Annotated in this window: 48 protein-coding genes (1 of these 48 running past the window's edge); 27 read left to right on the top strand and 21 right to left on the bottom strand. The window is 44.9% G+C overall.

Features of this window, described 5'->3' with window-relative positions:
- The 14 genes from ACFS25_RS13660 to ACFS25_RS13595 form a co-directional block, all read right to left on the bottom strand.
- A protein-coding gene (locus ACFS25_RS13660; protein WP_381501600.1) for an HlyD family secretion protein crosses the window boundary here: on the bottom strand, window positions 1-341 show its beginning. The gene continues 838 nt to the left of window position 1, outside the view; the window shows 341 of its 1179 coding nt (coding positions 1-341); its start codon is at window positions 339-341; its stop codon lies beyond the left edge, outside the window.
- Between the two features lie 677 nt (window positions 342-1018).
- Window positions 1019-1474, bottom strand: coding sequence for a CPBP family glutamic-type intramembrane protease (locus tag ACFS25_RS13655; protein WP_381501906.1), 456 nt, complete (start codon window positions 1472-1474; stop codon window positions 1019-1021).
- Between the two features lie 322 nt (window positions 1475-1796).
- Window positions 1797-2375 carry a DUF3267 domain-containing protein gene (locus ACFS25_RS13650; protein WP_381501599.1) on the bottom strand — a complete coding sequence of 193 codons (579 nt, stop codon included), beginning with the start codon at window positions 2373-2375 and terminating at the stop codon, window positions 1797-1799.
- Window positions 2376-2592: 217 nt separating this feature from the next.
- Window positions 2593-2760 carry a hypothetical protein gene (locus ACFS25_RS13645; RefSeq protein WP_381501597.1) on the bottom strand — a complete coding sequence of 56 codons (168 nt, stop codon included), beginning with the start codon at window positions 2758-2760 and terminating at the stop codon, window positions 2593-2595.
- A gap of 33 nt (window positions 2761-2793) precedes the next feature.
- A complete protein-coding gene (locus ACFS25_RS13640; protein ID WP_381501595.1) occupies window positions 2794-2976 on the bottom strand; it encodes a class IIb bacteriocin, lactobin A/cerein 7B family in 183 nt (60 codons plus the stop codon).
- 77 nt (window positions 2977-3053) lie between these two features.
- On the bottom strand, window positions 3054-3188 hold the full coding sequence (locus ACFS25_RS13635) for a hypothetical protein (protein ID WP_381501593.1): 135 nt from the start codon (window positions 3186-3188) through the stop codon (window positions 3054-3056).
- Window positions 3189-3233: 45 nt separating this feature from the next.
- A complete protein-coding gene (locus ACFS25_RS13630; RefSeq protein ID WP_381501590.1) occupies window positions 3234-3368 on the bottom strand; it encodes a hypothetical protein in 135 nt (44 codons plus the stop codon).
- Window positions 3369-3474: 106 nt separating this feature from the next.
- Window positions 3475-3624: a hypothetical protein gene (locus ACFS25_RS13625; protein ID WP_381501587.1), complete on the bottom strand. Its 150-nt coding sequence runs from the start codon at window positions 3622-3624 to the stop codon at window positions 3475-3477.
- A gap of 54 nt (window positions 3625-3678) precedes the next feature.
- Window positions 3679-3834, bottom strand: coding sequence for a hypothetical protein (locus tag ACFS25_RS13620; RefSeq protein ID WP_381501584.1), 156 nt, complete (start codon window positions 3832-3834; stop codon window positions 3679-3681).
- A 298-nt stretch (window positions 3835-4132) separates the two neighbouring features.
- Window positions 4133-4273, bottom strand: coding sequence for a hypothetical protein (locus tag ACFS25_RS13615; RefSeq protein WP_381501581.1), 141 nt, complete (start codon window positions 4271-4273; stop codon window positions 4133-4135).
- Between the two features lie 4 nt (window positions 4274-4277).
- Window positions 4278-4427, bottom strand: coding sequence for a hypothetical protein (locus ACFS25_RS13610; RefSeq protein ID WP_381501577.1), 150 nt, complete (start codon window positions 4425-4427; stop codon window positions 4278-4280).
- Between the two features lie 64 nt (window positions 4428-4491).
- Window positions 4492-4743, bottom strand: coding sequence for a hypothetical protein (locus tag ACFS25_RS13605; protein WP_381501574.1), 252 nt, complete (start codon window positions 4741-4743; stop codon window positions 4492-4494).
- 354 nt (window positions 4744-5097) lie between these two features.
- Window positions 5098-5301 carry a hypothetical protein gene (locus tag ACFS25_RS13600; RefSeq protein WP_381501571.1) on the bottom strand — a complete coding sequence of 68 codons (204 nt, stop codon included), beginning with the start codon at window positions 5299-5301 and terminating at the stop codon, window positions 5098-5100.
- 228 nt (window positions 5302-5529) lie between these two features.
- Window positions 5530-5709 (bottom strand): hypothetical protein, encoded by a 180-nt coding sequence (locus ACFS25_RS13595; protein ID WP_381501568.1) that lies wholly within the window; start codon window positions 5707-5709, stop codon window positions 5530-5532.
- A 454-nt stretch (window positions 5710-6163) separates the two neighbouring features.
- Here ACFS25_RS13595 and ACFS25_RS13590 point away from each other — a divergent pair, with 454 nt between their 5' ends.
- From ACFS25_RS13590 to ACFS25_RS13535, 12 genes are all read left to right on the top strand, one after another.
- Entirely contained in the window at window positions 6164-6412 is a 249-nt protein-coding gene (locus ACFS25_RS13590) for a helix-turn-helix domain-containing protein (protein WP_381501565.1), read from the top strand.
- 249 nt (window positions 6413-6661) lie between these two features.
- Window positions 6662-7606 carry an ABC transporter ATP-binding protein gene (locus ACFS25_RS13585; RefSeq protein ID WP_381501562.1) on the top strand — a complete coding sequence of 315 codons (945 nt, stop codon included), beginning with the start codon at window positions 6662-6664 and terminating at the stop codon, window positions 7604-7606.
- 70 nt (window positions 7607-7676) lie between these two features.
- Complete coding sequence (locus tag ACFS25_RS13580) at window positions 7677-11309, top strand: ABC transporter permease/M1 family aminopeptidase (RefSeq protein WP_381501559.1); 3633 nt, start codon at window positions 7677-7679, stop codon at window positions 11307-11309.
- Window positions 11310-11523: 214 nt separating this feature from the next.
- On the top strand, window positions 11524-11709 hold the full coding sequence (locus ACFS25_RS13575) for a hypothetical protein (RefSeq protein WP_381501557.1): 186 nt from the start codon (window positions 11524-11526) through the stop codon (window positions 11707-11709).
- Between the two features lie 73 nt (window positions 11710-11782).
- Window positions 11783-12007 (top strand): hypothetical protein, encoded by a 225-nt coding sequence (locus tag ACFS25_RS13570; protein ID WP_381501554.1) that lies wholly within the window; start codon window positions 11783-11785, stop codon window positions 12005-12007.
- Between the two features lie 10 nt (window positions 12008-12017).
- Window positions 12018-12413 (top strand): hypothetical protein, encoded by a 396-nt coding sequence (locus tag ACFS25_RS13565; RefSeq protein WP_381501551.1) that lies wholly within the window; start codon window positions 12018-12020, stop codon window positions 12411-12413.
- Between the two features lie 194 nt (window positions 12414-12607).
- The gene (locus ACFS25_RS13560) at window positions 12608-13387 is read left to right on the top strand and encodes a LytR/AlgR family response regulator transcription factor (protein WP_381501547.1); all 780 of its coding nucleotides are present in this window, start codon (window positions 12608-12610) and stop codon (window positions 13385-13387) included.
- Window positions 13357-14574, top strand: coding sequence for a sensor histidine kinase (locus tag ACFS25_RS13555; RefSeq protein WP_381501544.1), 1218 nt, complete (start codon window positions 13357-13359; stop codon window positions 14572-14574). Before ACFS25_RS13560 ends, ACFS25_RS13555 begins: the two co-directional genes overlap by 31 nt.
- Window positions 14571-15716, top strand: a complete 1146-nt coding sequence (locus tag ACFS25_RS13550) for a sensor histidine kinase (protein ID WP_381501540.1) — start codon at window positions 14571-14573, stop codon at window positions 15714-15716. The genes ACFS25_RS13555 and ACFS25_RS13550 overlap by 4 nt, the downstream gene beginning before the upstream one ends.
- A 203-nt stretch (window positions 15717-15919) precedes the next feature.
- Window positions 15920-16051 (top strand): hypothetical protein, encoded by a 132-nt coding sequence (locus ACFS25_RS13545; RefSeq protein ID WP_381501537.1) that lies wholly within the window; start codon window positions 15920-15922, stop codon window positions 16049-16051.
- Between the two features lie 100 nt (window positions 16052-16151).
- Window positions 16152-16496: a hypothetical protein gene (locus tag ACFS25_RS13540; protein WP_381501534.1), complete on the top strand. Its 345-nt coding sequence runs from the start codon at window positions 16152-16154 to the stop codon at window positions 16494-16496.
- A gap of 150 nt (window positions 16497-16646) precedes the next feature.
- Complete coding sequence (locus ACFS25_RS13535; protein WP_381501531.1) at window positions 16647-19793, top strand: lantibiotic dehydratase; 3147 nt, start codon at window positions 16647-16649, stop codon at window positions 19791-19793.
- Between the two features lie 322 nt (window positions 19794-20115).
- Here the strand turns inward: ACFS25_RS13535 and ACFS25_RS13530 are convergent, their stop codons facing one another.
- On the bottom strand, window positions 20116-21402 hold the full coding sequence (locus tag ACFS25_RS13530; protein WP_381501528.1) for an Hsp70 family protein: 1287 nt from the start codon (window positions 21400-21402) through the stop codon (window positions 20116-20118).
- A gap of 294 nt (window positions 21403-21696) precedes the next feature.
- Window positions 21697-22416, bottom strand: coding sequence for an arylesterase (locus ACFS25_RS13525; RefSeq protein ID WP_381501526.1), 720 nt, complete (start codon window positions 22414-22416; stop codon window positions 21697-21699).
- A 77-nt stretch (window positions 22417-22493) separates the two neighbouring features.
- On the opposite strand from ACFS25_RS13525, the gene ACFS25_RS13520 reads away from it, so the two are divergent.
- The 4 genes from ACFS25_RS13520 (at window position 22494) to ACFS25_RS13505 (ending at window position 29515) form a co-directional block, all read left to right on the top strand.
- On the top strand, window positions 22494-23207 hold the full coding sequence (locus tag ACFS25_RS13520) for an ABC transporter ATP-binding protein (protein ID WP_381501523.1): 714 nt from the start codon (window positions 22494-22496) through the stop codon (window positions 23205-23207).
- A 68-nt stretch (window positions 23208-23275) separates the two neighbouring features.
- Window positions 23276-25777, top strand: coding sequence for an ABC transporter permease (locus ACFS25_RS13515; RefSeq protein ID WP_381501902.1), 2502 nt, complete (start codon window positions 23276-23278; stop codon window positions 25775-25777).
- 935 nt (window positions 25778-26712) lie between these two features.
- The gene (locus tag ACFS25_RS13510; protein ID WP_381501520.1) at window positions 26713-28515 is read left to right on the top strand and encodes a thiamine pyrophosphate-dependent enzyme; all 1803 of its coding nucleotides are present in this window, start codon (window positions 26713-26715) and stop codon (window positions 28513-28515) included.
- Between the two features lie 325 nt (window positions 28516-28840).
- Window positions 28841-29515 carry a hypothetical protein gene (locus tag ACFS25_RS13505; protein WP_381501517.1) on the top strand — a complete coding sequence of 225 codons (675 nt, stop codon included), beginning with the start codon at window positions 28841-28843 and terminating at the stop codon, window positions 29513-29515.
- Window positions 29516-29617: 102 nt separating this feature from the next.
- Here the strand turns inward: ACFS25_RS13505 and ACFS25_RS13500 are convergent, their stop codons facing one another.
- Both ACFS25_RS13500 and ACFS25_RS13495 read right to left on the bottom strand, forming a co-directional pair.
- Window positions 29618-29920: a hypothetical protein gene (locus ACFS25_RS13500; protein WP_381501514.1), complete on the bottom strand. Its 303-nt coding sequence runs from the start codon at window positions 29918-29920 to the stop codon at window positions 29618-29620.
- Window positions 29921-30485: 565 nt separating this feature from the next.
- On the bottom strand, window positions 30486-30647 hold the full coding sequence (locus ACFS25_RS13495; RefSeq protein WP_381501511.1) for a lmo0937 family membrane protein: 162 nt from the start codon (window positions 30645-30647) through the stop codon (window positions 30486-30488).
- A gap of 712 nt (window positions 30648-31359) precedes the next feature.
- Here ACFS25_RS13495 and ACFS25_RS13490 point away from each other — a divergent pair.
- From ACFS25_RS13490 to ACFS25_RS13440, 11 genes are all read left to right on the top strand, one after another.
- Window positions 31360-31788 (top strand): response regulator, encoded by a 429-nt coding sequence (locus ACFS25_RS13490; RefSeq protein WP_381501508.1) that lies wholly within the window; start codon window positions 31360-31362, stop codon window positions 31786-31788.
- Window positions 31789-31935: 147 nt separating this feature from the next.
- Window positions 31936-32322, top strand: a complete 387-nt coding sequence (locus tag ACFS25_RS13485; protein WP_381501505.1) for a hypothetical protein — start codon at window positions 31936-31938, stop codon at window positions 32320-32322.
- A 481-nt stretch (window positions 32323-32803) separates the two neighbouring features.
- Complete coding sequence (locus ACFS25_RS13480; protein WP_381501502.1) at window positions 32804-37231, top strand: CusA/CzcA family heavy metal efflux RND transporter; 4428 nt, start codon at window positions 32804-32806, stop codon at window positions 37229-37231.
- A gap of 2 nt (window positions 37232-37233) precedes the next feature.
- Complete coding sequence (locus ACFS25_RS13475) at window positions 37234-38481, top strand: efflux RND transporter periplasmic adaptor subunit (protein WP_381501499.1); 1248 nt, start codon at window positions 37234-37236, stop codon at window positions 38479-38481.
- A 1-nt stretch (window position 38482) separates the two neighbouring features.
- Window positions 38483-39187 (top strand): VIT1/CCC1 transporter family protein, encoded by a 705-nt coding sequence (locus ACFS25_RS13470; protein ID WP_381501496.1) that lies wholly within the window; start codon window positions 38483-38485, stop codon window positions 39185-39187.
- A gap of 23 nt (window positions 39188-39210) precedes the next feature.
- Window positions 39211-39624 (top strand): hypothetical protein, encoded by a 414-nt coding sequence (locus ACFS25_RS13465; protein WP_381501494.1) that lies wholly within the window; start codon window positions 39211-39213, stop codon window positions 39622-39624.
- 160 nt (window positions 39625-39784) lie between these two features.
- On the top strand, window positions 39785-40324 hold the full coding sequence (locus tag ACFS25_RS13460; protein ID WP_381501491.1) for a Rieske 2Fe-2S domain-containing protein: 540 nt from the start codon (window positions 39785-39787) through the stop codon (window positions 40322-40324).
- Between the two features lie 36 nt (window positions 40325-40360).
- Entirely contained in the window at window positions 40361-40810 is a 450-nt protein-coding gene (locus ACFS25_RS13455; RefSeq protein WP_381501488.1) for a thioredoxin family protein, read from the top strand.
- Window positions 40807-41760 (top strand): FAD:protein FMN transferase, encoded by a 954-nt coding sequence (locus ACFS25_RS13450; protein WP_381501485.1) that lies wholly within the window; start codon window positions 40807-40809, stop codon window positions 41758-41760. The genes ACFS25_RS13455 and ACFS25_RS13450 overlap by 4 nt, the downstream gene beginning before the upstream one ends.
- Window positions 41761-41780: 20 nt before the next feature.
- A complete protein-coding gene (locus ACFS25_RS13445) occupies window positions 41781-42011 on the top strand; it encodes a DUF4266 domain-containing protein (protein WP_381501480.1) in 231 nt (76 codons plus the stop codon).
- A gap of 12 nt (window positions 42012-42023) precedes the next feature.
- Window positions 42024-43229 carry a DUF3570 domain-containing protein gene (locus ACFS25_RS13440; RefSeq protein WP_381501477.1) on the top strand — a complete coding sequence of 402 codons (1206 nt, stop codon included), beginning with the start codon at window positions 42024-42026 and terminating at the stop codon, window positions 43227-43229.
- Between the two features lie 155 nt (window positions 43230-43384).
- Here the strand turns inward: ACFS25_RS13440 and ACFS25_RS13435 are convergent, their stop codons facing one another.
- The 3 genes from ACFS25_RS13435 to ACFS25_RS13425 all read right to left on the bottom strand — a co-directional run.
- A complete protein-coding gene (locus tag ACFS25_RS13435) occupies window positions 43385-48583 on the bottom strand; it encodes an amino acid adenylation domain-containing protein (protein WP_381501474.1) in 5199 nt (1732 codons plus the stop codon).
- A 14-nt stretch (window positions 48584-48597) separates the two neighbouring features.
- Window positions 48598-55494 (bottom strand): amino acid adenylation domain-containing protein, encoded by a 6897-nt coding sequence (locus ACFS25_RS13430; RefSeq protein ID WP_381501470.1) that lies wholly within the window; start codon window positions 55492-55494, stop codon window positions 48598-48600.
- A gap of 1281 nt (window positions 55495-56775) precedes the next feature.
- On the bottom strand, window positions 56776-57671 hold an 896-nt coding region (locus tag ACFS25_RS13425), incomplete at its 5' end, for a PA14 domain-containing protein (RefSeq protein WP_381501467.1).

Genomic DNA, 57671 nt, shown 5'->3' with positions numbered 1-57671 from the left:
TCGCTTTGCTGCGAGCGGTTCAGCCGGAGTTTACTGTCCAGCACCTCAGTCTGAAGCCGGATCATAGGCTGGTTTCGGTTCACCGGCTGATTGTCGTGGACGAGAACTTCAGCGATGGTGCCTGCCACAAGCGGGCGTAGTTCATTGCGTTCGGCCACCGTGCGGACCATGCCATTACTCTGCACCGATACTTCGGTATGCACGAACGGGAGAGAGCAGAGGGCAGCTACAATGGCAAGGGCAACTGAGCAGTAGATAAGTTGCCCCCGTACCGTAACCTGGGGCAGGTAAGCCTCCGTCGTATGCTCGATAACGGTGGGCGGGTGTAGTTGATGTTGCATCGCGTTAACGTTTGGGATAAAATCTTATCTCAAAGGTCGGACGGTGCTAAACGAGGTTCAATAACAGGCAGTTGTACTTTATAACGGTGGGGAATAAATGATTCGTTCTGATCCTTTCTAATCAGAAAAGGTCAATCAGTACTGATCGACCCTAGGTTTAAAAAAGCGACCACTTCTTACTTCTACTGCTAACTAATTTACGTTTATTCGTCGTAAAAAGATCATAAGTAATTACAAATAATGGCAAGGTAGCAAACACATAATCTTCATAGCACAAACTGTAAAAAAGGACCAGAAATAATGTCATAACGAAAAGTATTAGCAAACGGGCACGATTCTCTTTGAAAATACTTTTTCTGAAGCTAATAATTTCTAAAGTAATAATAAGCGCATTGTTGACTATAAATAATAGTTTAGAGTTGATAAATTCACTCAAACTTGCTATCAAAGGCTGCATATACCTAAGTGAAACAGTGTGATAACAATGGAAAATCCACTTATTACAAGTCCAAAAAGACGTTTCTGATTCACATTTTCGTTAGTTGATAATTTATCTATTTAGCTTAACTGAAATCGATAGTAGACTGGTATAACAAATACAATTATTATGCCAGTCAAGACCTGACATATTGCAATTTGATACCGTCATATCAGCTTGTGGTATATTAAACAAATAGTCAAAATAATCTGTACCAGGTCATCGAGCCATTAACCAGCACGTGCAGACATACGGCCCATATAAATCCATTTCTAATTCTAACAATACCCAGAACAAAACCAAGGGCTATCTGAGGTAAAACGTAAATCGGATAAAGGAAAAATATATCTTTAAAAATTGGGCTGAAGTTAAATAAATGCATGAATCCGAATAATAATGAACTGGCAATTAGTAGTTTTTTCTGATCTATATTTTTGATATAATCGTTGTCAAAACCAACAAAATGATATAATAAAAAGAAAAGAAGAATGCATAAAACTAGTCGTATTGTAGACGTTAAGAGAGAAATATCATGTCCAATAATATCAGTAATAAAGAAGACAAATGTTGCAATTGATAACGATACGTTGTATCGAGTTGGTTTTAAGAGTAATCGAAATGATACTTCTTCAAGTATAGGAGATTTTATAGTCATGAGTATAATTCCCTTATACAAACCTATTGTGCGTAAATAATCTTCTGTTTTAAAGTGAGAGTCATAAATGGATTGATAATTTAATACGTTTACAATAAATAGATCTGTTAGTAAAATTAGTATTATACAAACTATTCCCAGACCATAGTATGCGAAAAAGGCATATAATAGCTCAAGCCATTTTCGGCCAATACTTTTTTCGGTAATTGGTTGTAAACATTGACTAAGCGTATACATCTTTTTAATAAGTAGAGGTCGGACGGTGCTAAACGGGGTTCAATAACAGGCTGTTGTACTTTATAACAGGTAGGAATACCGTATGCTATTGGGTTGTACTAATAGGCAAAACAACTAACAGCCCCACTTTGGTTGGATGATCCTGCACCAGATCGTTGGGTCGTAGATGCCGCATGAGCCAGAGAATCATCATGTCGCCCGCTGCCGCCAGGGTAAATAATATGCCAAGCGCACAAAGCCATCCACTACCCGTTGCCAGCGCGAAGCCGTAGGGGAGCAGCCCCGTAATTATGAGCGGCATAACGACAACCAGACGATACGCACGGGCAGTAATTGGTATGGTGGGATGGCAATATGGAGTGATGGTGGACCACTGCACACCAAACTTGATGGTTCGCCATGATAACCGTCCAATCCACTTGGCCGTCAGGCCGTGTATCAATTCGTGCAATAGGATTCCGGCAAACATGGCGACCATGAACCAGAGAAGCCCGACCGAAGCGTTGCTTTGATCAGTAAGTGTATTTAGCGAAACAGGCCAGATGCTGGCGAAGGGCCAGACCATTAGGGGAATGCCAACGAGAAACGCAACTCCACCATAGAGTTGCGCTTTAAAAGTAGACAGCGTCATGTCTTTAGTTTTGACTTGATCGTGAATTTTCACAAAAACTCGTTAGAAGAAAAACTCGCCTAGTTGCCTACCCAAACTTTTACCGATTCGATAAAAAAAGTCAATCAATCCAATCTTACTGATAACTGCCAAAATAATGACAAATAGTACCGTTTGAATAAACGGTGAGGAAATGATTTGTTTCATATCATCCGTATCTAAAATGATGTACAGCCAGCCCTTAGGGCTGGCTGTACATCGTATAGTTTGCTTACCAGATAGCTTCGCCAATTTGACGACCTAAGTTTTTACCGTACGTATGGATGTTATCGAGAGTATTCGTAATCCAGTCGCCAAGACCAGACAGATCAACTCCACCTTGATATTCAATCAGATCCTGATCTGAGAGGGGTGTCAATTCGATGCTATAATTTTCCATTGTATAAATAAGTTTTAATTATAAGAGTAGCTATTAATGTTTCGCGTTGTAAACTTCCAGCATACCTTCTGCTACGCCTGCAGCAAACACTAATAATGCGCCACCTGCAATGATAAGAGCAACAGCAACAACCGGTGCAATGCCGCCATCGACATTAATCATTTCAGCATCTTTCAATTCTACTACTTCAGCTTGATCAAAATTAAAATTAGACATTGTTTGATTTGTTTTGATAGTAAACAATAAGTAAAATATATTTTCTGCAACTCTGGTTAGATTGATTTACCCTAACCCTACACGTTGTAATAATTGCAAATGATACCCGCAACGGTAAATAATAATCCAATGATGCCACCACCGTCTACTTCGGTCATTTCGGCATTCTGTAACTCTACTACTTCGGCTTGATCAAAATTGAAATTAGTCATTGTCTGGTTTGTTAAAACGGTATAAAAATAGATACACTGTATTCCTTAAACCCCAAAAAAATTGCAAACCGCTCCGATGATGCAAAGGATCGTTCCGATGCGGCCACCACCGTCTACTTCGGTCATTTCAGCGGCTTTTAATTCTACTACTTCAGCTTGGTCAAGATTAAAATAAGTCATTGTTCGGTTTGTTAAAACGGTATAAAAATAAGTACACTATATCTCTTCCATCCTCGACCTAACCCGGGATGCGTTGGCTGGAAGGGTATTCTCAATCTGCCTGAGATTACAGGCCCATGTAGTTCAAAATTTCACCGGCGATGAAGAAGACACCGGCAGCAATTTTGAGACCTGTAGCGACCGCACCACCACCATCGATATCCGACATCTCGTTAAAATTCAGTTCAGCTACGTCTAAATAATCAAAATTTTGCATGGTTTTTGTTTTTTGAAGATGGTATAATTGATTAGATAAATTACCTCTGGTCTACTACCAGCCTTGCGAATCTGCGTAAACAGCAGCAGCGGCTAATCCGTAAGCTACACATTTACAAACGACGCCCCACAGGCCCCCGGCTTCAACTTCGGTTACTTCTTCGTTATTCATCTCAACTACTTCGTAATTCTCGAGCGCAATGTTAGTCATGGTTCAGTTTGTTAAAATGGTATAAAACTACGTACATTATGTCCCTTCCATCCTCGGCCTAACCCGGGATGCGTTGGCTGGAAGTGTACTCTCAATCTATTCCACAGAGATCGTCTATTGCTATTGAAAACCGTCTGCCTGACCGTTACCTACGGGATCTATGCCCGGTAGCTATCGAACGTATTACAGGCTTCTTCCTTGAGTTATTCAGCAGATCGCTAACCCTATGGTCATTAATTAATTCGAGATTGATAACTCCAGGGCTATTGAACCAGGTGGAGTATGGTCGGTCAAGGCGTTATACCTGTGGCCCTTTGTAGCTGATCATATCCAGTACGGCCTCGGCAACAGCCTTCGCAGCATCGTACAGCCAGTTGCCGCCAGCTAGCTCTTGTTGCTCTTTCTGAGTTAGTTCCTGAGTTTGGTTGTCTGTCTGCATAGGTCTATTCGTATTTCTGAAATGGACGATTTGAGCCGTTGTTTTCGAAGTCATCCCGGATATCGAGAATGGTGTCGACTGCGCGAGCTAGTGCATTGAGCCAGTTTCCGCCCTCAATGGCCTTTAATTCAGTTTTTGTTAAGTCTGTAAGCATATTTTCTGGATTGATTTACTAGGATGAATTAGTTTACATCTGTCTGTTCAGCAGCACTTCGTTTCTATTGTTCTTCGACTATCTTCTCTGGCATTATGTCGACGTGGTATAGTGAGCCAAACACTTCGGGTTTTCTTTTGTCAGGTTTACCCTTGCCTTTGTTCACATATACCGAATCGTCCAATGGAATAACCAGTACCGGTACTGAAGTGCTTTCTTCAGTTGCCATATGGATAGGTACTACGGGAGCGTTTTCTGTGCAGGCGGTCGCCAGGAGCAGTAAGCCAGCTACGACCAATAGATTTACTTTAGTCATGATTTCTGATTGTACTTAGTTTAATTTTTATATAAGTATTTGATTGACAGATAGTTAATATAGCTATTTTTGGATATCTGTATGGCTTCAAGTACTAATTTGGGCTGGGACTAACTTGTTGTTAAAAGAACTCCCCCACCAGATAGAGCGGGGGAGTTACCCGATCTTATCCCACCTGTATTGATACACTATACGATTGTTAATTTTCTATGATTAGTTACTAAAAGTCCACTGACGCTTTGTGCATTTACGATCCTAAAAGACTTGCGTTGTGGATGACGGGTTGAGAGTACGATTAGCTTATTATGTAGGGCTACTATGCGTAAAACAGTAATAGAGAGTTATTTCGCTGGACTACAGCACACCTGGATCAATTGGTAGCGGTAATGGCAACCTGATAGGCGGGAACTTAATAGGAGGAAACCTAATAATAGGAAAAGGCCGGGGAAAATAGACATTTTCCAGCACTGGCATGTCGTCACTGCCGCCCGTTATTTGTGGTAGTTCGACTTCGCTCAACGGCGTTAATTCGTTTGAATGTACTGATGTATTTTGCATGTCTTATTTGATTTATTGATTATTTATTTTGGCTGACTTTGTGACAATTGATACTGTTTCGATGGGACAAAGTTGCGGGTCAACTAATTGATTATCAATAACTAAATAGTGTACTTTATTCAATTTGGTTATAACGGCCAGCTAACGTTGAATTTCCATCTTATCGAAAAAGTCCTTACCCATTTCAGTAAAAAAAATTTCTGCGTACAGGGGGTTACTGGTAACTGCCTAAGCTGCTTCGTCGTAATAATTGACTGCGTCATCTGTCGGCAGGTCCATCTGGCCAAATAGGTCGCTGGCCGAGACGAGCCAATTTTCATCGAACGAGCCAGCTTCGTTGGCCATTAAGTCGAAGTCATTGTTCATCCAGACTTCAAAAGAGAATTCGGAGTTGATACGGTTTTTCATGGCTTGTTTGCTTTATGATTAACATCGATTTGGAATTGAATTTTGTGCTGTTCTGATGAAACAAAGGTTGCCTATGCTCAGGCCCAATTCAATAACCATCGGTTGTATCGTAACCCATTGAGATATAGTTTATTCAGATAAGTTATGCAGGCATTCATGCCTCTCTTATAAAACAGATTTGTGTGGTGTCAGATCCAAGCAGGTGACTATATAGTAAAGGATATGCCATGTTTTATAAGAAAGCCCTGTGTCACTAAAGGAGTACTGTTTGTCAGGAATAGAAAGTAGGTAACTCGTCATTCATCGATGTAGCCTGTGGGTGTAATAATCAATTAGCCGATGTAATGACGCATTGGTCGATGAAGTGAACTCATCTGTCGAAACAAGTTTCTGTTTATGTCCAACTACGGTTGATTTGTGTCGGTCAAATAACACAAACTTTTCAATCTACGTCATGAACCACATTGCTATCAAAATTCGCAAGCTCCGGGAAATTCACGGCTATCCCCAGGAATACGTTGCTTTCCAGTTAGGCGTAAGCCAGGCCGCTTACAGTAAAAAGGAAACGGGTCGGACAGAATTATCCCTGACCGTTCTACAACAAGTAACCTCTTTATACGGGATAAGCCTGGTCGATCTGCTCAGTCTGCCACTTAATGACTTGATTATTGCGGTTTTGCAGCAGGATAAGAAGATACATTAACCACATTCTTCGATCCCGGTACATCGTTTGAAAAGACCCATACGATAAATTGCCGCATTGCCGCTACTTCGCAGTTGTGGCTGATCTGCGGACTTTGCAATTGTCGTCCCCACTCCTTTATTGGTCGAAGAAAAGGCTGTATTGGTCGATATAATTTTCCCGACTAGTTTCTGAAAAGTTGCTTTGTCTGATCGAGTGATAAACCAGACACGGCTATCACCCTATTTCAACTTTTTTCCCCCTACAATCATGAAGTTACTAATCGATAAATTGACCAAGACTTACCAAAATGGCCAGTCTGCTGGTTCGATTCGTGCCCTGAACGATGTATCGTTAACGATTGAACCGGGGTTATTTGGGCTGCTTGGCCCGAACGGAGCGGGTAAATCAAGTTTGATGCGCACGATTGCTACCTTACAATTGCCCGACGAAGGGCGTGTTGTATTGCAGGATATTGATGGCCAGGACATTGATGCTGTTCGTCAGCCGGATGAGTTACGCCGGGTACTGGGATATTTACCACAGGATTTTGGTGTCTACCCGCGTATTGATGCCATAACTCTGCTGAATCATTTAGCCGTATTGAAAGGTATTCATAACCGAGCTGAACGTAAAGAGACAGTTGAAACGCTGCTTCATCGTGTTAACCTGTGGGACGTTCGTAAAAACAACCTAAGCGGCTATTCGGGTGGTATGCGCCAGCGGTTTGGTATTGCCCAGGCGCTGTTGGGTAACCCTAAACTCATTATTGTTGACGAACCAACGGCTGGATTAGATCCAACCGAACGTAACCGATTCCTAAATCTGCTGGCCGGGCTGGGTCAGGAAGCCATCGTCATTTTATCGACCCATATCGTCGAAGATGTGCAGGAGCTATGCCGCCGGATGGCGATTGTTAACAAAGGCCAGGTACTGCTGACAGGTCACCCGCTTGATGCAATGGCCCGGCTTGAGGGCCAAATCTGGAAAAAGTCCGTACGTCCGCAAGACTTAGAGTCTATGCATCAGATGCATACGGTCATTAATGAGCGCATGATTGCCGGCGAACCCGTCATCTACGTCTACGCCCATTCTATGCCTGGATATGGATTTGTCTCCGTTGAAGCCGGGTTAGAAGAAGTCTACTTTACGGAAATAACCGGTGCCAAAAATCACTATCGTTCCCGCACGACTAAGAATACATTAGTTGCCTAACGGTAGTTTGTATACGCAATACGTCTGATCCGGAAATTCTTTTTCGTCCATCCGTTTTCCTATGTGTTCTATGAACTGGTTATCCATTCTCTGCTTCGAGTTCCGTTATCGCCGAAATCGTCCGGCAACATACTTGTTTTTTGCGCTACTGCTGGGCCTCAGCTTCGCAACGGTAACCACCGACCTGATTCAGGGTTTATCGGGCGGGGCTATCAAAGATAATGGGACCATGGTGATGGTACGCATCAGCCTGTTTATGTTTATGCTGATGGGTGTTTTCATTAGTTCGGCTATCATGGGTGTGTCGGTCGTGCGCGATTTTGAACACCGCACCGATGCGCTGTTTTTCACAAAGCCCATACGCCGGTGGGAATTTTTAACGGGCCGCTACCTGGGGGCCATGCTCATTCTGCTGCTTACACTGGCCGCCATACCGCTGGGGTTGATGCTGGGCGAGGTTGCGCCCTGGCGTAATGCCGACCGGCTATTACCGTTCAACGCTGCCACCTACTGGCAACCCTACTGGACGATTATCGTACCAAACGCACTTATCGTTGGCAGTATTTTCTTTGCGGTTGGTGCGCTCAGTCGTAAAATGCTGGTTGTTTTCACGCAGGGCATGGTTTTTCTGATGCTTTACTTACTGTCTGGCACCCTGCTTTCCCAGATTGACCGACGAGAAACGGCGGCTCTGCTTGACCCATTCGGTTTGCGGGCAGTGGGGTACCTAACGCAATACTGGTCCATCAGCCAGCAAAACAACCAACTTCTGTCTTTATCGGATGTGCTACTTTGGAACCGGCTGTTATGGGTAGGTATCGCCGGACTAGCCCTACTGGTCACGTACCGGTTTTTCTCCTATCAACCTGCCAATGGTCTGCTTAGACGGAAAAGGGAAACAGAAAAAAAAGCTGATCTGGATACTATTGCGTTACGTCGCCCATTGGCTCAGGTTAGGCGTAGTTACGGGCAGGGTGCCTGGTTTAGCAATCTTGGTCATTTGACCCTGTTTTATGCTAAAGTGGTTATGAAAGACCTTCCTTTTCTGGCGCTTAGTATCGGCGGATTAGGCATGTTCCTTTTTTCGGCCTTCGATAATACGGGTGGCTGGTACGGGTCCCGAACGCTGCCCACTACGTATGTCATGCTGAATAAAATGGGATTATTTACGGGCTTGTTTCTGTTTATTTTAATGATCCTGTACGTTGGCGACCTGATATGGAAAGAACGAGACGTACGAATCAATCTCATCAGTGATGCATTGCCAGTACCAAATTGGGTACCGCTGCTGAGTAAATATCTGGGGTTAGGATTAGCGTTTTTCCTGATGATTACACTAGCTATCGGGTTGGGCACGCTTATGCAAGTCATGCTGGGTGGTGGGGCACTCATCGACTTGTCGGTTTATGCCAAGAGCCTCTACGGCAGTTCATTGTTGGGTTTGCTGACGTTTATGCTGCTGGGCTTTTTTATCCATACCCTGGTCAATAACAAGTTTGCCGGACACGCCCTGCTGGTGCTGTTTTTTGTGGCGTTGGGCGTTCTATCATACCTCGGAATCGAACATCGGTTGCTTCTGTTCGACTCCGCTTCATTAGGGACTTATTCCGATATGAACGGCTTTGGGCATCAGGTAGCCCCGTTCACCTGGACAACGCTCTATTGGTCAGCTTTTGGCGCACTTCTCTTCGCCGGAGCGGTTGTGCTGTCGGTGCGGGGGTCGGAGGAGTTGATGAAACTGCGGCTGCGCATGGGTCGCCACCAGTTAACACGCCCCGTGTTGACAGTTAGCCTGGCGATGCTGGTTGTGTTCATCTCCAGTGGCTCCTACGTTTACTACAACACCAACGTACTTAATGCGTATAAAAATAGCAAAGCGGCAGAAGCTGAACTAAGCCGGTACGAGAAAACCCTAAAGAAGTTTGCCGACTTGCCCCAGCCGCGCTTGACTAGTGTAACAATAAATGTCGATCTGTTCCCCTTAACCCGCGATTTCTCCGCAACGGGCTGGTATATTCTCAAAAACAAGACAACGCAGCCCATTCGGGAAATACATCTGCAAACCCACCGTGCAGATGAAATGCAAGTAAAACAGCTACGGCTTTCGGTCGCGAATCGGGTCGACAATCAATACGTGGCTGATTTCGCTTACCACATCTATCACCTCGACCAACCACTACAAGCAGGAGATAGTGTACGGCTCGATTTCGATGTACTCTACCGAACTAAAGGATTCAAGAATGGTCAGGCTAACATTGACATTGTGCAAAATGGCACGTTTTTTACCAACGAATACTTTCCAAGTGTTGGATACAACGAGCGCTATGAGCTGAAAGATGACGATAAACGAAAAGAAAATGGCCTGAAGCCAACAGAGCGGATGCGTACGCAAAACGACCCGATAGGAAGGCGGCAGAGTGTATTTGGGGATGACGCCGATCAGATTCGATTTGCCATGACCATCAGTACTACGCCCGAACAAACGGCCATTGCACCTGGATACCTTCAGAAAGTATGGACTAAAACAGGTCCTGATGGTAAACTCCGACGGTACTTTAGTTACCGAATGGATTCACCTATGGCTAATTTCTATTCCATTGTATCGGCTCATTATTTGGTCAAAAAGGAACTGTACGCCGGTAAATTCGGGAAACAGGTCAGTCTGGAAATCTATTACCATCCGGGTCATACCCACAACCTCGACCGTATGATGCGGGCCATGAAGGCATCGCTGGATTATTATCAGGTTAATTATGGTCCTTTCCAGCACCGCCAGCTGCGCATCATGGAATTTCCCCGTTATCGAGGTTATGCCCAATCGTTTGCCAATACGATTCCATTTGGCGAGGACATGGGGTTCGTTGCCGATATTGATGATACTAAGGATATAGACATGCCTTTTTTCGTAACTGCCCATGAAACAGCCCACCAGTGGTGGGGCCATCAGGTTACGGAAGCCAACGTGAAAGGCAGCGCCATGCTATCCGAATCACTAGCCGAATACAGTGCGCTGATGGTGATGAAACAGCACTACCCTAAAGAGCGAATGCAGTCCTTTTTAGGCTACGAACTGGATTACTACCTGCGAGGACGTCAGGCAGAAACCAAGAAGGAGCAACCCCTCTCTCAATGCGAAAATCAGTCATACATCCATTATAACAAAGGGGCGCTGGTACTCTATGCCTTGCAGGATCAACTGGGTGAAGCGCCTATCAACCAGGCTTTGCAGAACTACCGCAACCGCTGGAATACGACTAAAGTGGCTCAAACAGGCATATACCCCACGGCAGCTGACTTGACGGCCGAACTACGGGCCGTTACACCGGACAGTTTGCGGGGGCTACTTAATGACTGGGTCAATACGATTACTCTGTACGAACTCAAAACCGACCAGATAGTGGTGAAGCCAGTGGGAAAATACTATGACGTGACCCTGACCGTGGCGGCTCAAAAAGTACGTGCTGACAGTCTAGGTAACGAAACGCCCCGCCCCCTGAATGAATGGATGTGGGTGGGTGTATATGCGCCCAAGACAAAAGGTAGTCAGCAGGAAAAGCTGTTGTATTATCACCGACACCACATTACGCACCCAAAGCAAACGATTACAGTGCGTGTCGATCAAAAGCCGGAACGGGCGGGTATTGACCCCCTTAATCTACTTATTGACCGTCATCCAAAAAACAACGTCAAGAGCATAGATTAATAACTGTATTGAGTTTTTTATGTAAGCCGCAACTGGCTGGGATCAGCCTTGTGCTTGTCCCAGCCAGTTGCGGCTTTTGATTATAACCATCGGGAATAACTAATGACCTAATCAACTGAATTACAATCCGTTGTTATAGCTACCGGACTGTTAAACGACAACCTTTGTTATGTTCATAGACCATTTAAAAAGCTATTAATCGATCAAAAAAGCCATGGAAAAAGAAATAAAAGACAAAGTAAACTTACTGCGTAGCGTAGCTGGTAACCAGGATGAATTTATGAAAAAACTGGCCGAACTGGATGAAAAAGGTCAACTCACCGACGATGTGCTAAATATGGTTAATGGCGGCATTAGTTTTCCAGGTTTACCAAAATGGCTTGGGCTCATCCTGTCCTAACTGGCCGGAATAACGGAGTAAAAAATAGAGTATTTATATACAGTCACAATACCATAAATCAATCAAAGAAATTATGAAAAAATCGATGAACAACAAGATCAAGGCCTTACAGAGCAAGGTAGAAAATCAGGCCGAGTTTATGAAAAAACTGGCCGAATTGGACGAGAAAGGGCAGCTCACGCAAGACGTGCTGGACCAAGTAAATGGCGGATCGGCCATTAGTATAAAAAAGCCAATTATCGACCTACCCGTACTGGGTATCTGGTTACCACCAACGTTTCCTGACACAACCCTTTAATTCCTGACTCATGGCTTCCCTACTCTGTCCCAGCTCAACCGCGAAACCCGGCGCTGCCCTCTTTGGCGTGCAGGACGCATCCGGTCATATTCAATACCTTGATGAACCAATCATTGTTGACCAGACGTTTGTCGACACCGCCCGGCAACAGAGCCGTGCCCCGGAAGAGCGCTTCCGCTTCGCCAGTAATTGCGCCAAAACGGGCTGTGGTCATTGGAGTTCTGAAAACGTGGGTTGTAGTCTGGTAGGCAAGATCGTGGAAGCTATGAACCGAAAAGCAGAGGCTACACTTGTTAGCTGCGCCATCCGGGATCGTTGCCGATGGTATCATCAGGAGGGAGGGAGCGCTTGTGCCAATTGCGACGAAGTCGTTCGTAATGTTCGGACAATGGAGTTGGCGGCTTAGCTTCACGGCAGTTATATACAGCAGAAAATCGTGTAGAACACACCTATTTCGCCTTGTACATGCTCATGTGCAAGGCGAAATCAGTTAAATGAATTGCCAATATACTTTCAGTAGTACCGTATAGCGTGATAATGACCCGAAATTACCACTTAGAAAAAAATAGATGTACATTTGAATTTAGCCCTTCACTTATTATGGCGCTTACCCTGCGATGTTTTATCATTGATGATGAGCAACCAGCCCAAGCGGTACTAGAAAAGTTTATTAAACGAGTACCCTTCTTGGAATTGGTTGGATATAGCTATAATGCCGTGGAGGCACTTCTAGCCGTTCAGGAATTAAAACCTGATTTGATCCTGCTAGATATAGAGATGCCCGAAATGACAGGTATCGAGTTTCTAAGGTCCCTAAATGCGCCACGCCCTCAGGTTATCATGGTAACGGCTTCGCCACAGTATGCGCTGGAGGGGTTCGAACTGGACGTACTTGATTATCTACTAAAACCGGTTGCTTTTGATCGATTTTTAAGGGCAATTAATAAAGCCGTAACGAAACTACAGCCATCCGTCTCACTAACCGGTAACGTACCGGCTTTGTCAGTTACGTCAACCAGCCGTCCGGCCACCAAGACCGGACAGCCCGCTGCAGAATCAGCGAGTTTCTTTCTAGTGAAAGAAGACAAGAAACTGATCAAAGTGCTGCCGGAAGAGATCATCTTCGTGGAAGCAATGAAAGATTATCTGGTTATTCATTTGCCCGCCAGAACCATCACGACCCATATGACCATGACGAAAATAGAGGAAATGCTGCCATCAACGCAGTTTTTGCGCGTCAACCGATCTTATATCGTTCGGAAAGGAAGTATCCGGGAAATTGACGGTAATCTAATTACCACAATCGATGGAAAACGCGTACCGATTGGTGTAACCTACCGGGAATCTGTATGGGAAGCGATGAAAGAAAACCTGATGTGAAACCGGTGAAGCGTACCCTTCTTGATCGGTTCATTGCCAGGACGAGTCATCTACCTCTGTTAGCACGCATTGCACTTCATGCGATTACTATACTGCTGATTGCTGGTATTGACGTAAGCATCGTTTACCTAGCCGTTGGCAACGACTGGCCCGTGTTGATTCCACTAGTTGTACTGCTGAATAGCCAGAATATACTTATTTTTTATGGAACCGTTTACTGGGCATTACCCAAATACTTTTACAAACGTCGGTTGGGATGGCTTACCCTAATTGTCCTGCTAATCTTCTGGGGATTTTATCTACTTAACCGGACGGCTATATTCAGTGTGGAGCCGAGCCTGCCCAAATCAATTCAGTACATAACCCGGATTCAATCTATTATAGGGCCAACGGGCATCTTCGGTTGTTTTACATCGCTTCGGGTATTCCTCTGGAATTTTGCGTTTACCATTGTGGCTCCCCTCATTCCACTGAGCATCAAAATCACGCAGGGAACGATGGTTTTCCGTCAGAAACAATTCGATTTGAAGCGAAATCGGTTGTTACTGGATCAGGATAACACCTTGTTGAAGATGAATTTTCTGAAAGCACAGGTTAGTCCCCATTTTTTGTTCAATACACTCAATAGCATCTACTCCCGAATGATTGACGTCGATGATCAAGCGGCTGATTTGGTGCTGAGATTAGCCGAACTGATGCGGTATAATTTGTACGAAGCTAATGTGGCAAGAGTACCGCTAGACCGGGAGATGAACTATCTGAAGAGTTATGTAACGCTGGAGCAGGCGCGGCATGGCGACCAATTAGCTGTATCGTTCAACTCGCCCGCCGTAACCACCGGGCATCTGATTGCGCCACTCGTACTTAGCACATTTGTTGAAAATGCCTTTAAACATGGCATTAAGTCGGCTGCTGGCGGGGCCTATATTCTCATTGATGCGCATCTGGAAAACAACGTCCTACGCTTGGTCGTCGAAAACAGCCTTAATAGAAAGCTTGCCCTTACCACCGTTCGTCGGGCGGGAGGAGTAGGGTTGTCCAACGTGCGTAAGCGGCTGGATATTCAGTATTCTGGCCGGTATACGGTTACACACGACATAACGGATGACCATTATCGGGTTGTTCTTCAGCTCGAATTGGACGCAGTTTCTGAAAAAGTCGGTTCCGACCCAACGCTCGCTTCATGATGTTCAGCTCTATCCGTTCATTATTTGTGCGAATTGTTCGTCGACTAGCGGTCTGGCTGCTGATCGGTATCAGTATATACATGATAAACGGTGCATACATCCGCTCTGACGAAGGCCCCATTAAAAACCTGGTTCTCTTCGCCATGTACAGCCTGGTTATTCTTATTTACGAGGTTAATGTGCATTGGTTATTTGTGCGTTACCTGTACAATGCGCGCTGGATTCAATTTTTAAGTGGGTCAATAGCGTTGCTGGGAACGGTTCACACACTAACCTACATTATCTATCCTTTGCTACAATTAGTAGCCCACATATCCGAATCGAAAATTGTCGCCGGTCCGTCTGGGTCCTCCCTGTTTTATTGGTACAGAATTCATCAATTGGGTGTACTGGGATGGCTATACAATTGGGAAGCCATTAGCCTAGTTTTGCTCAATCCCTATTTCTATGCCAGTCTATTTTTATTAGCCACTCTGTTCCGATATTATTTATCGTTAGGCTCCGATGTTCGACAGACAGAATTAACCAATTTAGCGCTAAACCAGGAAAATAACCTTCTGGAACTCGACCTACTCAAAGCGCAGTTAAATCCGCACTTCCTGTTGAATGCACTCAACAGTATCTATGCCCGCGTAATTAACGCGGACGAACAGGCGGCTAATTTGGTACTTCGGCTGGCTGAACTGATGCGGTATAACCTGTATGAAACTGAAGCTCCTACCGTTTCGCTCGATCAAGAATTGGGTTACATCGAAAATTACCTGCAGCTTGAACAGGCAAGGCACGGGCAGCGGGTCGAGATTCTTTTCAGCAACGAAGGCATGGACGAGCACCTTTTCATTGTTCCGCTTATTTTACTGGCATTTGTCGAAAACGCCTTTAAGCACGGCGTTGGCGGGCAACAGCAGGAAGCATATGTGTGGGTCGAAGCACATATAGAACAGACGGCCACTCTAATCTTTACGGTACAGAACAGCCTGGCTACATCTGTCCAACGGCATTTTCCAGATCAGAAATCAGGGGGAATTGGCCTTCCCAACGTCCGGCAACGTCTGGCGTTGCTCTATCCCAATGCCCATCAGATTGACGTAGAGCATTCGGTTGATAGCTACGCTGTTACGCTCACCCTTCAGCTAGCCTGAGCAACGGTTGAGACGCCCCGTTCCTGAATGTTTTTTCATTGGTCGAAAAAAAAAAGGCATTGGTCGAAGGAGGTGGTGCACCGGTCTAAGGTAGTTGGATTCCCTCTCAGCTATCCGCTATATTTAATTCATCAATTAGTCAGCACATAGCGCTGAAAGAAATGAACATAGTAATTGTAACTCAATCTTAACTCTTTTATCCCATGCAAGCGCAACAAGTTCAAACAAACCGTCCGTCTATCAAAGTACAACGCGTTGTTAATTTAAACGCCGTAGGCGTTCGGACAGGCTCCACCAAATCGGGCCTTCCCTGTTGGCTTACGGTGACTGATTAGTAGGAAACCGGGTAAGCTTGGTCGCTTTACCCCAAAAAGTACCGCATTATGTTTGTTAAACCATTAATATCCACTACCTAAGAAACATTACCACATCGTTATGCACTGTTTACTAATTAATTACGATGGTGGTAGCCAGTCCTTGTTGAGTCAATACATCCTCCGGGCCGGTTGCCAGAAATTAGCTCTGACAATCGGCCCGGCAGGGTATACTACAGAAGAGGATTGGTGGTTAGCCTGCGATTTTGTTTTTCTGCACCTAACGTATCCTGACGAAATTGTCCACGAAGAATTAGCCGCTCAGTTGATTAATCATCCGCGTGTCGTTATTACCTCACCCTTCCCTAAGCATCAGTTTCCAAGTCTGTTTATGCAACCTTTTGCTTTCCTTACCGAACCCTTTACATTTAAAAAATTTACCGACTGCATTGAGGCATACCAGTAGGAAATCTGTGGAAAAGATAAGTAGCGGTATCGTATATTACTTGTTTACTGAAGGATGAATTTCTGTATTAACATTGGATGAATTGTTACTTTTTATACATGCATCCAGGAATAAATATATATCTTGGATGGTGTTTTTACTCTTCGTCCAATGGTTCAACGTTTCCATTTTTTCGTATTAAGAAGAACTCTATTCTCGCTTGACTCGCTCCAATCTCTTTACGAGTCTTCGCAAAATCAGCATAGTACCCTCCCCGATGCCATCAGGCAGTGGTTTACTAATCCGATTCAACGACAGGCACTGGCAACGGCCTCGCCTAGGCTGTATGATCGCGTAGAGCGGTGGCTATCAGGTGAGATACTGTCCGACGAAGCCAAGCTAATTAATACACTGCATAAGTACCTGATCCGAATGACCACCCGTAGTACGCCTTATGGTCTTTTTGCCGGGTATGCGTTGGGTTCAGTCGAAAAAAAAACATCATTCATTGCCGAATCGCCGGACCGCATGGCTCCTCATGCCAGATTAGACATTGAATACATCCAAGCGATTAAAGATTGGTTGCTGGCACAACCCGATATTCGCGCCCAGTTAAAGCTCTATCTCAACACGACGCTGTATCTGGCCGGCAACTACTTTCGATTCATTGAACAGCAGCAAGAACAAGCTGGCCGGACCTATTTTATAAGTGCCGTTGGCTGCGATAAGATACTGACAGATCTATTCGCCTTAGCTCAGACTGGTGTTACGCAAGCCCAACTGATTGATTTTTTAAACACTCAGTATCAGGTTACTCAGAACGATGCGATTGACTATGTTAATGAGCTGATTAATAGTCAGCTGTTAGTGTTTGAACTTGAACCAACCCTTACTGGCGACGCGTATTTGAACGTTATTGATGAGCGACTATCCACGCTCGTGGCTTACCCTGCTGTAGCAAACGCCCGCCAAGTGCTAGCCAGAATTAATGAACTGCTTAACCTCCGACCGCTGGCACTGAATGCCTTGCCAGAGTACCTTGCTGAACAGGATATTGCCCTACCGCATACTGATTTCATCAAGATCGATACAGCCCTGCCCGCCGATACCTGTCAATTGAGCGAGCGCTGGCTCAACCATCTTCAGCAACAACTGAAAGCCTTGTTGGTCTTGAACCAACCCTATCAGAATAGTGCACTTGATGAGTTCAGGCACCGTTTTTACTTACGGTACGAGGCTGAAGAAGTACCGCTAGCTTTTGCCCTCGACCACGAAATGGGCGTTGGATACGGCGACACATCCACATTAGGAGTGGGTAATGCGCCCATGCTTGATAGTTTGAGCTTGTCGGGAAGAGCAAAAGATCAGGATGCCGTATTGACCAACTGGCAGTTGTTTGTACTAAACAAATATACTGAGGCATTACGGTACGGGCGGTCTGAGATTGTTTTAACGGACGACGATCTAGGTAAAATAGGTAATCCGCAGGAAGCTATGCCTACCTTGCCGAGTAGCTTTTATGCCTTCGGTACCTTGCTTTCTCCTTCGGCTGATAGCATCGACCGCGATGATTACCTCTTCTCGCTAACGTCTTGCCTGGGGCCATCGGCGGTTAATTTGCTCAGCCGTTTTGGGGAATCAGACCCTGTCTTGGCTGAACAATTAAAACAATGTGCCAGGCTGGAGGAAGCCAGTCATCCTGATGTAATTTTGGCTGAAATTGTGCATTCTCCAGAAGCTAGAGCGGGCAATATCTGTCATCGGCCTTCTCTTTACCAGTACGAAATACCTTACCTAGGCCGAGCTTCTGTAGAGCCAGACTACCAAATTCCATTATCAGACCTCTACCTTTCCGTTCGGAATGACCGCCTGGTACTGCGTTCTAAACGCCTGAACAAACGAGTAATTCCCCGGCTGTCAAATGCCCACAATTTCAGAGGTGGTTTGCCAGTCTACCAGTTTCTAAGTACGCTCCAGTACCAGGATGCATACCTGGACTTACGTTGGAACTGGGGTCTGCTGACTCAACAGGCTTATCTTCCCCGCGTCCGATACCGACACATTATTCTAAGCCGGGCCAATTGGCTGTTGACCGCCGATCAGTTTAAAACCGGGAGTTTGGCAGAGGTACGGCAGCAACTTCAGGAAATGGGGTTGCCTCCGCAATTTTTGATTGCACAGGGGGACAATGAGCTGAGAATTGACGTGGCTACGGACGTTTCACTAGATTTATTATTACAGGAATTGCGAAGAACGGAGTCGATCCGGGTCGTTGAATCCTTGGCAAAATCTGAGCAGTGCCCTGTTCGCGATAAACAAGGGCAAGCCTACGTCCACGAATTAGTATTGCCTTTTCATAATCCATCGGCTCCAGCTTATACCCCCATCAACTCCGCTACAACGGACATGCCACAACGTCGTTTTTCGGTTGGTAGTGAATGGTTATACTTGAAAATTTATGCGGGCGAAAAAGCGTCTGATTCCTTGCTGGTTAATCAGTTATACCCCGCGATTCAGGAGTTGCTTCTGCAACAGACCATTCAGCAGTTTTTCTTTGTCCGTTATAAAGACCAGGACCCCCACTTGCGGCTTCGATTTCGGGGCAATCCTTATATCGAGTTTTACCACTATGTAATCCGGCGTATCGAGCAAGTATTACACCCCTATGTGCAGAGTGGTCTGGTTCACCGAATCCAGACCGACACGTATCAGCGTGAGTTGGAACGATACGGAATGGATAAAATACCCATTTATGAACAGTTTTTTCACCACGATAGCCTCAGTACCCTTCAATTTATGCAACAAACTGGTGAGGCTTTCGATGAAAACCTACGATTTGCCTTTGCAGCCCACAAAGTAGACAAACTACTTGTTGGCTTGTCCTCAACCATTGATGAGCGGTGTACAATATTGGATAATATGAAAGAGCAATTTTTTACAGAATTTGGGGGTAGTTCGGCACTTCGCCAGCAGTTAAATGACCATTATCGAACGTATAAACCTTTGCTGGAACAGGCTTTAAACCGCCCATTTGCCTTGACAGATGGTTTTGAAAACTGGGTTGAAGATCAGCATCCTTCCCTGTCAGAATTGGCACAAACAATTCAGCACGACCGCACTTCTCTCACCATCAGCAGTAGCCTAATGCATATGATTGTCAACCGGTTGTTTCCGTCAAAACAACGTGCCTATGAACTGGTTCTGTATTATTGTCTAGCTAAATTTTACGATTCACAACGTGCCCGTCAGCGTCAGGAAATGCCACCCGTAGTCACAAACAAAACCGATACGGCGTTACAAGCAGTGGTAAACCGTTGATCGCTCTCCTCAAATCGGTCGCAAAGCCTGCTAATTGTATCCGTTTTATAGAATATATCTTAAAGTTAGAGGTTGTTTGATTGTGGCAAAACTTATTAAAAGACGCCAATTATCTCAATCACGATGCTACTGACTAAGAGTTATATCACACTCTTAGTCAGTAGCATCGTGACAAAAGCAGGCGGAAGCGTCGGGCCTTAAGCGGGTAGTAATTGGTTTGCTGCTACATCAGGACCAATTTTATGCTTATTGCATAACCCCGATGACGCACACCTGTTGAGACTGTGATAGAAAGGGCTGGGGTTACCGGTAAGACGTTGCGTCAAGGAGCGATTAAGTTGCTTTTTGTACTTTTTCCGAATTTATGCTGGCAATCATAGGCGAGACCAAGACCAACGCTGGAAAGTTTGTTTTCATCAGCGATGGCCGCGTTGGGAAAGAGCCGTTTAAACTCGGCTTGTATTGAATGCACCTCGGTTGAACCGCCTGTAAGAATGACCAGATCGATATCTTCTTTTTTGACGCCAGCATCCCGAAGACACTGCCTGGCGGAGGCTGCTATTTTTTCGACTTCATCCCGAATAGCCTCTTCAAAAAGAGCGCGTTTTATGGGTATAAAAAAGCCATCTTCAATAAAATCAAACGTGGCTTTATGCTCTTCATGGTCAGTAAGCGCAATTTTTGTGCCTTCGGCAGCGGCCAGAAGCGTGTGTCCTGTTTCATCTTCAAGCACCGTCAAAAGTCGCCGGTACCGCTTTTTGTCATGCGACTGATGAAGTAACTGCCGGACCTGCATAATAATTTTTGGCGTGTACAAAAAGTTAACCTTACTCCATTCAGCCAGGTCATGGTATGGTTTCAGAGGAACTTCCAGTTGTTTATCACCGTACCGACTCCGATAGCCCAGTTCAGGCATGATGGCCGCCAGGCTCAGCTCCTTATCAAAATCATTACCCCCAACCCGAATACCGGTATTGGCTAAAATATCCGAGGATCGGTCCGGTTTATTGATATATTTATTGGACAGCCTAATCACCGTAAAATCGGACGTACCTCCGCCCAGATCGGCTACAATCGCCAGCTTCTCCCCACTTAGCTGTGCTTCGTGCGCAAAAGCCGCAGCAATGGGTTCAAACTGGAAATCGATATTTTTGAATCCAATTCGCAGGGCAATTGCTTTCAATTCGGCCTGGGCCTGAATATCAGCCCCCGGATTATTGTCGACAAAATGGACTGGCCGACCCATCACCACATTGTCAATCTCCTGACCTGCAACCAGATCAGCTTTATCCTTTATGTGCTTTAAAAAGGAGGTGATAATGGTGGAAAAATTCATGGAAGCGCCATTAACGAGCGTTCCGTGTTTCATCAGCGAAGTACCCAATACCCGCTTTAAACTCCGCATAAAACGCCCTTCCTGCCGATCGAAGAATAAGTTAACGGCCGTTCGGCCAAAGAAGGCTTTGTTATCGATGCGTTGGAAGAAAATGGCACTGGGAATGGTTACCTGAGCGTTTTCAACCGGCACAAGGCTGATTTGGCCGTTATTGTCAATGGCTACACTTGAATTCGATGTGCCAAAATCTATTCCGCACGAAATTGTTGTCATCCCAGTCTGTCTCAAATTTCATTATGCAAAAGTCCTTATGTGTCAAGAGACAAGACAAAAAGAGACAGGAATGCACAGTGTTTAGTGGATAAAAGGGCGCAAATCTACGTTAAAAAAACGATTTTGGTGCGAAAAATCTCACTTAGCCCACCTGCTTCTGCAACGACCTCTACCGAAAAGCCTGTAAACGGTACATGTCCATATCGGAAACGAAAGTCGTTGTTACTGGAGAGTTAAAAGCAGAGAGTGAACCGGAAAATGATTTTCAGGGGAAACACAGATACCCAATCAAATCTATTTTAGCACTGGCCGCAGTATGGTCCAGACTGTATTGGCTACGATTTTATGTCCGGCGGGGGTTGGGTGAATTCCGTCGGGCTGGTTTAATTTAGCTATTCCGCCAACGCCTTCGAGCAGAAACGGAATCAAAATTAACTTGTTCTTTTCGGCTAGCTCTTTAAATAGTCCCCTAAATTCTCGCGTGTAACTGGTGCCTATATTTGGCGGGATCTGCATTCCGGCCAGCACGATGGTTGCCTGTGGACTTTTTTGCCGAACGGTATCAATTATCGCCTGTAAATTTTTTCGGGTATCTGCCAGCGGAAGTCCCCGAAGTCCATCGTTACCTCCTAACTCGAGCACAAATACGGCTACGGGTTGCCGCATAACCCAGCTAATCCGGCTTTTCCCTCCGGCTGTCGTTTCGCCACTTAGTCCGGCATTAACAACACTGTACTTTAGTCCGGCGGAATCAATTTTCTGACCTATCAGGGCTGGAAATGCCTGAGCTGGTTCAACGCCGTAACCTGCCGTCAGACTATTTCCGTAAAACAGAATGACTCCTTTTTTAGAGGGAATACCCGCTTTTATACCAGCTGACGATGTTGTATCTGAATTAGATACTGAATTTGATTCAGTTTTTGTAGTAGATGATCCACAGCCCCAGACCGTTAAGAGCAGCAACAACCCGCTTATCACAGAATAAGGTGTTTGACGATTTAGGCAGAACTTCATAAAGAGTACACGGGTTAATAAATTTAAACTGCACCGGCAGGGTTAAGATTAAAGTAGCATCAACCCTTTTTTGTTCCATGAGTATTCTGCGCGTCGAAGATCTAACAAAAACCTATTCAAGTGGGGGTCGTGACCTGACCGTTCTGCACAGTGTCAATTTTACCCTCGAACCAGGGGATACGTTCGCCATTGTTGGACCATCGGGTAGCGGAAAAACCACCTTACTCGGCTTGTGTGCGGGGTTGGATCGGGCTTCTTCGGGCAGTGTTTATTTGAACGATATTCGCCTGGATACGCTCAGCGAAGATCAGCGGGCTGCCTTAAGAAATCAGTATGTTGGCTTTATTTTTCAGAATTTTCAACTCCTTCCTACACTTACGGCCCTTGAAAACGTGATGGTTCCCCTCGAACTACGTGGAGAAAAAGGGGCAGAAAAAACGGCTCAGGCGTTACTTGAGCGCGTTGGTTTAGGGCAGCGAGGACACCATTATCCGTCCCAACTGTCGGGTGGCGAACAGCAACGGGTTTCGCTGGCGAGAGCATTCTCCAACCGGCCTAAAATTCTCTTCGCCGATGAACCCACCGGCAATCTTGATGCCGATACCAGTGCGACAGTGGTAGACCTGCTTTTTGAACTTAACCGCGAAGCAGGTACAACGCTTGTGCTCGTTACGCATGATATGGAGTTAGCGTCCCGCACCCAGCGTATTATCCGAATCAAGGGCGGCACCGTAGTGTCTGATTCAGGAAAGTTAGTGAATGAGCCGTTGACCGAGCCGCCGGTACGGTAAATCGCTGTCTCAGACCTCAATCACTCAATCACTACTTGATAAGTATGAACACTTCCTGGCTTTTTCGTATGGCCTGGCGCGACAGTCGCCGGAGTCGACAACGGTTGCTCTTGTTTATGTCGGCCATTGTGCTGGGCATTGCGGCTTTGGTCGCCATAAATTCGTTCGGGGACAATCTCGCCCGGAGTATAGATGATCAGGCTCGTGAACTTCTGGGTGCTGATTTAACCCTCTCGTGGTCACGTCCATTATCGGCCAAAACCCAACAACTTGTAAAGACAATTGGCCGTGACCGGGCTTATGAAGTGTCATTTGCCTCGCTGGTTTCCATCCCTAAAAACGGTGGTGTCAGGTTGGCACAGGTGAAGGGTTTACAAGGCAATTTTCCTTATTATGGAACGTGGGAAGTCCAACCAGCATCGGCAGTTCATACCTTCCGGCAGGCGCGTAGCCGAATCGCACTAGTTGACGATGCGCTATTAGTGCAATTAAATGCTCAACCTGGCGATTCGGTGAAAGTGGGGAATCTCTCTTTCTTAATTGTGGGACGGGTCACCAAAACACCGGGACAAGCCGCTATTGCCGCCACCGTCGCGCCAACTGTATTCATTCCAAATCAATTCCTGACGACCACTGGTCTTTTGCAGCGGGGTAGCCGGGTGGCCTACAAATATTACTATCAGTTTGCACCCGGCACGGATGTTGAAAAATATATCAAATCCCGTTCTGCCTGGCTAGACAAAAACGGTATTAATTACGATACCGTAGCCGCTCGAAAAAAACAGACCGGGCGCTCCTTCGCTGATCTGACCAAGTACTTAAGTCTGGTGGCTTTTGTGGCCTTGTTGCTGGGTTGCGTGGGCGTAGCCAGCGCGGTCCAGCTATACGTAAAAGAAAAAGTTACGTCGGTAGCCATTCTCCGAACACTCGGTGCCAGCGGCAGGCAGGCATTTCTGATTTATCTTCTTCAGACCGCCCTGATGGGCCTTATTGGTGCCACCGTTGGTGCGCTGATTGGGTCGGGAGTGCAGTTGATACTACCACTGGTATTCGGTAATTTCCTGCCTGTTACGGTTGAAACGCACTTGTCGGGACAAGCTATACTGGGCGGCATTGGCACCGGGCTTTTAATTTCGATTTTGTTCTCGCTACTGCCTTTGCTGGCCATTCGCAACGTATCACCTTTGCGCACACTCCGAACGTCTTACGAAGATGACCTGAGCAATCGTGATCCATGGCAATGGATCGTTTACCTGCTCATCATTGGCTTCATTGTTGGTTTTGCCTACCTGCAAACACATAATTTACCCTTAGCCGTTGGTTTTACGGGTGGATTGGCTCTTGCGTTTAGTATTCTGACGGGTCTGGGTTTGGGGATGATCTGGCTAGTGCGCCGATTCTTCCCCTCTTCGTGGAGTTATGTCTGGCGGCAGAGTTTAGCAAATCTATACCGACCTAATAACCAGACGATTATTCTCGTTACGTCTATCGGACTAAGTGCTTTTCTGATTGCAACCCTTTATTTAACGCAGGGGCTATTGCTTGGTCGGGTCGAGTTGTCGGGTAGCGGCAAACAGCCGAACATGGTCCTTTTTGACATTCAGAACGAACAAATTGCGGGCGTACGCTCCTTAGTGACTTCGCAAAAACTACCCATTTTGCAGGAGGTGCCGGTTGTAACAATGCGTCTGAACGACATTAATGGAAAATCTACCGGAAAAAATCCAAAAGACACGACTGCCAGACCACCCAAGTGGGCGTTTACCCGTGAATATCGCGTAACCTACCGAGATTCACTGATTTCGTCGGAGAAAATAATGTTGGGTAAAGCACCGTATCTGGCCAGTGGTGAGGTTTATATCTCCGTCGAAAAAGACTTTTTCGAGCGGATGCACCTTAAACTCGGCGACACGCTCAATTTCAATGTACAGGGGGCGCCTATCCAAACAATCGTTGGCGGCACCCGCGAGGTAGACTGGAACCGGGTGCAGACCAACTTTCTGATTATTTTTCCAGATGGTGTATTGGAGCAAGCTCCGCAGTTTCATGTGTTAATGACACGCGTGCCGAACAGTCAGACATCAGCCCTGATTCAGCGAGCGTTGGTGAGTCGCTTTCCGAACGTATCTGCTATTGATCTTGGTCTGATTTTGAAAACGGTCGATGAAATTCTTAGTCAAATCTCGTTTGTCATTCAGTTTATGGCCTTGTTCAGCATTCTGACAGGCTTGCTGGTTCTGGCCAGTTCAGTGGTCATCAGCAAATACCAGCGGCTGCGCGAGAGCGTACTTCTCCGAACGCTGGGAGCAAGTCGGCGCCAAATTCTTCGTATCACCGCCCTGGAGTACGGGCTACTGGGACTTGTAGCCGCCCTGTCGGGCATTTTACTGTCAGTCTTTGGCACGTGGGCATTGGCGCAGTTTGTCTTTGAGGTACCCTACCGCCCTAGCTTCGTGCCGCTGGTTGTAGTGGCTATCGTTGTAACGACGCTGACTGTAGTGATCGGGGTATTCAACAGTCGTGAAGTACTGGTACGTCCACCATTGGATGTGCTACGGGCAGATGGGTAATTTCTACTATTTATCACCTTCGTCAATTGTCGATTTATCAAGCTATTATACTAATCTCTGGAAACTGCTTCGTTCATGACCGTTATTGGTTTAGATAGGTCTGATCGCACCAACTAGAGATGACTTTTTTAGCTATGGTGGCTACGAACGAGTCTAACGCTGAACGGATTCGAGCACAAAGTTGGCCAGCTGTCATTCGATCATATACCCATAGGCGTTACGAGATCCTTGAAACCAATCTGTAACATAGCCTATTGGCCAAAATGAAGCAAAAAATCTTCAAGTTAAAAGATAGGCCACTTGTAAGTGTAATTATTTGATTTTAATTTAGCTTTATCGACAATTGAATCTGATTATATAAATCTATTTTCCTACTAATAAGGCTATCTGATAGCGATATCAGCCCATAAAAATATCTATCTTATACTTGAATCATTAATCTATGAATCAACTGCTTTACTGTGTTTCCATTATTTTACAGCTAGTTATGTTCTCAACGTTTTTGCGGGAAACAGTTTACACAAATCTTGGCAGACACTGCCAGGTTAAATGTGGATTGGCCGCTATGTTTTACTTAACTATGGCTCTTATACTGCTTTTTGGATGGCAATATGTATTTATAGTCAACCGGTAAAACTACTTAAATGTTTTAAAGGCAATTATTGGTCAGCCTATCTACAAAGTAATCCTTTCTTGAAGCGGGTTTTATTCATTTAGTACATCCTCAAAGAACGCCTTACGCCAGTGAGTTGACTATCCAACGGTAGGCAACCGAAATCGGTAGCTCGACACCTTTTCAACCCAAAACAGCCAAGTAGTTAGCAATACGACAGGGGCGCTTTCTGTCCGTTAAATAACAATATAGAGTCAAAACCGATTATAGCCTATAGCAGCGAACAGGTTGAAACCAGTGTTAATAAACGGCTGCCAGACTTATGGCAAAAACAGGAGGAGACCTTTTAATCGAACGATTAATTGAATGGGGAGTAGATACCATTTTTGGCCTGCCCGGCGATGGAATCAACGGACTTTTTGAGTCGCTGCGTACCCATCAGGACCAGATTCGCTTTATTCAGGTGCGTCACGAAGAAGCCGCGGCTTTTATGGCGGCTGGATATGCTAAGTTCACGGGTAAGCTGGGCGTTTGCATGGCTACTTCCGGCTGCGGTGGGCTGCATCTGCTCAATGGCTTGTACGATGCCAAGTATGATGGTCAGCCCGTACTTGCCATTACCGGGCATACTTACCACGATATTAGCGGCTCTTTCTATCAGCAGGATGCCGATCTGACGAAAGTATTTATGGATCTGGCGCCCTATAATGAGCGAATTATGGGACCAGACCATGTGGTGAATGCCGTGGATCAGGCCATTCGCACAGCACTTGGGCAGCGCACGGTTTCACACCTGTCGTTTCCTAAAGACTTTCAGGAATGGACAACCAGCGATGATACCCGTTCGATGCCTAATATTAAAGGCCATACGAGCGTGCTAAAAGTTAGCGTCAACATAACCCCCGACCTTATCCAGTTACAGCGAGCCGCCGACCTTATCAATGCGGGTAAAAAAGTGGTTATTTTGGCTGGTCGTGGTGCACTTGATGCCCGCGGTGAAGTTGTTCAATTGGCCGAAACGGTTGGTGGACCCATTATCAAAGCGTTGTTGGGGAAAGCAGTTGTTCCCGATGATAGTCCATACACCACAGGCGGCATTGGGTTACTGGGTACGGCCCCCTCGCAGGACGCTATGGAAGAATGCGATACGCTGGTGATGATTGGCACTCACTTTCCTTATCTGGAGTATTATCCAAAACCCGGTCAGGCCCAGACTATACAAATGGATCTTGATGCCACACACATCGGTATGAGAACGCCGGTCGATGTGGGCTTGGTTGGCGATAGCAAAACTATTCTTCAGGCGCTGTTACCACTGATAAATCGCAAGGAGGAACGCCATTTTCTGGAGAAAGCGCAGGAGCGTATGAGCTTCTGGCGAGACCTGATGACCGAACGCGGAACACAGTCGGCTATACCAATGAAACCGCAGGTGGTACCACATTTGATAAGCCCGTTGCTCGACGATGACGCAATTATCACCTGCGATTGCGGCAACAATACGACCTGGGCGGCCCGCCATATTCAGCTACGGGGTACGATGCAGTTTTCGACCTCCGGTTTACTGGCAACGATGGGATCTGGTTTGCCCTATGCCATTGCGGCTTCGGTAGCTTATCCGGGTCGGCAAGTTGTTGCCCTGGTGGGCGATGGTGGATTTACGATGCTAATGGGCGAAATGGCCACGGCAGTCAAATATAAACTTCCGATCAAAGTATTTATCTTTCATAACAATTCGTTTGGTCAGATTAAGTGGGAGCAGATTGTATTGGAAGGTAATCCCGAATTTGGCGTTGATATTCAGTCAATTGACTTTGCTGCCTATGCGCGAGCCTGTGGTGCCACCGGTTTTACTATCGACGACCCAGCCAATGCAGCCGGGATCATTCAACAGGCGTTAGCCCATGACGGACCAGTGATTGTGGACGCTATTGTGGATCAGAATGAACCGCCCATGCCAGGGAAAATTACAACCGATCAAGCTATTGCGCTGACGAAAGCCTTGATCCGGGGTGAACGGGATAGCGGTGACATTATCAAAAATATTATCGGAAATCAGTTTAGCGAAGCCGTTGCCACCAAGGGCCGAAGTCTGCTTACCGTGTTGCCAGGTATTGGAAAATAATTCATCGTCAATTGGAGGGGACAAGACTATTGCGCTCTTTGGAATGAGCTTGGGTAGTAGCCAAAATCAGTGCTGTTCCCTCTGATTGACGACTGATCAGCGAAGTGTCGAATGGTAGCTACGGTTTAAATATAAACGATCCAGTCAATACCATTACAAGTCATGCTATCAACATAAGTGAACACTGCGGATTTTATACCACTTTTACGGGATAACCGAATCGTAGCTTGCTGACCACTGGTTAGCCTCAATAAGTACGGCCCTTTTTTGAGATAAAAGACCGATTATGAGAAGATCACTTTACCGTTGGCTCACTGGATTAGTCATGATGACTGCAACGTGTGCCCATGCTCAGGTTGAGTATAATACAGTCCAGAATATTCGCATTTATGCCCCTGCCTTTACACCTTACAATACGGTTGACGGATCACCGTATGTGCCCAGCGATACGGTGCAAAATGGCTGGCTGGTAAATGGTAAAAAACGAATGCCTGCTAAATTACGCTACAATACTTACACAGGGGTTGTCGAATATGTTCAGGATGGCAAATTGTTAACGCCCATTACTTCAATTGCTGAATTCGCAATTCTGGCGGCTGACACCATGCATTTTCAAAAAGGCTTTCCAGCTACTCAGGAACGGTCTGTTAATGATTTTTATCAGATTCTTTTCGATGGGCGAAAGACTAAACTTGTCAAATACATTTCCGCTACGATTAAGACCAATACCGATGCCATGCACGACGACTTCGGGAAGAAGAAGTTTCAATTCCGTGAAGCGTATTATGTTTGGGTTGCCAACGGAGCATTACCGTCGGGAAATAGTTTTCTTACTCTATCTGAAGGAGAAATGAAATCGGTTCTGGCTAGCAAAAAATCGCTGATTACGGCACTGCCACAGAAAGCCGAACCCATCGAACATTATGTAGCCGACCAGAAGATAAAAGTGAAATCTTGGGCTGAATTTGCCCGCGTACTGAGCTATCTGGAGATGCACTAGTAGAGATCACCCCGTCGGGATGAGTGGAGCGTTACACCCGGCCAAAACCCGAATTGAATGAACTTTGTCCCTGCTGCACGGAGTGGAGCGATAGTTGGGAAATTAAATAAATAGCCAATTAAGTAATGACCCCAACACTGTTAAGCCTGCAATAGCCACCGTTGTGAACAACCCAATTTCACTCCGTGTCAAACTATACATAAGATTCTTATTATCATCCAACCCCAGGCAACTACTTTGAGAGAACCAGCTGGATGACGTGTTGATTACAGAGGAAACCAAAGACAAACGACTTCCGTTGCTGGCTGCTAACAACTCATCCAACTGGCGACTATTACCTTGTCGATCGGCGGATATTGCAATCGTTGACATAGAGGGCCGGTCGGTGAAAATAAGTGAATTCATGATTTAGGATAAATGCTTAATCTGTCAAGGCTTGACTACTTTTTGTTGCCTAATGAGGCTACAAGATTCATCAATTGTTGTCAGTCAACGCGAAACCATTCGATGAACTGTAGGTTTTGCACGTTTTTTGGCCGAAAAGCCGGGAGCCCGTTAGTAGGACGAATACAGTGCTCAAGTCACACCCGATCTATTGTAATCTATTCCTGACTCATCATCGAGTCTGAACGTCCCAGTCCAGCCTGTTTAGCTGCGTATAAGTTCAGCTAGTACAGCTCATTACTCAGGAGCGACATTATGTCCAGCAACATGAAAATGCCCTCCGTTTGTAGGTACTACCCAATCAGACTAGCCAGCAAGGCGGCAAAAACATTGCCTGTGTAATTGAATGTTTCGTTTCGACGCACTCGTCCGTCAAGCGCTTTTTGCTGGAGAGTCAATATTCTTGGATCAGCTTCTTGATGGTTTTTTAAATTAAACTCCCTTAGTATCTGTATCAATATAACGCCTGACTACTTACAAGAAATAGCCAGGCGTTCAATAATAAATAGTGATACTAATTCAACGGCTAAACACTTCGGCCTTGAATTAACCGTAGAATGATCATGATGACAGCAATAACCAGCAGCACATGGATAATTCCACCCAAGCCAAAGCTGTTAAACCCTAAAAAACCCAGTAGCCAAATAATAATAAGTACTACTGCAATTGTGTACAATAAATTTCCCATTTGTCTGTAAAATTAGGTGTTTGAAATCTTAAACGGTAAACATTAAAAATGGTTTTAAAAAAGTATTAATCGGTTAAACAAGTTGAACCACTAGATAAAATGAGAACTGAATATGTAAACTTTATACCAGAGTCTTGTTTGATCTGTTATAACTCATTAGCTAGCTAAATCACTGTGCGCCAAGGATCATTAATTATTATTCTGCTTGTCGGTAGTTTACTTTGTTTCATGGGGTATTGCGTCGCGCTTATTGACTGGGTGCAGGATTATAGAACAGGTGTTTACGCACGTAATCGTCTGGAAGCCGGCCTTGAGACATCAGCCCTCTGCGTATATACTTATTCAGCCATTCGTTTTATGAAATGTAAGATTACCTTTTATAAGTGACGAAAAAGGAGCTACTTCATGTAAGGCTTTTAACGATTTGCTCTCTGGGTCATTTGACTATTAGCAGCAATCAAAGGTGACGTAATTCAGCCAGTGACAAGCGTCTTTTAGTCAACAGAAATACCATCAACATAATCGTTTCTGCTACTACAGAATTGCTTCAGAATTGCTAAATAAATTCGCCTTTTTTATAACTTTTCAAATCTATTCGCCTATTGAACACTAATTACTACAACATAAACTAGTCATTTTTAACCAGTAGGTTAAGTCTATGTGTCTAGTGGATGGGAGTATAAAGACTTACTCACTGTCAATTTATTTCTGCGTGAAGCGATCCTTATTTATCCTGGTGGTTGAAGACAACCCTGATCATCAACTTCTCATTGGCTATAGCTTACGGGCTAGTATACCCCAGGCAGAACCTGTTTTTAAGGCCACCGCTTCAGAGACCCTTCTCTATTTGGAGAGCTGCTGGGAGAACCAAAGCCTTTTTCCAAAACTGGTCTTACTCGAGGTTAATTTACCCCATCCTGAAATAGGCTGGCAGTTGCTGAAAGAAATAAGGACGCGCTACGCCCGTCTGCCGGTGCTGGTTTTAAGTTCTTATCAGGGACCGGATTATGTTCAGCAGGCATATGAGCTGGGGGCTCATTCCTTTATTGAGAAGCCGCTTAATTTATCGGATTGGGAAAACCACTTTCAAGCATTGGGTGCGTACTGGCTAGGCGTTGTTACCCTGGCCGACAAGTATTGAGATAGGCATAAGAGTGAGCCAGTAGCGCAGGAAAGAAACAACGGTATCAAGTTCATAGAAGTAGAACATTTCTAAATTGATGAAATAATTGGAGTTTGGAAAACTTTCCTATAATGGCTGTGTTAGCCCTATAATATCGTAGAGAGCATGAGATCAGTTGTTGCCTTTGTGTTAGCGTGCTGGATGCTGGGTGGGAGTTTGCTCCCCGGCTTTGGCATTGATCAGTCGGCCCACTGGGGCGATTTGATGCTCCACTATCAGCAACATCAGGAGACAGAGCCTAGTCTGAGCTTTACCGAGTTTCTCAAAATGCACTACGGAGCTAACTCCGAACACCAGAAACACCCCAATCACTCGCACCAGAATTTACCGTCCAGTAGTCATTCTGTGCCGGTTTACACTCCAAATGCCGTTCGGCTGGTAGCTATTTCCCCCGTGCAATTCCTAATTTCTGCCAAAGCAGATTTCTTCCGCAAGGCAGATCTCTATGCCTTTCTGGCGGTTTTTGCCCTCATTAACCCCCCCCGAGCGTAATCATTTTGCGCCCCTGGCCGAAGTGGGTCCGTACGGTTCGTGTGTGACGTCTGCTCGCCCATCTTAATCTCTGTCAAGTCTATTGGTCAATCGATTAGTATAACCTCAATTACCGGCTCAGCCACGCTTTAGTTATCAGTTTACTGGTTCACTCTACCCAGAGGTGACAAGTACGGCTGACCAAGTCGTTTCGCCAATGTATTCTGCCTAAACAACTAACGCATCTGACTGGATACACTCAGCCTGTATCAACACTGTTTTATCAACTGATTTATTGCTCGCTTATTCATCCTTAAGACATCCTTCCGCTGATTACAAATCAGACCGGAGAGCAGGGCGAACAATTAATAGGTTGCCTAACTAAAAAAGGTGGCTCGTTCAATTTTATAGTCAATAGCGTATTTACCAAATAAGTTAGGCCGCCCGATTTATTTAGTCACTAATCCAATCCCGCTCCATAACGTCTACTAACCTTACACGTATGCTCAATGCGATTATCCATTTTTCCATCCGTAACAAACTCATTATCGGCCTGTTCACCCTCGCTCTGGTGGGTTGGGGAGTCTGGTCGGCTACCCAATTGCCCATTGATGCCGTGCCCGATATTACCAATAACCAGGTGCAGGTTATTACCAGCAGCCCATCGCTGGCGGCTGAAGACATTGAGCGACTGGTAACATTTCCAATCGAGGTTAGTCTGTCCAATATTCCGGGCATTACCGAACTCCGTTCTTTCTCGCGCTTTGGCCTGTCGATTGTCACGGTGGTCTTTACCGACGCAACGGATGTGTACTGGGCTCGCCAGCAGATCGCCGAGCGATTGCAAAACGTAGTTGGACAGATTCCACCTGGAGTTGGTACGCCAACGATGGCTCCGGTCACGACGGGTCTGGGTGAAATTTTTCAGTATGCGGTTGTCCCAAAGAAAGGCTATGAAAACAAATACTCCCTCACCGACCTACGAACCATTCAGGACTGGACTATCCGGCGCGGGCTACTGGGTACGCCCGGTGTAGCTGATGTTAGCGGGTTCGGGGGGCTGCTAAAGCAGTATGAAATTGCCGTTGACCCCGATCGACTCCGTAGCGTGGGTATTACGATTACTGATATTTTTACCGCCCTGCAACAGAACAACCAGAACACAGGTGGGGCGTATATCGATAAAAAACCGAATGCCTTTTTCATTCGTTCAGATGGCCTGATTAGCTCAGCCAATGACATCGCTGATATTGTTATTCGCCTGAATACGCAGGGCCGGGGTGCCGGACTTCTCCCGATTCGGGTTCGTGATGTGGCTCAGGTGACAATCGGTTCAGCCGTGCGCTACGGAGCCGTAACCCGAAACGGGGAGGGTGAAACCGTGGGCGCGGTGGTGATGATGATAAAAGGTGATAACTCTTCGGCTGTCATTAAACGGGTGAAGACTAAAATCGCTGAAATTCAGAAGACACTCCCCGTCGGTGTGCAGATCATTCCCTTTCTGGACCGGACCAAGATGGTCAACAGTGCCATCGGAACCGTTGAACGTAACTTGTTGGAAGGGGCCACGATTGTTATTTTCGTTTTGGTGCTGCTGCTGGGCAACTTCCGGGCGGGTTTCGTGGTGGCTTCCGTAATTCCACTAGCCCTGCTGTTCGCCATTTCGATGATGAACCTGTTCGGTGTATCGGGTAACCTGATGAGTCTGGGAGCTATTGATTTTGGCCTTATTGTGGATGGAGCCGTCATTATTGTCGAAGCGACACTGCACCACATTACCCAGCGCAACAAAGACAAAACCCTCACGCAGCAGGAAATGGATGATGAAGTCTTCCTGTCAGCGGGTCGAATTCGCTCATCGGCGGCTTTCGGGGAAATTATTATCCTGATCGTATACCTGCCCATTCTGGCCCTTTCGGGCATTGAGGGCAAGATGTTTCGGCCCATGGCTTTAACAGTCGCGTTTGCCATTCTGGGTGCGTTTATCCTCTCGCTGACTTACGTACCAATGATTTCAGCCCTGGTGCTGAGTAAGACCATTGTGCATAAGGAAACTTTCTCCGACAAGATCATGAAGCGTATTCAAGGGGTTTATGAACCCTTGCTGCTCCGAGCGCTGAAGCACCCACTGCTTATTCTGAGTAGTGCAGTAGCCCTGCTGGTCCTGGCCGTTTTCTTATTCAGCCGGATGGGGGGCGAGTTCATTCCCCAGCTTGATGAAGGTGATTTTGCTGTCGATACCAGAACCCTGACGGGTAGTTCGCTCTCTGAAACAGTAGATGCCACTCAGAAAGCCGAGCGCATTTTACTGACCCAATTTCCTGAGGTTGAGCAGGTCGTGGCGAAAATTGGATCGGGCGAAATCCCTACTGATCCAATGCCCATAGAAGCATCAGATCTGATGGTTATTCTCAAACCAAAAGACGAATGGACCTCGGCTACCACCCGCGATGAACTGGCGGGAAAGATGGCTAAAGCGTTGTCGGTAGTTCCGGGTGTAACGTTCGGGTTTCAGCAACCTGTGCAGATGCGCTTTAACGAACTCATGACGGGTGCCCGCCAGGATGTGGCCCTGAAAATTTACGGGGACGATCTAAAACAACTGACTAAATTGGGCGAAGAAGTAGGTGGCCTTGTTCGTACCATTGAGGGAGCGAAAGATTTGTACATTGAGCAGGTTGGGGGTTTATCACAGATTCTAATTAAACTCGACCGCGCTCAGATTGCCAAATTTGGCCTCAACGTGAGCGATGTCAACCGAGTTATAAATACAGCGTTTGCCGGGCAGTCGGCGGGGTTGGTATTTGAGGGAGAAAAGCGGTTTGACCTGGTCGTTCGTCTGGCGGCTGACAAGCGACAGAGCCTGGAGGACATACGCAATGTGTATGTGTCAGGTCCCGCTGGACCCTTCGGTCCGGGACAGCAGATTCCCTTAAACCAGATTGCTCAGGTCACGATGGAGCAGGCTCCCAACCAGATTCAGCGGGACAATACCCATCGGCGTATCACGCTGGGTTTCAACGTTCGGGGCAGAGACGTGGAAACTATCGTGGCTGAATTGCAACAAAAAGTCGGACAACGAATCAAGTTCCCGCCCGGATATTACATTACGTATGGCGGTCAATTTCAGAATCTGGTGGATGCCAAACAACGGTTGAGCGTTGCTGTACCGATTGCTCTGATTCTTATTTTCGCGTTGCTGTTTTTCACGTTCGAATCTGTCCGGCAAAGCTTGTTGATCTTCATGGCTATTCCAATGGCCGCTATTGGGGGTGTATTTGCCCTGCTGTTGCGGGGAATGCCATTCAGTATTTCGGCGGGCGTGGGCTTCATTGCGCTCTTCGGGGTCTCTGTACTCAACGGAATTGTGCTGATTGCTGAATTCAATCGACTTCGTCATGAGGAAGGGTTAACAGACTTAATCGAAATCATCCGGCAGGGTGCCGAAGTCCGATTGCGCCCAGTAATTATGACTGCTCTAGTGGCATCGTTTGGGTTTATCCCAATGGCCATCTCCAACTCAGCCGGAGCTGAAGTGCAAAAACCGCTGGCTACCGTTGTGATTGGCGGTCTTCTCACAGCTACGCTGCTGACCCTGATCGTATTGCCCATTCTGTATTCACTTTCGGAGCGAAAAGCGGTGAAGAAAGAAGCCGAAGCTGCTCAAAAATCGAGTGCTAAACCTTCTGCAACGGTCACAACGATACTGATTCTGCTCCTCCTGTCAACAGGCGGCTGGGCACAAGTCGCTCCTGTACAGATGATTACGCTGGATCAGGCGTTGCAGCAGGCTGGTAACCGAAATGCGCAACTCCAAATTGCCGGATTAGGCGTCAATCAGCAACAGGCGCTCCGGCGAACAGCCTACGATGCCGGACGGCTTTCGGTGCTAGCCATGCTGGGTCAGTACAACAGCCGCCGATTCGATAACAACCTGACCATCACCCAAACCATTCCGAATCCAACCCTAATGCGCCGACTGGCTAACCTGAATGATCAAACAGTTAGTGCGCGAGAAACGGGCGTTGTGGCTACCCGAAACGATGTGCAGTATCAGGTTAAATCGGCTTATTACGAGATAAACTACCTGTACCAGAAAAGCCGGTTATTTCAGCAACAGGATACGATTTTAGCCGAATTTGTGAAAGCTGCCAATCTCCGGTTTAAAACGGGTGAAACGGGTAGTTTGGAAAAAGCAACAGCTGAGAGCCAACTGGCCGATCAGCGCGTTCGGCTGACCCAGAATGAAGCAAATCTAACAGCCAGCCGCACTCAGTTGCAAACGCTGCTCTATAGCCCGCAGCCAGTAAACTTATCTTCCGAGCCGCTGCCGAAACTTACATTATCGGTAGTAGAAGACAGTCTGGCGTTGTCGCGAAATCCGCTTCTGCGCCAGCGTCAGCAGCAGGTTCAGGTCGCCCAGCAAACCAGGCTGGTTGAACAGGCGCGTCTCAAACCCGATTTTCTAGTGGGCTTTTTCAGCCAGACGCTCACGGGTAGTCAGTTGATTAACGGGCAGGAATTATATTTCGGGCCGGGCTATCGGTTCAACGGCGGTCAACTCGGCGTTACGTTGCCACTACTCGGTCAGGCGCAAAAATCGCGGATCAATGCGGCCCGCATCGGCGAGCAAATTGCGCAGACGGATCTGGACAATCAGCGATTCGCACTCGATCAGCAATTGCAACAGGCTGTGCGGCAATATGAACAGTATCGGAATACCCTGACGTATTACGAAGCGAATGGCCTGCCGCAGGCGGGGCTAATTCAAACTAACGCCCGGCGCGCCTTTAGCGGTGGCGACATTGGCTACGTCGAATTCTCGCTCGCCCTTCAGCAAGCCCTAACTATACGTTCCAATTACCTCGACCTGCTCAATCAGTACAATCAATCGGTTCTTTACATTAACTACCTGCTGGGTAATCCCTGACCATGCCAACAAAATTTAACGCCTACAGACTGCAAACGGGCCATTATCAACTCATTACGTTTATGTTTCTGAGTACGTTGTTCCTGCTTTCGGGGTGTGGGTCAGCCGGGAGTGAAGCCGATACGGCAAGCACCGGGCAACCGGCAATGTCGGATTCGACCGGGACAAAAAAAGATTCATCGGGGAATGGCCCCATCCGGGTTTTACTGACGCAGGCCCAATATGAGGTAGCGTCCATAAAACTTGGCCAACCAACGCTCCGCACGTTAAGCACCACCTTGAAAGTAAACGGTACAATTGACGTACCCGCACAGAATATGGTATCGGTGTCGGTTCCGTTTGGGGGATATATCCGGCAAATCGACCTGGAACCGGGTATGCGGGTGCGCAAAGGCCAGCCACTGGTTGTACTGGAAAATCCCGACTATATTCAGTTTCAGCAGGATTATCTGGATATTAAAGCCAAACTGGAGTACGCTGATCTGGAGTTTGCCCGCCAGCAGGAGCTAAGTCGTGATAACGTTAACGCCCTGAAAATTTTTCAGCAAGTCCGGTCCAATCGACAGAGTTTACAGGCACAGCTGGCGGGTATGGCTCAACGACTAGCTATTTTACGGATTAATCCGGCTAACCTTAGTCCCACGCATCTTACTCGTGTCGTCACTATTCCTTCGCCCGTATCGGGTTTCGTTACCAATGTTCCCGTCAACAATGGTCGATTCATTACGCCTGCTGATGTGCTGGTTGAAATTACCAATGTCGATCATTTGCACGTTCGGCTTAGTATTTTCGAGAAAGACATTAGCCAGATACGTACCGGGCAGATCATCCGATTTGGGATGGGGGGTGACGCGTCGCTGGCTCATCGGGGTGAAATTTTCCTGATTGGCAAGTCTATCGCGTCCGACCGCACAATCTCTGTGCTGGCTCACCCGGACGGTTATGCGAACGATTTTATTCCGGGCGGCTACGTCTCAGCCCAAGTTGACGTAAAAACCCAGCCCCTACCGGCACTACCCGAATCGGCGGTGGTTAGCTACGGTGGTAAATCGCTCATTTACGTGCTGGAAAAAAAGCAGACAAATCCGGTAACCTATCAGTTTCGGCAGATAGATGTCAAAACGGGCGTTCATGAAAACGGGTACATAGCGGTTACACTACCGCCGAATGTGAATCCCCGGCTAACACCGATTGTGATAAATGGCACCTATAGTTTATTGGCCAAATTAAATAACAGCGAAGAAGAGTAACATGACGAACATCAACCATAGCCCCCATACGGAGCAGCACCTTCGTAGTTCCGACGTGATTTCTGACGTTGTCATTGGCATGTCGGATGGGCTGACAGTACCGTTTGCGCTGGCAGCGGGTTTGAGCGGAGCCGTTGCCAGTTCGTCGCTAATTGTCACAGCGGGCATCGCCGAAATCGTTGCCGGGTCCATCGCTATGGGCCTGGGTGGGTATCTGGCGGGCCGCACCGAAGCTGACCATTACGATTCGGAACGTCGGCGGGAAATGACAGAGGTGGAAACGGTGCCGGAACGCGAAAAAGAAGAGGTCCGCGAGGTGTTTGCTGATATGGGTCTTTCCTTCACTCTGCAAATGGCCATTGCCGATGAGCTGGCTAAGGATAAAACCAAGTGGGTAGACTTCATGATGCAATACGAACTGGGACTGGATAAGCCGGACCCGAATCGGGCGACGAAAAGCGCGTTGACCATTGGCTTGTCGTATGTAGTTGGAGGACTGCTGCCTCTGTCGCCTTATTTTATACTAGCCAGACCTCACGACGCTTTACTGTATTCGTGCGGGCTAACGCTGATTTGTTTGTTCATCTTCGGCTATTTTAAAAGCAAGGTTACCGGACAACCCCCCATTAGTGGCGCGCTTAAAGTAATGCTGATTGGCGCACTAGCCGCTGCGGCTGCCTTTGGGGTGGCTCGCTTAATTCAATAGAGTACTAATTGAGCCATTTACGCATGAAGCCAATTCAATATATCACCCATCAAAATACCGTCTGGTATAATGTAACGGATTATACGAGGCTGCTGGTGGATACCCACACAATTTGGGCTGTAAGGCCATCGTCACCCCGCAAGCGCCACAGACAGCCAAAAACGCCGACTGAGGTTGTGCTGGCTAAAGTAAATCGGTTAAGCCCGGTTTATCAAATTCAGCTTAATCAGGAGATCTACGTGGACTGGGTTATTTTTGAACATCTCTACCGGTTGCTGAAGCCCTTTCTGGTTCAGCCAGATGATTGGACAAATTCAACCAGCTTCTTCCGGCAAATTCTGGTTTTCATTGATCGGCCCAAACGTTTACTTGAACCACTTAATCCGACAACCATCAGTGCTTATTTCACGGAAATACACCTTGAGCAATCTTATTAGTGAATGAAACCCCCACGTGAACTGATCGTTTAATGACTGTCTTTCTCTGCATCATCTGTCCTTCCCCGTCATTTTGCGAATGAGTAATTGCCACGCTTGAGAACTACCTAGCGTATAGATGTATAAATACTCAACTAGTTGTTAACACCCACTGTAACTTATGACTCGATACGATTTTCTTAAATCGATGGGTTTCACCGGAGCGGCTCTGATGGCGGCTTTAACGTCCTGCGTTCGGCCAGAAGATACCGTCGTTAATGCCCTGACACTGGCGGGAATACAGAGCGGCACCGTTACTTCACCCACAACCAGTACCATTACGTTGCCAGTATCAGGCACCACCACAGCGCCCACAACCACCACTGCTACCAGTGGAACCGACTTGAGCACGATTACAAATCGGTTGCTAACTATAGACTTAACTACGTCTACCGCTTCGGCGCTTAAGGCCATTGGCGGCTACCTGGTGCAGAGCGGTATCGTGGTAGCCCAGGTTAGTTCAGGAACCTACGCAGCCGTGACGCAAACATGTAGTCACGAGCCTAAGAAGGCCATCATTTTCAATAAAACAGAGTTTTACTGCACTGTACACGGTGCTCGCTATGATCTGACGGGCAAAGGCAAGAATAGCTTCGGTAGCAAAGGTATTGCCGTTTACAAGGTAGCCACCGACGGCAAAACGCTGGTCGTTTATAGTTAGCAAATCTCAATTCATAAACAACAAATTAGAACCACCATGAAACTTGTACTAATAGCAATCTTTATATATCTGTTGCCGAACGCTCCTAACTGGCAACTCAATTTCGAGCAGGCAAAAACCGAAGCGGCCCAAACGCATAAATTTATTTTGCTGAATTTTTCCGGGTCGGACTGGTGCGGCCCCTGCATCAAACTTAAGAAAAACATTTTTGAGTCGGCGGAGTTTGGGCAGTTTGCCACCGACCACTTAGTGCTCGTACGGGCTGATTTCCCGCGATTGTCAAAAAATCAGTTAGAGGCTCGCCAAATAGCGCACAATGAATCGTTGGCTGAGAAATACAATCAACAGGGTAAATTCCCTTTCACTGTATTGCTCGATGCAAACGGCCACGTGTTGAAAGAATGGGATGGCTACCCGCAGTCCTTGACGGTATCCGCCTTTGTAGAGACTATACAATCTGCTACTGCTACATCGACAACGAAATGAGCCAGTTTCCCCGCATTCACCAACGGGTACAACGGCTGATGGGTAATCGGTTTGAGCTAAGCGTTGTCAGCCAGGATACCGACTGGGCAAACGATTGTCTCGATGAAGCCATTGTGGAAATCAGTCGTATTGAACGACTGCTGACAACGTATAACGATGAGAGTCAGACCAACCAGATTAATGCCAGCGCGGGTATTAGGCCAGTGCAGGTTGATGAGGAAGTGTTTGCGCTGATTGAGCGATCACTACGACTGTCGGTGCTGACCCAGGGAGCGTTCGACATTACATATGGCTCGATGGATAAACGCTTTTGGAATTTTGATACCACGCTAACCGCTTTACCTGATCAAAAAACTGCCCAGCGTATGGTTCGATTGATCAATTACCAAAACGTGTTGCTCAATGCTGAACAACGTACTGTTTTCCTGAAAGAAAAAGGCATGCGAATTGGTTTTGGCGGTATTGGTAAAGGGTACGCGGCTGAACAGGCCAAATGCATCCTGCGTAAGCGGGGCGTGGAGAATGGGATTGTCAATGCAGCCGGTGACCTGACAACCTGGGGAAGGCAACCCAATGGACAGGTCTGGACCATTGGTATTGCTGATCCTAACGGAACAACCCAACAGGCATTTTCGTATCTGGCTATCAGCGATATGGCCGTGGCGACATCGGGCAGCTACGAGAAATACGCCCTGATTAATGGCAAACGGTACGCCCATACAATTGATCCAAAAACGGGGTATCCGGTGTCAGGAATCAAAAGTGTAACCGTTATTGCCCCCAATGCTGAACTGGCCGATGCACTGGCTACTCCCGTAATGGTAATGGGCGTTCGGGTGGGGCTGGACCTGATAAATCAGATGCGGCACATTGCCTGTATTATTATTGACGATACCGATGCCCTGTATACATCAACCAATATTCGAATTACAGCGCCTGCCGCAGCTTAACTAACACAGACGATTTAGAAATGACTACGAAAAAAGAAATCACCCGGAACGCTTTATTGGCGGGAATTGTGCTACTCGGCCTGTCGGGTTGCACGACCGTCAAAGAGTATCAGAAAAACAGGATCAATGATGCCGAGATGGAGTTATCTGCCCGGAAGTCGGAAAAATTCGAGCAGAATTTCTATCTCTACCGAGAAGGTGCTGCCGGCGCTAACGGGGGTAAAAGTGGGGGAGGATGCGGCTGTAATTAAGCAAATCAATTAATGAAAAAAATCTGCATATCGGTTAGTCTGCTGCTTAGTTTACTTCGGGCGGGCTATGGCCAATCAGTCGCCCAGCCTGCTTATGAGACGCGCAAACTCAAAATTGAAGAGGTAAACTTAGTATCGGGTTATTACCATCAGGAAGGCAATAACTCCGCCGTGACGGGGGGCATCGGTACCGAAAAATTAACTGACTTTTCGGAATCAGTCGATCTGGTACTCAAAACTACCGACCGCCTGAATCGCCAGCATACAATTGCCTTTGATCTCAACATAGATCACTACACCTCGGCGTCGTCGGATAAGATAGATCCCTTAACGGTTTCGTCAGCCTCGCGGAGTGATACGCATATTTACCCATCACTAGCCTGGAACGTACACAACAGCGACCGACACACCACGCAGGGTATTGCCCTATCCTACTCGACCGAATATGATTATAAATCGTATGGGCTCAACCTTAATTTTGCCAAAACGTCGGCAGATAATAACCGGGAAATAAGCCTGAAAGCAGGGGCCTTTTTTGATACGTGGAAAGTGATTCTACCCGCCGAACTCAGGCCCGAAGGCTATGGGTCCGGAGCCCACGGCGACACCGACCCTGTTGATTACAAACCGCGCAATTCGTACAATTTGGGGCTATCTATTTCGCAGGTTATCAACAAACGCCTGCAAGTATTTCTAACTGTAGAACCGGCATTTCAGCAGGGATTGCTGAGCACGCCCTTTCACCGGATTTATTTTCAGGATGGCGCTGAAACGGTGGAGCGTTTGCCGGGCAGTCGCCTTAAACTGCCCATTGGACTCCGACTACACTACTTTTTGGGAGACAAGGTCATTCTGCGAACGTTTTACCGATATTACATTGACGACTGGGGTATGCAGGCGCATACGATCAATCTCGAAACGCCCATCAAGTTGACCTCGTTTGTATCGGTGAGTCCCTTTTACCGGTTCAGCCACCAAACCGCCGTGCGGTATTTTGCTTCTTATGGCCAGCACCGCCAAACCGATTCATACTACACCAGCGACTACGATATTTCTGGTTTCAATAGTCAATTTATCGGAACGGGACTTCGTTTGGCTCCCCCCGGTGGGCTGCTTGGCATTCCTCATTGGCAAAGCGTCGAACTTCGGTATGGGCACTACGTGCGAAGTACAGGCATGGTGGCTAATAGTCTTACATTACTGGCAAAGCTGAAATAAACGAACTGGTAAACCCGACTATATCACTACCTAAGATCAGGTTTACGGATGCCGTTGAGATCAAAAAAAAGCATCTGCCGCTCCCATGAGGGAGCGGCAGGAAAACCAGTGCTGGCAGTTTTTAGACGGTTTCAATTCCCGAATAACCTCCGAGGTTAGCAATTATCCAGAACTCTTTGTAAAACTTGGGCAAATTCTTTACCGTTTGAATTAGTAAACAAACTATTATGATCGCCTGGAACCTCATGTACTTTAATGCCTTTCAAAGCGAACGGCTTCCAGCCCAGAAATTCGAAATCTTGTACATAGTAACTGCGTTTTTTAGCACGGAATAAATCGATACTTACCTGCTGAGGTACCAACCGGTACTTACGGGCCGCTATCTGATTTGTTTCATGCACTTTGTAATAATTATTATAAAACACTTTATGGCGGTCTTCATTATATCGAATTTTTCGATACATCTGATTCAGTCTGCGTTTTAGTGACTCTCGTTTAGAAATTATAGTCTCTCGGGGACTTTCTTTCAGTAGGGTTAAAAGGTATAACCTTTCTTTCAACAGAGACAGAGAGTTAATCCATATTTTGTTTAGCCACGGATCGAAGTAATTTGACTGATAAGCATAGGAATCAAACATGGCCAATAACTTCACTTCTTTACCTCTTTCCAGTAGCCTTTTACTCATTTCATAGGCTATTATCCCACCAAACGAGAAACCAGCCAACGCATAAGGACCATCCGGATTTTTTGCCATGATTGCCTCAATATAATAGGAAGCAATATCTTCGATATTATCGAACGGCTCATCTTCACTGTTGATTCCTTTCGCCTGTAGGCCAAAAACAGGTTGATCAGGATCCATATTCACAGCTAGTGTGTTGAATAATAATACATGCAAACCCGCTCCATGTACTATATAGAGAGGCATTTTTGTTCCTTGTGGTTTTATAGGAACAAGCGAATCCCAAACGATGGACTGGCCATCCATTTCTAAGGCTAATGATAATTTTTCTACCGTTGGATATTCGAACAATGTTGATAGCGGCATATGCTTACCCGTTTTCTTTTCCAGACGGGTCATAATCTGTACGGCAATCAGCGAGTGTCCGCCTAACTCAAAGAAATTGTCAAATACACTTATTTTTTCGAGTTTCAGGCACTCTACCCATATATCTGCTACTACCTTTTCTACATTCGTTCGCGGCCCCGTAAACCCGATTCGGCTTTCTACCCCGTTTGGCCTTGGTTCCGGCAAAGCCTTCCTATCGATTTTACCGTTGGGTGTTATGGGCAACTTGGCTAAAATGATGAAGTCGTTAGGGACCATATAGTCAGGAAGCTGTAGTCGAATCTGTTGCTTCCACACCTGAATTTGCTCTTGAGGAACAACCATATCAGGTTTGAAGGGGTCGTTAATAAAATCACTCAGCAATGAATTTTCTATCGAAACTGATCTTGGCTTGGCGGGAATTTTCTTGCTGAGCTTGCCAGGGATAAAAACAACATCCAGGAAATTATCGCTGCCATCACCAGACCAGCGTACGTGAGTGGAAAAGTTGTGTTTTTCCCCTAATGACCACAATTGTTTGGGGTCAACGCTGGATGCAGTAGAACCCATCTTTCGTCTCGCGTCTACCAGTAACGCATCACCGCTTAGATTGTCTATAGTCTGAAGCAGATTATAGTCTTGTGCTGTGCGGTTGTTGAAGATGTTTTTTACCTGAAATACACACTGCGATTTCTCTAACAGATCCTGCTCAAGGCGTTCAAGTGTGTAGTCGGGCGTCCAGTCAATAACGATATCAGCAGAAACGACTTCGGGCGAATGTCCGATATACAACCATACATCATAGTGATATTTAGTCGTTTCGTTAAGGTATTTGCCTTCTCGAAGTTGAATATTGACAGCCGAAATTGCTGGTATATAATGCGGGAGTAAATAGAAAAAAGTTGGATCTGCTACCAGTTCATCTTCAATGAGTACTCTTTTGTTAATAATCTTTTTAAAGTCTGCTACTGTATTCTCCTCTGACGAACGTTGAAACTGATCGAACGTATGGTGCATCCTCAGGGTGCTTTTTCCCTGCATATCCCCTATAAAAATGCACCCTCCCTGGTCTACGGCTTTAACGGCTTGCTCAATTACACGTAATAAGTAAGCCATATCGGGAAAATATTGAGCCACACTGTGTACCAGTACCATATCCAGAGAGGATTCCGGAACTATACTGAAATCATCAGCCTGCGCAATAGCTGTGGTAACATTCGTCCACTTGGCCGCGTCTGCCTGTAATTTTTCCTGTAACTTTTTGATGCCGGATTGAGAGTAATCTGTACCAATGTAGTGTGTTGCATGAGGAGCAAGTGCGAAAAGTAATTGACCATCTCCGCAACCAACCTCCATAATTCGCTTCGGCTTTAAATTTTCTATTCTTTTGATCGATTGTTGCGCCCAATCATCAATTTCGAGTTTTATGTCTTTGTGATCACTCAGTTGCTCAGCAATAGTCATCCCCGTATTATAAATCACGTTCCATCGTTCTTGCCAGCTGGACGTTTTATCCTCAGCTACAATTGATTCGGGAACTACGTAAGCAACCAGCCGCTGATCGCCGGGATTATCTTCACGAGCCACAACAGCCGCTTCTTTAATATACTTAATTGTGCTTAATACATTTTCTATCTCTCCAAGCTCAATACGATGGCCTCTAATTTTTACTTGCTGATCAATACGCCCCAGACACTGTATTTCACCGTTTTCCAGAAATTTACCCAGATCACCCGTGCGGTACATTGTGCTTTTCTGCAACTTGTCGAAAGGATTTTTGACGAACTTTTCACTAGTCAATTCCTGCCGGTTCAAGTATCCGCGAGCTACTCCATCACCCGCAATGCATAACTCACCAACTATACCTTCAGCTACGGGCTTCAAAAATTCATCGAGTATAAAAAGTTGGGTATTGTTGATGGGCCTGCCAATCGTTATTAATTCATTCTTACTAATTTTTTTTACAGTCGACCAAATGGTTGTTTCCGTTGGGCCATAAACATTCCACAACTCATCACATTTAGCCGTAAGTTTTTCTGCCAAATCGTTCGAAAGAGCCTCTCCGCCACACAGGACTTTTAAGGCCAGCGGTTCGTCCCAACCTGAATCGAACATAATTCGCCAGGTAGAGGGCGTTGCCTGCATGATACTTACTTTTTTAGCCTTAATAAGTTTAAGTAACGCATGCCCATCCCGGGCAGTTGTAGCATCAGCCAATAAGATCGTAGCCCCCGCGACCAATGGCAAGTACAACTCAAGGCCAGCTATGTCAAATGATGTTGTGGTTATTGCCAGCAACACATCGTTCTGGCTGATACCTGGCTCTTTCAGCATACTCCACAGAAAGTTCACCAGATTATGATGTTCTATTAATACGCCTTTAGGTTTACCCGTCGAACCTGACGTATACAATAGGTAAGCCAGATCATCGCCCGTAACCAAGCTGTCAGGTTTATCTTTAGCATAAACAATTGATTCTTCCAGTACATTTTCAATCAAGATTTCTTCAGCTTGACTGTGTAGGTGCTTACTATATTTTTTAGATGTGATAAGCATTTTGGCAGACGAGTCAGCCAGCATAAATGTCAGACGATCTTGCGGATAGTCTGGATCAAGAGGTAAGTATGCCGCTCCTGCTTTGAGTGTCGCCAACATTGCAATCAACATGTCTGGCGACCGATCTAATGCTATGCCTATAATATCGCCAACCTTAATTCCTTTTTGTATTAAATAATTGGCGATCTGGTTAGCCGTTTCATTCAGTAGTTGATAACTTAGTTCCTGACTATTAAAAACTAAAGCTGTTCTATTCGGATACTTAGCAGCTGTTCGAGCAATTAATTCATGCAAGGGTATATGTCGAGGATAGTCAACTTGCGTATCATTCCATTGAATTAGTTTTTCACTCAAATTGGTTTCAGAAATAAATTTTATATCACCAATTAAAATGGAAGGGTCGACAACAAGAGTTTTTAGAATGTTTTCAAACTCAGCCATCATTTGATAAATTGTCTCTGCTTTGAACAGGTTTGTGTTATAGGCCCATTCTAAGGTCAAAGATTTTTCGGATCCAGTGGCGTTGAGGAATAATTCAAAATTTTCGAACTCTTTAGGATGGCTCGCCAAATGATGGGTAAGGCCATAAAAATTAACCCCATCATTCATTCCCATGTCTATGTTAAAAACAACGGAAACGAGAGGTGACCTTGACAAATCTCTGGGAATATTCAGCTTTCTGAATAAATTACTAAATGTCAATCGTTGATGCTCGTGCGCATCAAAAACCGATTGTCGGCAATTTTTTAAGAAATCAGAAAACCTAAACTGTTTTTCAAGATGGCTTCGTATTGGTAACAGATTTACACAGTGACCTACCAATCGCTTGTTGCCAGTTGCTGATTGCCCGGCTGTGGGTAAACCTATTATAATATCTTCTTGGCCGGATAACCGATGCATTAATACGTCAAAAGCGGACATTAATGTAGTTACAAAGCTGCAACCAGCTTTTAAACCCATTTTTTTGACCGCCATAACCAAGTCACCATCCAGCGTATAATCTATACGTTTACTGTTAAATGTACGGAGTGCAGGTCGTGGAAAATCCGTTGGAAGGTCAAAAATTGGAACGTTCTCTTTGTATTTGTTAACCCAGAACTCCTCGGTTTTATAATATTCATCACTCTCAGAAAACTGAAATTGTTCCTCAGCATACTGCGCAAAAGATGGCGCTTCAGGTAAATTGAGCGTAATACCTTGTGCATAGCCTGAATATAATGCACTTAGGTCTTGTAGCATAACGCCCATTGACCAGCCATCACGAGTGCTATGATGAGTCGTTAAAATTAAATAATGTTCTTTGTCCGACAGTTTGAATAAACTAACCCTAAATAAAGGCCCTTGCGCTAGGTTAAATACATGTAAGGCATCCTGCTTTATATAATCCGCCAATAGTAGTTCTTTTTCGTCAGTTTCTTTGGCAGAAACATCTTGATAAGTTATATCAATCAGTAATTCTTTCAGTATAAAGATGTGTTCACCATTGGCACTGAATACCGATCGCAAGGCTTCATGACGACGAACCAGTGCTTGTATTGCCTGCTCCATAGCAAGCCTGTCCAAGACTCCTGTGAACCGTAACGAATTTGATAAATTATAGGCTCGGTTCGCATCATCACCACCTAATAGACAAGCTGTCCATATTTCCATTTGTGGCTCGATAGATGGTGCAACACGCACGATTTCTGGCCCGGCAAAAGGATCAAATTCAGCAACCTTAACGTTTGGGATAGTAAAATTTTCAATCATATCGTTTACTTTAATTAGATCTGTACATATTTACCTGGTTGCTCTGGATCTGAAATGAACCAGGCGGGATTTCCTTCTCTGTCTCTACCCAATTTAGCGCCAACTCTTGGGGGTTCGCTAAAGGCGTAAGAGCGATCAGATTTTGCTTCCGGAAGCGTAACTTTTGCACTGCTTTTAAAAAAATCTACATCAATCATTTCCTGTAAACTCTCAGAAAATAACTTAATCACTAAGTCTATTTCTGCATCAGTATGTGCTTCAGTTATAAAACACGGAAAACCATCCCAGATATGAATGCCTTTTTCCCGCATTAATGTAAAAAGCAACTCGCTGTATGGTACTTCTTCTTTGGGTTTAATTTTCCACAGTGAACCAAACTGGGCAACAAAAAAAGGAATCTGAAGCCGGTCAAATTCTGCGTTTAATGTGCTGGCAACTCGCTGAGCTTTATCAGTAAGTGATTTCTGTAGACCAGGTCCTAACTCTTTCAAATGTAATAATGACGCTTTAGCCGCTGCGAGTGCCAGGGGATGGCGAACAAAAGTACCAGCAAAATAAGTAACCCCTTTTTCGGGAAAGGAAGTGTCACCATACTGCCAGGAACCACCATCAAGGGCATCCATGTATTCTTTATTGCCAGCAATTACCCCAATTGGTAATCCACCACCAATTACTTTACCGTAGGAGGCTAAGTCGGCTTTGATACCAAACAGTGCTTGTGTACCTCCAGGATGCATTCTGAAACCGGTAATTACTTCATCAAAAATCAAGGCAACACCTGTGTCAGCAGTAATTGTCCGAACCTGTTTTAAAAAGTCAATCGGTACAAACTCTGGTCGGCGACTTTGCACCGGTTCTACTAATACGGCCGCTAACTCATGTGCTCTTTCTTTAATAATCCTTATACTTTCATCCGTGCCATAATCCAGAATTAACATGTTCTGCACAGACTCTGGCAGAATACCCGGTGCGGCTGGGTACGATTTTAATTTTTTTGTTCCTCGTACAATTACTTCATCAATAATTCCGTGATATGATCCTGAAAAAGCAACAATAAGCGATTTGCCAGTTACTGTACGGGCAACTCGCATAGCACCTAATACCGCTTCTGATCCTGTACTACATAAAGCAGCCCGATCGAAGCTAGTAAAGTCACAAATTAATCTGCTTACCTCGCCAGCCAATTCATGTTGAGGACCAATTTCAAATCCGTTTTCAATCTGATTATATAGGGCATCTTTTATAAAATCAGGTTGAAAACCGAACATGTTGGAGCCAAAACCATTAAGCATATCAATGTATTCGTTTCCATCAACATCCCACAAACGGCTACCCTTCGATTTGTTAATTACAATTGGGTAGACAAGCTCTTTGGTAAGTGGTTTGAATCCTGAAACGACCCGAGGATCGGCCATGTAAGCGCGATGTTGTTGTGTATAATTTTTGCTGCCGCCTGTTTTTTGGTTATAGCGATTAGTGAGCTGCTGAAGGAAAATCTTCTGCTTAGAATTTAATTCCGTAATCTGCCGCTCAATACGAGCGCTTGCGCCAAAAGGTTTCTTAAGTTCGATCTCTTCTTCTGGCGTTAGCTCCGACGTTATTAGTGGAATAACTTTACTGTTCGTAGTTGCCGGAGTTACCATTAATGGCAGAGCCTGAGGCTGGCTACCATCTTGCATTAGTGCAACCTGTTTTGACAGGATTTGCAGTTGTTGGGCCATCAAGTCTAACACAGAAGTAGCATTGGATTGCCCTAATGTATTACTTTGACGGGTGTGTGATTCTACTTGTTGATTTACTGGTTGAAAAATTGACTTTTGTGCATAAACTTCGGCTGGTAAACTACTATCTAAATAATCAGCAAGCGCATCAAGTGTAGCGTATTCTTCGTTCAATTGCCTGAAGGTAATTGGCAAATTGAATTCTTTTTTTAAAATTAGCGATACCTGAGTAAGTAATAGAGAATCTAGTCCGATTTCCAAAAAATTCATGTCAGGCGTTATATTTTCCATCTCAATGCCGGATGCATCTTCCAGCATTTCTTTAATCTTCATAATTAAAACATCTTTTCGCATATTCATTGGGTGAGGATAATTTTGAGTAGTGTGGCTACCTAGTGGTTCTAGCTCTACTGGATTTGTCAACGGATAGCTAACTTTCGGTACCTGTTTTATCGGCTCCACCCAGTAGCGCTTTTTATCAAAAGCATATGTTGGTAAATTTAATTTGACTCTATTTTGATTCGCGTAGAAAGTTTCCCAGTCTGGTTCTAGGCCGTTTTGCCAAGTTTGCCCAAGTGTTTTTAAAATTGATTCGTAGTCAGTTTTCTCCCCTTTTTTGTCTAACGTAGTCAAAATGTTTGCCTGCCTGGAACCTGCTTGCTGGCGAGCAAACGTTGCCGTTACACTGCCGGGTCCAACCTCTATTAAAAGTGGCTGATTCAGTTTAAATATAGATTCCAGTGCATCAGAAAAGCGCACGGTCAAGCGTAAATGCTTGGCCCAATAATTGGGATCTGTAGCTTGAGTATCAGTCAGCCAGGTACCACTTACGGTTGATATTATAGGTATCTGGGGACGATTTAGAAGGACCTGGTCAACAATTTTTTTGAACTCAGAAACAACCGGTTCCATCATAACAGAGTGAAATGCATGACTCGTTGACAAAATCCGATTGGGTATTCCTCTTGCATCTAACACGCTGGCAAAAGAGGCAATGTCTTCATCATGACCGGCTACTACACATAATTTATGGCTATTTACGGCGGCAATTGACAAAGGCTCTGGCATGAGTGCACTGATCTTTTCGGCTTCCATTCTCACTGAAAGCATGCTGCCACGAGGGAGTTCGCTCACTAAGCGGCCACGAATAGCAATCAGTTTTAACGCATCTGCCAACGTAAATACACCTGCTAAGTGAGCCGCTATAAACTCACCAATACTATGCCCACAAACTATTGACGGTTTGATTCCCCAACTCATCCACAACTTGGCTAAAGCGTACTCGGTAACAAATAATGCTGGTTGAGTAAACTGCGTATTTTTTAAGCGCTCTTCAGTCCCCCAATTGGCATCGTCAGGATAAATAATTGCGCGTATGTCTACGTCTAAATACTCATTTAGCAGTTCAGCACATTCATTAACAGCTTGCCGATATAGAGGCTCGTTTTCGTATAGTTCACGCCCCATATTAAGGTACTGCGAGCCTTGACCAGGAAACATAAAAACTACATCACCTACTATTTCCTTTGTTGTTTTTGCTTTAATTGACGATTTATTATTTGTAAGAATTTTTTTTGCTAGTTCATCAGCCGTGACCGCTACCAAAAATCGACGATTATTGAAATCTGCCCGGGTCGTTTGTAGTGTAAAAGCGATATTAGCCAGATCAACTTCAGGATTCTGTTGAATATAGTTAGCTAGACGTTGCGCATATGTATCACAGCTAACAGCTGATTTTGCTGACCAGGTAATGAGTTGAACTTTTCTGCTTTGCTCTGGAGTTAAATCAGGTGTTTCGTTCTCAAATTCTTCTACTATTACGTGAACATTGGTTCCTCCCACGCCAAATGAACTAACCCCTGCTCTTCTTATAGTTTCTGATTTCCACTCCTTCAATAAGGTGTTGACATAGAAAGGACTATTTTTAAAATCAATATTAGGGTTTGACTCTTTGTAAAATAAGGATGGTGGAATTTGCTTATGATGCAAACTCAAAACAGTTTTTATAAATCCGGCAACACCAGCAGCTGTTACCAAATGTCCCATATTACTTTTAATAGAACCTAAAGCACAAAACTGTTTCTTTTCGTGTAATCCGAATGCTTTTTTTAATCCTTCTATTTCTATTGGATCACCTAACGGTGTGGCCGTGCCATGTGCTTCAATATATGAAATAGAAGCAGGGTCTACGCCCGCATTATCTATAGCCATTTTTATAGCACCAGCTTGTCCGTCTGAACTTGGAGCCATTAAACTTGCTTTACCTCCACCATCATTATTTACTCCAACACCCTTAATTACCGCATAAATAATATCCCCATCTTCTTCTGCCTGCTTCCTGCTTTTCAATAATACGACCCCGGCTCCGTCACTAAATATTGTTCCCTTTGCCTCAGCATCAAATGGCCTGCAGTGTCCATCATTACTCAACATGGCACCCTCCTGATATAGATGACCGCTATTAACAGGTGCCGTGATAACCGCTCCTCCGGCCAGAGCCATATCACATTGGCCTTTTCGAATACTTTCAACCGCTTGCGCGATTGCTAACAAAGATGTAGAACAGGCAGATTGCACTGTTACAGCAGGTCCTTTTAAATTCAATGCATAAGCTGTACGTAAAGAAATATAATCCTTATCATTATACGTCATTACTTGTAGAAATCCAGATTTATCAATTAACTCGGCATTAGAGGCAACATTGTTCAGGTAATAGGTATTAAATCGGCAACCGGCAAAAACGCCAATAGTACCTTTATACTTTTCTGAGACATATCCGGTATATTCTAACGCTTCCCAAGCGATTTCTAAAAAAATACGTTGCTGCGGATCCATTAATTCCGCCATTTTTGGATTGATGCCGAAGAAAGAGGCATCAAATTCGTCTACTTTGTCAATTACACCTCGCGCCTTTACGTAATTCGAATCGGTCTTTGTACTTTCCGGTATATTGGAATCTAATTCCTGATCGGAAAAAAACCTAATTGTCTCTTTTCCATTCTTTAATACGTCCCAAAGTTCATTTATGGTATTTGCACCCGGAAAACGTCCAGCCATACCAATCACTGCAACTTCATGAATTGACTGGTATGGCACCTTTTGTTGTGAGGTAGAATCCGGTTTATTCTCATCCTTTTCACTTAAAAACTGTGAAATTCCTTTAACTGTAGCATATTGATATACTTTAGCGACTGGTAAATGATAATTATACATCTCTTTTAAAGTCGCCACCGTTTTTATAGCCAACAAGGAATTACCCCCTAGTTCGAAAAAATTATCATTTATGCCTATTTTATCGAATTGTAATAATGATGCCCAGAAATCAGCAACTTGTTTTTCTACACTTGTTTGGGGTGCTCTATACAATGTAGACAATTCAGGTCTTTTCGACGATAGATCTGGTAGCAGTTTTTTATTTATTTTACCGTTGTTATTTAATGGTAAGAAATCTAATCGCACTAGTCGGGACGGCAACATATGTTCTGGCAACGTATTCTTTAGATATACTATAATATCTGTTATATCAAGCTCCATCTTGGGGACTATATAAGCGATAAGTTGCTTACTTCCAGTCTGATCTTCTTTCGCTATTACCACGCACTGATCTACCGATGAATGTTGACCAAGAATACTTTCAACCTCACCTAATTCTATACGGTATCCTCTGATTTTTACCTGATCATCTATTCTACCTAAATACTCTATATTTCCGTCTGGTAGCCATTTGGCTAAATCTCCGGTCTTGTATAGACGTGAATCTGTTTCACTAAACGGATTTTGTATGAATTTATCGGCCGTCAGCTTAGTACTATTTAAATAGCCTCTTGCTAATTGTATTCCGCCAATATGCAGTTCACCTGTCACACCTACCGGAACGGCATTATTAAATTCATCCAGAATATATAGTTGAGTATTGGGCAAGGCTTTGCCTATCGGCAGCTGTTTCGTATAGTGTTTTTCTCGATCGTAAAAATGATAGCTTGTATTTACAGTAGCTTCCGTTGGTCCGTATTTGTTGAAGAAGCTAACGTATTGACTCCACTGCTCTGCAAGCTCAACGGGACACGACTCTCCCCCTGAGCAAATTCGCTTTAATTTTGGGTATAATCGAGGCTTTATACTTTTTAAAAAGGAAGGAGTAGCTTGGATGTGGGTAATCTCCATTTTTTCGATTACAGTATCCAGCTTTACAGGATCTAATTGGTCGTCTTTAGAAATTAATACTAAGCAGGCTCCACTTATAAGCGGAACAAAAATTTGCTCAACTGACGCATCAAACGTGTAATTGGCTATTAATAGCTGTCTATCCGTAACATTAAAATCGAAAATCGTTGAATAGTTACTAATTTCATTGGCTACAGATTGGTGTTCAATCATTACACCTTTAGGTTGACCCGTCGAACCTGACGTATAAATTATATAAGCCAGATTATGAGGGGCTAAAGAAGTTTGGACTGCTTCTAGTGATTCCGTTGAAATTAGGCTCCAATCACGATCTATATATACTATTTTTTTTTCTTCCTCTTGGCTCATTAATGACGTATATGAGCGAGAATCGGTAACTATTAAATGGCCATTCGTGTCTGACAGTATGTACTTTATTCGATCTTTAGGATATTCCGGATCAATAGGTACATAGGCTCCCCCTGCTTTTAATATTCCTATTATTCCGATGATCATCTCAAGCGAGCGATTCATGATAATAGGAACTAACGTCTCCTCCTTTACACCATGTTTTCTTAAATAATTGGCTATTTGATTAGATCTTGTATCTAAATCCCGATAAGTTAATACTTCATCCTTAAATAGCACCGCGGTATCATCAGGTGTTTTTTCTACCTGTAATGAGAATAAGCCAGTAATCGTTTTGTTTTTTGAATAGACAACGGAAGAAATGCCAGTATCCTGGAATTCAAGTTTTGGCAACGAATGTTTATCAATTTCTCCATTAGCTATTTTAGGAAACTCACTCATCCATATAAAGTAGGAGGGGATTACACAATTAGGCAGCTCTTGTTCAATGGCAGCCCGTATGTCCGTAACCTTGCTTTTTACACCGCTCGCAATTAAATAGGCAACTAGTGTTGCGTAGCCTGGAAGACTTTCATATGTCACCACAACAGCTTGTTGTACGCTTTCTTGTTTTAATAAGGCAACCTCAATTGCCTTCGCATCATTTACAGTCCTCATTAGATATTAAGTTTCTTAATTATCCGTTGACATATTTACTATCCCTTACCTACATTCTTTATAAAATAATACACACTATCGTACTATAGTTTTGGCATTAAAAACCAGTTAAAAACAAATGATCCTTTGAAAAAAGATTGCAGATATCTTAAACTGACTTACAAATAGCATTACTGCTAAACATGGTATCTACGAAATCATCTAGTGATATCTACTAAGACCAGTTTGAATTTATTATAATATTTTTTATAAGTATTACAAAGAATGACATATACAATATAAAGTAGATGTACAATACAAAGTGAATAAGGTTTTAACTTAATTCCTGATCTATATCCGAAATATTATAAATAATTTCCTCTTACAAAAATCACTTTTAACAACACGGATTTACATCAATTATATTGAGTAACTTTATGTTTTCGTTTTAATAATTGTATAAACAAAAATATATGCTAATCATAAGTAATCCTTTTAATTGTATACACAGTAAGCCGCTTTAAGGATAAATCGAAAAGAATCTTTATTGAACGGTCTATAATTGGTTTTTTTTACAAACATAAATTATTTTGTTTTTTGAAAAAAAAACGTAGGCATCCTTTCACAAATCGCTCATTATAGTTCGCAAATGGAATTACTTTAAATGATCATTTAGGAAATATTTGATAACTCGGTGTTATTATTTATTACAAAATGTTAACAATAAGTTTTTGTTTAATTTAAGTTTATAGTTATAAGAAAACATATAATCATGTGTTTTTTCAGATTTTCAGCCAATATATAGTGTTAAATACACAAGTAATCTGAATCTATTGTACTGGCTAATACTAGTTAGCGCACAAACAAAGTAACTGGCATCAGTTCTAATACAGATCAATTTCTTACTTGCCAAACCAACTAGCTAATGAAACAAGCTGTCTTGTTTTAGTCATTTATTGACGGTAAAAAAGATATCTCTTCCTTGTTATATAGGGCTACGACTAAGAAAAAATGGCCTTCATCAAGCCAAGATACCGAATGTTGACCGGCTGTCGGTTTGGTTTATCACGTTAACTTATTTGTCATTAGCCTATTTTGGCTACTTTATTTATCAATACATTGTAGTTTATAGCCTGCCCTAACCGTATTGATCTAAGAGGACAGGCTACCTTGACGACCACAGTAAAAAGACCGAAAGACGAAAGACACGATACTCAATTTCATTAAGTATCATTAAATTAAAAAAAGTAACAACTTGTATGAAAGACAAGCTGTTACTTTCAAAGAATGCTAAAGTGCTTATTAGGGAATAATAAGCACTTTACGACTTAAGCGCTGTTGACCCTGAGTTAGCGTAAGTATATAACTACCCTGACTTAACTGATCGACCGCTACCTTAATAAGGTTTTCACCAGATACAAGCTGGGAAGGCACTTGCAATACTGGCTGAGCCGCACTATTAATCAATTGTACAAGAGCCTCCCCGGCCTTCTCCGCGTAGTAACGTATCCAAATGTGCCCTCGGGCGGGTACAGGATAAATTTGCGTAAGAAAGGGATCCGCAGATTCTTCCTTGCTGATAGCGCCTATCCGTTGGCTGGATGTTGACGAAGGATACAATCTGGTTTTGGGGATTATTTGCTGTGATTGACCTGGATATGACCACAACAGTCTAGCCACTGCTCCATATCCATTTTCGTAGTATTCCATTCGGATATTGTACCGCTGACCGGCCGTTAGGGTAAGTGGCGTTCCGTCATTAGTTGTTGGCCCATGGTCAGTCCAATTATCTACAACCAGAGTACCGTTGACCCAAAGCCGTACACCGTCGTCAGAACTGGTGCTAAAGGTGTATGTACCAGTTGTAGGAGCTTCAACCTGACCTAACCACCGTGCAGAGAAACCGTCTGTATTGATCGTGCCGGGAGCAGGAGAGTCATATCCCCAATCAAAGTCCACTGTAGCATCTGTACGAGTTAGTTGAGCGGGTGCCGTTAGTGTTGTATTGTTGAAGTAATCCGCCCGAAGGCCAGTCCCACTATTAGTCGTAATTACGGAGACATCTACTCGTTTGAGGCTAGCATCGGGGATGAGCTGTTTGCTCAGGTTGGGCCCACTGTAACTGACACTCAGAGCCTGCCCCCCACCCGATTGGAAGTAATCTACCCGCATGGCATGTACCCCGGCCTTCAGGCCAA

It is taken from the genome of Spirosoma flavum (assembly GCF_042686045.1).
Classification (GTDB): Bacteria; Bacteroidota; Bacteroidia; order Cytophagales; family Spirosomataceae; genus Spirosoma; species Spirosoma flavum.
Note: the sequence above shows the minus strand (reverse complement) of the source record. Positions and strands in the feature narration are given on the sequence as shown.

Excerpts from the sequence above, each read along its gene's own strand:
- ACFS25_RS13605 (WP_381501574.1), bottom strand. The coding sequence starts at position 4,743 with ATGACTAAAGTAAATCTATTGGTCGTAGCTGGCTTACTGCTCCTGGCG.
- ACFS25_RS13585 (WP_381501562.1), top strand. The coding sequence starts at position 6,662 with ATGAAGTTACTAATCGATAAATTGACCAAGACTTACCAAAATGGCCAG.
- ACFS25_RS13535 (WP_381501531.1), top strand. The coding sequence starts at position 16,647 with ATGGTTCAACGTTTCCATTTTTTCGTATTAAGAAGAACTCTATTCTCG.
- ACFS25_RS13495 (WP_381501511.1), bottom strand. The coding sequence starts at position 30,647 with ATGGGAAATTTATTGTACACAATTGCAGTAGTACTTATTATTATTTGG.
- ACFS25_RS13615 (WP_381501581.1), bottom strand. The coding sequence starts at position 4,273 with ATGCAGACAGACAACCAAACTCAGGAACTAACTCAGAAAGAGCAACAA.
- ACFS25_RS13540 (WP_381501534.1), top strand. The coding sequence starts at position 16,152 with ATGCACTGTTTACTAATTAATTACGATGGTGGTAGCCAGTCCTTGTTG.
- ACFS25_RS13460 (WP_381501491.1), top strand. The coding sequence starts at position 39,785 with ATGACTCGATACGATTTTCTTAAATCGATGGGTTTCACCGGAGCGGCT.
- ACFS25_RS13600 (WP_381501571.1), bottom strand. The coding sequence starts at position 5,301 with ATGCAAAATACATCAGTACATTCAAACGAATTAACGCCGTTGAGCGAA.
- ACFS25_RS13475 (WP_381501499.1), top strand. The coding sequence starts at position 37,234 with ATGCCAACAAAATTTAACGCCTACAGACTGCAAACGGGCCATTATCAA.
- ACFS25_RS13545 (WP_381501537.1), top strand. The coding sequence starts at position 15,920 with ATGCAAGCGCAACAAGTTCAAACAAACCGTCCGTCTATCAAAGTACAA.
- ACFS25_RS13525 (WP_381501526.1), bottom strand. The coding sequence starts at position 22,416 with ATGAAGTTCTGCCTAAATCGTCAAACACCTTATTCTGTGATAAGCGGG.
- ACFS25_RS13445 (WP_381501480.1), top strand. The coding sequence starts at position 41,781 with ATGACTACGAAAAAAGAAATCACCCGGAACGCTTTATTGGCGGGAATT.
- ACFS25_RS13570 (WP_381501554.1), top strand. The coding sequence starts at position 11,783 with ATGAAAAAATCGATGAACAACAAGATCAAGGCCTTACAGAGCAAGGTA.
- ACFS25_RS13435 (WP_381501474.1), bottom strand. The coding sequence starts at position 48,583 with ATGATTGAAAATTTTACTATCCCAAACGTTAAGGTTGCTGAATTTGAT.
- ACFS25_RS13470 (WP_381501496.1), top strand. The coding sequence starts at position 38,483 with ATGACGAACATCAACCATAGCCCCCATACGGAGCAGCACCTTCGTAGT.
- ACFS25_RS13580 (WP_381501559.1), top strand. The coding sequence starts at position 7,677 with ATGAACTGGTTATCCATTCTCTGCTTCGAGTTCCGTTATCGCCGAAAT.
- ACFS25_RS13440 (WP_381501477.1), top strand. The coding sequence starts at position 42,024 with ATGAAAAAAATCTGCATATCGGTTAGTCTGCTGCTTAGTTTACTTCGG.
- ACFS25_RS13500 (WP_381501514.1), bottom strand. The coding sequence starts at position 29,920 with ATGAATTCACTTATTTTCACCGACCGGCCCTCTATGTCAACGATTGCA.
- ACFS25_RS13575 (WP_381501557.1), top strand. The coding sequence starts at position 11,524 with ATGGAAAAAGAAATAAAAGACAAAGTAAACTTACTGCGTAGCGTAGCT.
- ACFS25_RS13640 (WP_381501595.1), bottom strand. The coding sequence starts at position 2,976 with ATGTCTAATTTTAATTTTGATCAAGCTGAAGTAGTAGAATTGAAAGAT.
- ACFS25_RS13655 (WP_381501906.1), bottom strand. The coding sequence starts at position 1,474 with ATGACTATAAAATCTCCTATACTTGAAGAAGTATCATTTCGATTACTC.
- ACFS25_RS13560 (WP_381501547.1), top strand. The coding sequence starts at position 12,608 with ATGGCGCTTACCCTGCGATGTTTTATCATTGATGATGAGCAACCAGCC.
- ACFS25_RS13450 (WP_381501485.1), top strand. The coding sequence starts at position 40,807 with ATGAGCCAGTTTCCCCGCATTCACCAACGGGTACAACGGCTGATGGGT.
- ACFS25_RS13610 (WP_381501577.1), bottom strand. The coding sequence starts at position 4,427 with ATGCTTACAGACTTAACAAAAACTGAATTAAAGGCCATTGAGGGCGGA.
- ACFS25_RS13595 (WP_381501568.1), bottom strand. The coding sequence starts at position 5,709 with ATGAAAAACCGTATCAACTCCGAATTCTCTTTTGAAGTCTGGATGAAC.
- ACFS25_RS13520 (WP_381501523.1), top strand. The coding sequence starts at position 22,494 with ATGAGTATTCTGCGCGTCGAAGATCTAACAAAAACCTATTCAAGTGGG.
- ACFS25_RS13550 (WP_381501540.1), top strand. The coding sequence starts at position 14,571 with ATGATGTTCAGCTCTATCCGTTCATTATTTGTGCGAATTGTTCGTCGA.
- ACFS25_RS13505 (WP_381501517.1), top strand. The coding sequence starts at position 28,841 with ATGATGACTGCAACGTGTGCCCATGCTCAGGTTGAGTATAATACAGTC.
- ACFS25_RS13465 (WP_381501494.1), top strand. The coding sequence starts at position 39,211 with ATGAAGCCAATTCAATATATCACCCATCAAAATACCGTCTGGTATAAT.
- ACFS25_RS13515 (WP_381501902.1), top strand. The coding sequence starts at position 23,276 with ATGGCCTGGCGCGACAGTCGCCGGAGTCGACAACGGTTGCTCTTGTTT.
- ACFS25_RS13630 (WP_381501590.1), bottom strand. The coding sequence starts at position 3,368 with ATGACTTATTTTAATCTTGACCAAGCTGAAGTAGTAGAATTAAAAGCC.
- ACFS25_RS13480 (WP_381501502.1), top strand. The coding sequence starts at position 32,804 with ATGCTCAATGCGATTATCCATTTTTCCATCCGTAACAAACTCATTATC.
- ACFS25_RS13645 (WP_381501597.1), bottom strand. The coding sequence starts at position 2,760 with ATGGAAAATTATAGCATCGAATTGACACCCCTCTCAGATCAGGATCTG.
- ACFS25_RS13555 (WP_381501544.1), top strand. The coding sequence starts at position 13,357 with ATGGGAAGCGATGAAAGAAAACCTGATGTGAAACCGGTGAAGCGTACC.
- ACFS25_RS13455 (WP_381501488.1), top strand. The coding sequence starts at position 40,361 with ATGAAACTTGTACTAATAGCAATCTTTATATATCTGTTGCCGAACGCT.
- ACFS25_RS13590 (WP_381501565.1), top strand. The coding sequence starts at position 6,164 with ATGAACCACATTGCTATCAAAATTCGCAAGCTCCGGGAAATTCACGGC.
- ACFS25_RS13635 (WP_381501593.1), bottom strand. The coding sequence starts at position 3,188 with ATGACTAATTTCAATTTTGATCAAGCCGAAGTAGTAGAGTTACAGAAT.
- ACFS25_RS13620 (WP_381501584.1), bottom strand. The coding sequence starts at position 3,834 with ATGACTAACATTGCGCTCGAGAATTACGAAGTAGTTGAGATGAATAAC.
- ACFS25_RS13430 (WP_381501470.1), bottom strand. The coding sequence starts at position 55,494 with ATGAGGACTGTAAATGATGCGAAGGCAATTGAGGTTGCCTTATTAAAA.
- ACFS25_RS13565 (WP_381501551.1), top strand. The coding sequence starts at position 12,018 with ATGGCTTCCCTACTCTGTCCCAGCTCAACCGCGAAACCCGGCGCTGCC.
- ACFS25_RS13485 (WP_381501505.1), top strand. The coding sequence starts at position 31,936 with ATGAGATCAGTTGTTGCCTTTGTGTTAGCGTGCTGGATGCTGGGTGGG.
- ACFS25_RS13625 (WP_381501587.1), bottom strand. The coding sequence starts at position 3,624 with ATGCAAAATTTTGATTATTTAGACGTAGCTGAACTGAATTTTAACGAG.
- ACFS25_RS13530 (WP_381501528.1), bottom strand. The coding sequence starts at position 21,402 with ATGACAACAATTTCGTGCGGAATAGATTTTGGCACATCGAATTCAAGT.
- ACFS25_RS13510 (WP_381501520.1), top strand. The coding sequence starts at position 26,713 with ATGGCAAAAACAGGAGGAGACCTTTTAATCGAACGATTAATTGAATGG.